At 44.4% G+C, this 44,590-nt stretch carries 34 protein-coding genes, 1 other RNA gene and 1 pseudogene; 31 read left to right on the forward strand and 5 right to left on the reverse strand.

Going from position 1 to position 44,590, the window contains the following annotated elements:
• Nucleotides 1-47: 47 nt before the first annotated feature.
• The 17 genes and pseudogenes from RDQ32_RS04230 to RDQ32_RS04310 all read left to right on the forward strand — a co-directional run bounded on the left by RDQ32_RS04230 (nt 48) and on the right by RDQ32_RS04310 (nt 24,004).
• Entirely contained in the window at nt 48-293 is a 246-nt protein-coding gene (locus RDQ32_RS04230; RefSeq protein ID WP_308579226.1) for a helix-turn-helix transcriptional regulator, read from the forward strand.
• An 18-nt stretch (nt 294-311) separates the two neighbouring features.
• The gene (locus tag RDQ32_RS04235) at nt 312-914 is read left to right on the forward strand and encodes a DUF1819 family protein (protein ID WP_308579227.1); all 603 of its coding nucleotides are present in this window, start codon (nt 312-314) and stop codon (nt 912-914) included.
• A complete protein-coding gene (locus RDQ32_RS04240) occupies nt 911-1,492 on the forward strand; it encodes a DUF1788 domain-containing protein (RefSeq protein ID WP_308579228.1) in 582 nt (193 codons plus the stop codon). Before RDQ32_RS04235 ends, RDQ32_RS04240 begins: the two co-directional genes overlap by 4 nt.
• A 10-nt stretch (nt 1,493-1,502) precedes the next feature.
• Nucleotides 1,503-5,150, forward strand: coding sequence for a BREX system P-loop protein BrxC (brxC, locus tag RDQ32_RS04245; RefSeq protein WP_308579229.1), 3,648 nt, complete (start codon nt 1,503-1,505; stop codon nt 5,148-5,150).
• Nucleotides 5,150-6,181: a hypothetical protein gene (locus RDQ32_RS04250; RefSeq protein WP_308579230.1), complete on the forward strand. Its 1,032-nt coding sequence runs from the start codon at nt 5,150-5,152 to the stop codon at nt 6,179-6,181. The genes brxC and RDQ32_RS04250 overlap by 1 nt, the downstream gene beginning before the upstream one ends.
• Nucleotides 6,174-9,821: a BREX-1 system adenine-specific DNA-methyltransferase PglX gene (gene pglX / locus RDQ32_RS04255; RefSeq protein ID WP_308579231.1), complete on the forward strand. Its 3,648-nt coding sequence runs from the start codon at nt 6,174-6,176 to the stop codon at nt 9,819-9,821. The genes RDQ32_RS04250 and pglX overlap by 8 nt, the downstream gene beginning before the upstream one ends.
• Nucleotides 9,822-9,833: 12 nt before the next feature.
• Nucleotides 9,834-11,333, forward strand: a complete 1,500-nt coding sequence (locus RDQ32_RS04260) for an RNA-binding domain-containing protein (protein ID WP_308579232.1) — start codon at nt 9,834-9,836, stop codon at nt 11,331-11,333.
• 5 nt (nt 11,334-11,338) lie between these two features.
• Nucleotides 11,339-13,861 carry a BREX-1 system phosphatase PglZ type A gene (gene pglZ, locus RDQ32_RS04265; protein WP_308579233.1) on the forward strand — a complete coding sequence of 841 codons (2,523 nt, stop codon included), beginning with the start codon at nt 11,339-11,341 and terminating at the stop codon, nt 13,859-13,861.
• 25 nt (nt 13,862-13,886) lie between these two features.
• Nucleotides 13,887-15,947, forward strand: coding sequence for a protease Lon-related BREX system protein BrxL (brxL, locus tag RDQ32_RS04270; protein ID WP_308579234.1), 2,061 nt, complete (start codon nt 13,887-13,889; stop codon nt 15,945-15,947).
• A 12-nt stretch (nt 15,948-15,959) separates the two neighbouring features.
• Nucleotides 15,960-16,979: a cyclic GMP-AMP synthase DncV-like nucleotidyltransferase gene (locus tag RDQ32_RS04275; RefSeq protein ID WP_308579235.1), complete on the forward strand. Its 1,020-nt coding sequence runs from the start codon at nt 15,960-15,962 to the stop codon at nt 16,977-16,979.
• 8 nt (nt 16,980-16,987) lie between these two features.
• On the forward strand, nt 16,988-18,655 hold the full coding sequence (locus RDQ32_RS04280; protein WP_308579236.1) for a ThiF family adenylyltransferase: 1,668 nt from the start codon (nt 16,988-16,990) through the stop codon (nt 18,653-18,655).
• Nucleotides 18,636-19,166 carry a Mov34/MPN/PAD-1 family protein gene (locus RDQ32_RS04285; protein ID WP_308579237.1) on the forward strand — a complete coding sequence of 177 codons (531 nt, stop codon included), beginning with the start codon at nt 18,636-18,638 and terminating at the stop codon, nt 19,164-19,166. Before RDQ32_RS04280 ends, RDQ32_RS04285 begins: the two co-directional genes overlap by 20 nt.
• Before the next feature lies 1 nt (nt 19,167).
• The gene (locus RDQ32_RS04290) at nt 19,168-19,992 is read left to right on the forward strand and encodes a hypothetical protein (protein WP_308579238.1); all 825 of its coding nucleotides are present in this window, start codon (nt 19,168-19,170) and stop codon (nt 19,990-19,992) included.
• 56 nt (nt 19,993-20,048) lie between these two features.
• Nucleotides 20,049-20,366, forward strand: a pseudogene (locus tag RDQ32_RS04295) (type II toxin-antitoxin system RelE/ParE family toxin).
• Nucleotides 20,359-20,658, forward strand: coding sequence for a helix-turn-helix domain-containing protein (locus RDQ32_RS04300; protein WP_308579239.1), 300 nt, complete (start codon nt 20,359-20,361; stop codon nt 20,656-20,658). The pseudogene RDQ32_RS04295 and the gene RDQ32_RS04300 overlap by 8 nt, the downstream one beginning before the upstream one ends.
• A gap of 331 nt (nt 20,659-20,989) precedes the next feature.
• Nucleotides 20,990-22,951, forward strand: a complete 1,962-nt coding sequence (locus RDQ32_RS04305) for a DUF438 domain-containing protein (protein ID WP_308579240.1) — start codon at nt 20,990-20,992, stop codon at nt 22,949-22,951.
• Between the two features lie 501 nt (nt 22,952-23,452).
• Nucleotides 23,453-24,004 carry a GNAT family N-acetyltransferase gene (locus tag RDQ32_RS04310; RefSeq protein WP_308579241.1) on the forward strand — a complete coding sequence of 184 codons (552 nt, stop codon included), beginning with the start codon at nt 23,453-23,455 and terminating at the stop codon, nt 24,002-24,004.
• Between the two features lie 109 nt (nt 24,005-24,113).
• Here the strand turns inward: RDQ32_RS04310 and RDQ32_RS04315 are convergent, their stop codons facing one another.
• Complete coding sequence (locus RDQ32_RS04315; RefSeq protein WP_308579242.1) at nt 24,114-24,971, reverse strand: hypothetical protein; 858 nt, start codon at nt 24,969-24,971, stop codon at nt 24,114-24,116.
• Between the two features lie 240 nt (nt 24,972-25,211).
• Here RDQ32_RS04315 and RDQ32_RS04320 point away from each other — a divergent pair, with 240 nt between their 5' ends.
• The 7 genes from RDQ32_RS04320 (at nt 25,212) to pcp (ending at nt 31,156) form a co-directional block, all read left to right on the forward strand.
• Nucleotides 25,212-26,459, forward strand: a complete 1,248-nt coding sequence (locus RDQ32_RS04320; protein ID WP_308579243.1) for an RNA-binding domain-containing protein — start codon at nt 25,212-25,214, stop codon at nt 26,457-26,459.
• A 166-nt stretch (nt 26,460-26,625) separates the two neighbouring features.
• Nucleotides 26,626-26,850 (forward strand): DUF3791 domain-containing protein, encoded by a 225-nt coding sequence (locus tag RDQ32_RS04325; protein WP_308579244.1) that lies wholly within the window; start codon nt 26,626-26,628, stop codon nt 26,848-26,850.
• A gap of 60 nt (nt 26,851-26,910) precedes the next feature.
• Nucleotides 26,911-27,150: a hypothetical protein gene (locus tag RDQ32_RS04330; RefSeq protein ID WP_308579245.1), complete on the forward strand. Its 240-nt coding sequence runs from the start codon at nt 26,911-26,913 to the stop codon at nt 27,148-27,150.
• Between the two features lie 192 nt (nt 27,151-27,342).
• Nucleotides 27,343-28,212 carry a hypothetical protein gene (locus RDQ32_RS04335; RefSeq protein WP_308579246.1) on the forward strand — a complete coding sequence of 290 codons (870 nt, stop codon included), beginning with the start codon at nt 27,343-27,345 and terminating at the stop codon, nt 28,210-28,212.
• Between the two features lie 9 nt (nt 28,213-28,221).
• On the forward strand, nt 28,222-29,106 hold the full coding sequence (locus RDQ32_RS04340) for a hypothetical protein (RefSeq protein WP_308579247.1): 885 nt from the start codon (nt 28,222-28,224) through the stop codon (nt 29,104-29,106).
• Nucleotides 29,107-29,232: 126 nt separating this feature from the next.
• Entirely contained in the window at nt 29,233-30,459 is a 1,227-nt protein-coding gene (locus tag RDQ32_RS04345; protein ID WP_308579248.1) for an adenylosuccinate synthetase, read from the forward strand.
• Between the two features lie 94 nt (nt 30,460-30,553).
• The gene (pcp, locus tag RDQ32_RS04350; protein WP_308579249.1) at nt 30,554-31,156 is read left to right on the forward strand and encodes a pyroglutamyl-peptidase I; all 603 of its coding nucleotides are present in this window, start codon (nt 30,554-30,556) and stop codon (nt 31,154-31,156) included.
• A gap of 298 nt (nt 31,157-31,454) precedes the next feature.
• On the opposite strand, the gene RDQ32_RS04355 is transcribed toward pcp, so the two are convergent.
• Nucleotides 31,455-33,911: a Cna B-type domain-containing protein gene (locus tag RDQ32_RS04355; RefSeq protein WP_308579250.1), complete on the reverse strand. Its 2,457-nt coding sequence runs from the start codon at nt 33,909-33,911 to the stop codon at nt 31,455-31,457.
• A 311-nt stretch (nt 33,912-34,222) separates the two neighbouring features.
• On the opposite strand from RDQ32_RS04355, the gene RDQ32_RS04360 reads away from it, so the two are divergent.
• Nucleotides 34,223-35,431 (forward strand): amidohydrolase, encoded by a 1,209-nt coding sequence (locus RDQ32_RS04360; RefSeq protein WP_308579251.1) that lies wholly within the window; start codon nt 34,223-34,225, stop codon nt 35,429-35,431.
• Nucleotides 35,428-35,667: a DUF2442 domain-containing protein gene (locus RDQ32_RS04365; protein WP_308579252.1), complete on the forward strand. Its 240-nt coding sequence runs from the start codon at nt 35,428-35,430 to the stop codon at nt 35,665-35,667. Before RDQ32_RS04360 ends, RDQ32_RS04365 begins: the two co-directional genes overlap by 4 nt.
• A gap of 392 nt (nt 35,668-36,059) precedes the next feature.
• Here the strand turns inward: RDQ32_RS04365 and RDQ32_RS04370 are convergent, their stop codons facing one another.
• From RDQ32_RS04370 to RDQ32_RS04380, 3 genes are all read right to left on the reverse strand, one after another.
• A complete protein-coding gene (locus RDQ32_RS04370) occupies nt 36,060-36,488 on the reverse strand; it encodes a hypothetical protein (RefSeq protein WP_308579253.1) in 429 nt (142 codons plus the stop codon).
• A gap of 94 nt (nt 36,489-36,582) precedes the next feature.
• Nucleotides 36,583-38,628: a leucine-rich repeat domain-containing protein gene (locus RDQ32_RS04375; protein WP_308579254.1), complete on the reverse strand. Its 2,046-nt coding sequence runs from the start codon at nt 38,626-38,628 to the stop codon at nt 36,583-36,585.
• Nucleotides 38,629-38,880: 252 nt separating this feature from the next.
• Entirely contained in the window at nt 38,881-39,978 is a 1,098-nt protein-coding gene (locus tag RDQ32_RS04380) for a glycerol dehydrogenase (RefSeq protein WP_308579255.1), read from the reverse strand.
• Nucleotides 39,979-40,393: 415 nt separating this feature from the next.
• Between RDQ32_RS04380 and ssrA the strand changes: the two genes are divergently transcribed.
• The 5 genes from ssrA to RDQ32_RS04405 all read left to right on the forward strand — a co-directional run bounded on the left by ssrA (nt 40,394) and on the right by RDQ32_RS04405 (nt 44,544).
• Nucleotides 40,394-40,733: a transfer-messenger RNA gene (ssrA, locus tag RDQ32_RS04385) on the forward strand.
• Between the two features lie 137 nt (nt 40,734-40,870).
• Entirely contained in the window at nt 40,871-42,559 is a 1,689-nt protein-coding gene (gene rho, locus RDQ32_RS04390; protein WP_308579256.1) for a transcription termination factor Rho, read from the forward strand.
• Between the two features lie 79 nt (nt 42,560-42,638).
• The gene (locus RDQ32_RS04395; protein WP_304072234.1) at nt 42,639-43,004 is read left to right on the forward strand and encodes a DUF1344 domain-containing protein; all 366 of its coding nucleotides are present in this window, start codon (nt 42,639-42,641) and stop codon (nt 43,002-43,004) included.
• A 71-nt stretch (nt 43,005-43,075) separates the two neighbouring features.
• On the forward strand, nt 43,076-43,636 hold the full coding sequence (locus tag RDQ32_RS04400) for an RNA polymerase sigma factor (RefSeq protein WP_304072232.1): 561 nt from the start codon (nt 43,076-43,078) through the stop codon (nt 43,634-43,636).
• Nucleotides 43,633-44,544: an RsiV family protein gene (locus tag RDQ32_RS04405; protein ID WP_308579257.1), complete on the forward strand. Its 912-nt coding sequence runs from the start codon at nt 43,633-43,635 to the stop codon at nt 44,542-44,544. The genes RDQ32_RS04400 and RDQ32_RS04405 overlap by 4 nt, the downstream gene beginning before the upstream one ends.
• The last annotated feature ends 46 nt before the right edge of the window (nt 44,545-44,590 follow it).

Below are 44,590 nucleotides of genomic sequence, written 5' to 3' on the forward strand. Positions count from 1 at the left end.
TTTGGTTTTGTAGCCATTTATGGAGCTCATATTGAGAGGTAAAGGTTATGGCAGTTTCGTACAAGAAGTTATTCAAATTATTGATAGACAAAGATATGAAGAAGAAAGACTTCAAAGCACTTACCGGCATCAGCCAGGGGACTTTGAATAAACTTCAGAATGGAGGAAACGTGATGGTGGACGTGCTGGAGAAGATTTGCCTTAATATGAACTGCAGCATTGATGACATAATGGAAATTTTTCCTGATCCTGAACCGAGTCCGGAAAATGGTACAGCCAGTTCCGTACAATAGAGATGGGGTATTCTTTTGATGGATAGAAGTAAGTACAGTGCGGGCGCTGTAAAACATGGCTTCTGGTTCATGGAATTTCGCAAAGTGATCTCGCTTCGAGCGGAAGGCATGAGCTGGGAAGAAATCAAAAGCCTGAATGAAAATGAAAATATATTTGGAGCACCTACGTCCCTCCGGGCAACACAGATCTTCAATACAGTTTCTGCGCGAGTGAAGAGTCTTGATGACAGTTTTTATGATGTCTTTGCGGGGTGTGATCTTGCGTCGCAAAAGCTTTTTGCTCTTGTGGCGGCGATGGCGTATGACGCATTATTCGGCGCACTTGTTTACGAGATTGTCCGGGAGAAGATGATCATTGGCAGCAATGAGCTTTCCGACAGCGACCTGCGGATCTTCTTCAAAAACAAGCAGGAGCAAGATGAAAACGCTGCCAAGTGGACGGAGGCAACAATCAAAAAAATGATGGTATCGTACAAGTCTATGCTTTATGAGGCCGGTGTCATAAACAAAGCAAAGGATGTCCGGGAAATTTACAAGCCACTTCCCGATCCAGCGATGGAGAGATGGATGCAGGACAACGGCCTTACATATGAACTCAAAGCAATTACGGGGGTGAGATGATGGTAGGATTACAGGAAAGGCTAGATGAGATGGAAGATGCTATCCATAAGCCCAAATTCCGGGAGAGTTCCGGAAGAGCCAATGAGGTGAACTACTGGGTATTCGATTATGATCCGGCCAAGGAGCTTGAGGTTCGTGAGCGAATCGAATACATGAAGAAGAAAAACGCCAAGGGTACGGATGGCTTTGAACTGGTGGTTTTTGATCTCTATGACATGATCATGGATTACCTGGAGAGCAAGGACTTTGTGAATTCCTATATCCGTTATGAGGAGCGCCGCGGATTTGATTATATCGTCCGGGCAGCTTCCACTTCCATGAAGATGAACGAGGATGACAGCATCCTGATCCGGCAGCTCGTGGAGCAGACCCCAGAGAACGCTATCGTATTTTTGACCGGTGTTGGCAAATGCTATCCGCTGCTTAGGTCCCATAAAATTCTGAACAACCTGCATCAGTCGGTGCTCAAAGCTCCGGTGGTGCTGTTCTTCCCCGGAACCTACAACGAGCAGGAACTGATTCTGTTCAACGAGATCAAAGACGACAATTATTACCGGGCATTTAAGCTTGTGAAGTGAGGTAGAGACCATGAGAATTCAAGAGATGTTTAAGAAATCAATCACCCGTGATATCCAGGGTGTTGTGATCGCCGGACAGGGCGAGAAAACCAATATCGCCACCGAGCTTGAAGAGTATGTGGTCACGCCTGAGCTGCAGCGCCACTTTGCAGATTTCTTCTCTGCCTATGCCAAAGGTATCAACGGGAACACTACCAAGATGGGCGTGTGGATCTCCGGTTTCTTTGGAAGCGGTAAATCTCACTTGCTGAAAATCTTATCCTACATCCTGGACAATGAAGTCATCGGTGACAAGCACGCCATCGACTTTTTCATCGACGACAAGAAGATTTCCGATCCGATGGTTCTGGCGGATATGAAGCTGGCCGCCAATACACCCTCCGATGTGATCATCTTCAATATTGACGCCAAGAGCGAATCGGATGGAAAATCCAATAAGGATGCCATCGTGAATGTTTTCCTGAAGGTGTTTAACAACTCCCTGGGCTTTTGCGGCGCGATCCCCTATATCGCCGATCTGGAGCGGAAGCTTACCGAGGACGGAAAGTACGAGGAGTTCAAAGCATCCTACCAGAAAGTCACCGCCCATGACTGGTATGAAGAACGCCACGAATTTCTCTCCAAGCAAGATCGCGTAGTGAATGCTCTGGTTGATATGGGATATATGAGCGAGAAGGCAGCCTGGAACTGGTGTGATGCTGCGATCGGAGATTATCAGATCAGCATTGAAGACTTTGCAAAGCGCGTAAAGGCCTATATTGACAGCATGGGAAACAACCATCATGTTGTCTTCCTCGTGGATGAGATCGGCCAGTACATCGGCGACGATTCTAAGCTGATGTTGAATCTCCAGACCGTGACGGAAGAACTGGGCCGTGAGTGCATGGGCAAGGCATGGGTCATCGTGACCAGCCAGCAGGATATCGACTCCATTACAAAGGTCAAGGGCAACGACTTTTCCAAGATTCAGGGTCGCTTTGATACCCGTCTGTCCCTGTCCTCCGCCAATGTCGATACCGTCATCAAGAAGAGAATTCTGGATAAGAATGAGACCGCAGCGCAGACACTGCGCCTGCTTTACGAGCAGAAATCTACCATCATCAAGAATCTGATCGTGTTCAACGATGGCGTGGAGAAAAAATTATATGCAAACGACCGGGATTTTGCGGAGGTCTATCCCTTCATCCCCTATCAGTTCAACCTCCTTGCCAGCGTGCTGACATCCATCCGCACTCATGGTGCATCCGGAAAGCATCTATCCGAGGGCGAGCGCTCCATGCTGGCACTCTTCAAGGAATCTGCCGAGGCGATCAAAGAGAAAGAAGTCGGCGCGATCGTGCCGTTCCATCGCTTCTATGATGCGCTGGAAAACTTCCTGGATCACAGCCATAAGGGCGTGATCATGAAGGCGTATGATAACAACTATATCAACCCGGATCACAAGGAGAGCGATGTCTTCACCATCAACGTGCTAAAAGCTCTCTTCATGATCAAATACGTGTTGGAGATCGAATCCAACATCGACAACATCGTAAGCCTCATGGTCGAAAATATCGACGATGACCGTATCACCATCAAGGAGAAGGTGGAAGAATCCCTGAAGGTGCTCATGCGTCAGATGCTGGTGCAGAAAAACGGCAGCCTCTATGTTTTCCTGACTGATGAGGAGCAGGAGATTAACCGCGAGATCGACAGCCAGAACGTGGAGATGGCGGAGGTCATCAACAAGGTTTCCGAGATGATTTTCGAGGACATCTTCACCGACAAGAAATACCGCTACCCGACCTTTAACGGAAGGTATTCCTTTGGCTTTAATCAGGCAGTGGATGATCGTCCCTACAAATCCGGGCAGGGTTATGACTTCGGTCTGCGTATCCTGACACCGTGGTATGAGGGAGGAAACGATGACACGACGCTCCGCATGATGTCCGGCCAGGGACGGGAGGTGCTTGTCGTTCTCCCTAACGATGCCGCATTCCTGGATGAGATCCGGCAGTATCTGAAGATCGAAAAATTCCTGCGTCTGAATACATCTACGCAGCTTGCCAAGTACGAGACCATCAAAGAGGCAAAGCGCGTGGAGATGCGCGAACGCAATGCCAACGCGAAGCTGTATCTGACCGAGAGCCTGAAGGAAGCTACCATCTATGTGAACGGCGATACCATCCGTACCTCTGCCAAGGAAGTGACCGGCAGGATCAGCGAATCCATCGGCCGCCTGGTACAGATCGTTTACAACAAACTTTCCTATATTGACGTTGCATGCGGCGAGGCAGAGATCCGGAAAATGTTCCATTCCACTAACCAGCTGACACTGGGATTGGAAGGCACGACGGAGCCCAACACCCATGCGCTGGATGATGTGCTGGCCTTCATCGCTCAGAATACCCATATGCACATGAAGACCTCCATGAAGACGATCAAGGATCGTTTCATGAAAGCTCCCTATGGTTTTGTGGAGGACGATGTGCACTGGCTGGTGGCACGGCTCTTTAAGCGAGGAGACCTTGCCTTTACGGTGAACGGTGCCAGTGTCAACCAGAATAACAAGACTGAAGAAGAGCTGATCAGCTTTATCACAAAGAAAACGTTTGTGGAAAAGCTCCTGATGGAGGAGCGCGTCCGCGTGAATGAGAAGGACAAGAAAGCTGTCCGGGATGTGATGAAGGAAGTCTTCGGAACCTCCGGCGTAGCCGAAGACGAAGACAGCATCATGAAGAATTTCCAGCGGTATGCCCAGAACACCATCAATGAGATTCTTCGTCTGGAACCGCAATATCAGCGCTACGCCTTCCCCGGAAGGAAAGCTCTTGAAACCGGCAAGCGTATCATGCAGTCTGTGCTGCAGATCCAGTCTCCGCTGGAATTCTTCCAGTATGTATCGAAGAACCGGGAAGACTACTACGACTTCGCGGAGGATTACGAACCGGTCAAGGCTTTCTTCAATGGAGAACAGCAGCAGATCTTCAGCCGTGCGCTGGATATGCTGGCAATCTATGATGACTCCAAGACTTACATCGTAGATGAGGAGCTGGAGAAAGTCGTTCATGAAATGCGGCAGATCACCCGGCAGGAAAAACCGTATCAGAATATCCCCAAGCTTCCGGAGCTTTGCAAACGCTTTATGGAAGTGTATATGCAGATCCTCACCCGTGAGGAAAAGCCGGTCATTGATTCCATCGATCAGGCACAGACACGGGTACTGGAAGTCCTGAACACCAAGGAATATGCCGGTGAAAAACGGTCTCGGTACATTGACCTGTTCCGGGAGATCCATGATGGTGCAGAACATTGCAACAACGTCTCCACACTCCGCAGCTTTGCAGATAAGGCCGAGGCTCTGAAAATCCGCCTCCTGAATGAGATGGATACAATGGATCGCCGGATCACCGAACAGAAGGCTGAAGCAGCAAGAAAAGCTGCGGAAGAAGCTGCACGGAAGGCAAAGGAAGAGGGCAAGGCGCTTCCTGACAGAGTGGCCGAACCGGAAGTTACATACCACGTCAAGAAGACAAAGAACGTCACGATCAAGAACATGACACATGCTTCCTCATGGCGTCTGGAGAGTGCGGATGATGTTGAACAGGTGCTCTCGGCCCTGCGGAAATCACTGCTGACGGAGCTGGAGACCAACGACATAGTGAATGTGGAGTTTTAATGAGTAGAGATTATTTTAGACATACAATCAAAGCTTTAGAAGAGCTGAACAGGACAACGACTTATTCTATGCCGATACTCCCTGATGACGATGGATATTTCGATAAGGAGTGTCCAAATGAGGATTGTCTTTCGCAGTTCAAAGTCAATGCGGAGGATTGGGAGAACCTATTCTCTGATGAAGCGGTTTATTGTCCGTTTTGTGGACATACAGCGTCGGCTAATAGTTGGTGGACAACTGAGCAATTAGAGCAGGCGGAAGAACAGGCTACACAGATGATATCTGCAAAATTAGGCCAGGCTTTAAGTCGGGATGCTAAGGACTTTAACCGATCCCAGCCTCGGAAAAGCTTTGTAAGAATGTCCATGAAGTATAAAGGACCGACACACTTCGTGAATCTCCCTGCGGAAGCACTTGAGGAGATGGAACAAAAAATCCAATGTGATAACTGTGGCGCGAGATATGCGGTTGTCTGGTCGGCATTTTATTGCCCTTGCTGCGGACAGAATTCCGCAAAACTCACTTTCAACAATACCATTGATAAAGTCAGAGCAAAAATCAAAAATTTGGATTTGATTAGCCAGACAATTTCACAGTATAGCAAGGACGAAGCTGCAAGAGCATGCTCATCGCTGCTTGAAAGCTCTATTCCCGACCTGGTTGTGGCGTTCCAAAGGGTATGTGAATGCGTCTATCCTCAGTTGGAAAACGCAAAACCTTTGAAGCGGAATGTATTTCAGAGGCTTAATGATGGGTCTGTGTTGTGGAAAGAACTGGTTGGTAATGGTTATGAAGACTGGATAGATGATCATGAGATGCAGGCTTTGAAGGTACTTTTCCAGCAAAGACATTTATTTCAGCACCAAGATGGAATAGTTGATCAGGATTATATTGCAAAAAGCGGAGACACTCATTATCGTATTGGGCAACATATCATCGTTAAGCAAAGCAACGTTCTGAAATATACAGATATTGTCGAAAAAATCGGTAATCGTGTACTTGGATTTTTAGAAGGGGTGGCTCATGAATAAGACTGCCATTAAGAACTTTGCCATCTGGGCAAGGAACAAGCTGATTGCGGATATCAGCTACCGTGCCGGTCTGATGGGCATTACGACAGAGGGCATCCAGAAAGCCCTCCCGCAGTCCACCGGGACGACCGAATTTTACGACATCGGCACGGCGGAACCGTATTCCATTGATGGGGATGCGGTGAAGCAGCGCCGGTCACTGGTGGAGAAAATCCGCAGTAAGGAAAGAGAGTCCAACTACAAAACTGCCTATAAGTACGTGATCGAGGAGGTTGCCTATACCTGGTTCAACCGCCTGATTGCCGTGCGCTTTATGGAGGTCAACGATTATTTGCCATCTCACATCCGAGTGCTGTCCTCCGATTCCGGCAAGATTGAACCGGATCTGGTTACCACACCCTTTGGCGCTGGGCTTTCCTTTTCTGCGGATGAGGAGCAGGAAATCTATCGTCTGAAACAGGAAAGCAAGGTGGAGGAGGTTTTCCGCATCCTCTTTATCAAGCAGTGTAATGCGTTAAATGAGATCCTGCCTGCCCTGTTTGAGAAGACCAGTGATGACTCCGAACTGCTCTTAAATCTCTCCGTGATCGACCACGATGGCGTGGTTTGGCATCTGGTGCACGATATTCCGGAGGAAGATTTCAATATCGAACTGGGCGGTCAGGTGGAGATTATCGGCTGGCTGTATCAGTATTACAATACCGAGCTGAAGAATGAAGCTTTCGCAAAGAATGGCAAGATCACCAAGGAAGAGATCCCGGCGGTAACTCAGCTCTTTACACCAGACTGGATCGTCCGGTACATGGTGGAAAACTCTGTCGGCAGACTCTGGATCGAACACCTGCGAGCACTGGATGAGTCCAAGGACGAGGCAGAGCTGGCAGCCGGTTTTGGCTGGAAGTATTATCTTCCGGAGACAAAGCAGGAACCGGAAGTGGAAGAAAAGCTTCGCCAGCTTCGCCGGGAGCGACTAGAGCTGACCCCGGAACAGATCACCATGATCGATCCCTGTATGGGTTCTGGGCATATATTGGTCTATGGATTTTCCGTTCTGATGCAGATCTACGAGAGTGCCGGCTACGGACAGCGGGACGCTGCCAGAAGCATTCTGGAACACAATCTCTTCGGTCTGGATATTGACGACCGTGCCTCCCAGATGGCCTACTTTGCCGTCATGATGAAGGCGAGGGAATATAACCGGCGTATCTTGAACGATGAGCATACCTGCAAGGTATACTCCATCAAGGAGAGCAACGGCATCACCGATGCTGCTCTGACTGGTATGGGCGGAAACCTGCCCGAGGACGAGCGGAAGACTGCCCTGAAGGAAATCAAAGAACTGATCGCGGAGTTCAAAGATGCTAAAGAATACGGCAGCATTCTCAATATCAAGAAACGGAATTGGGATTTGCTGCGCCGTTTTGCTGTGCCCACTGTTGAGTATGGACAGCTCAGCCTGGATACGACTGGAGTGGAGAATGCTGCACAGAGGCTACAGGAAGTCATTGATGTGGCCGAGGTGATGGCAAACCAATATATGGCGACGACCACGAATCCGCCGTATATGGGGGCAGGTGGTATGGATGCAAAACTATCTGGCTTTATAAAGAAGTATTATCCAGATTCAAAGGCCGATCTGTTTGCAGTATTTATTGAAAAAGGCCTTCGATTTTTGCAGGATAATAGCTACTTAGCAATGATTACGCAGCATACATGGATGTTCATCTCAAGTTTTGAGCGTCTAAGAACTAATATTTCTAATACTGAATGTGTAAATATGGCACATTTAGGAGCTCGGGCATTCGATGAAATTGGCGGAGAAGTAGTTCAAACGACCACTTTTATCAGAAGAAATTCCAGAACGAGAGGTTACAAAGGAACATATATCGATTTAGTTGACTTATATGGAGAATCTGCCAAGCAAAAGGGCTTTCTTTCCAAAAGAAAACGGTACACAGTAACAAATGACTCGATGAAGTTAATTCCTGGTGAGCCAGTAACCTATGCTTTATCTGAGGCAACTATGCAAAGTTTTTTAAACGATACACTATCCAAGATTTCTGATTCTCGTTGTGGAATGAATACCGGGGATAATGATACTTTTGTAAGGGTATGGTTTGAAATTAACAATAATGAATTCTGGCAATCAGCGCATAGTACAGAGGCGTTTCATAATGCTGAAAAAAAGTATGCTATTTATAACAAAGGCGGTTCTTATCGGAAGTGGTATGGAAATCTCGAATATGTGATTAAATTTGACAGGAATAGCTACAATATACTGTTAAATCAAGGGAATCATCTTCCTTCTAGGGACTTTTATTTTCGTGAATGCCTAACTTGGACAGATATGTCAACTCATGGAGTTGCATTCAGATATGAGCCATTTGGCTCGGTTTTTGATGGTTGTGCTGCAACGGCATTTTCGACAACGAAAAACATTTATTACTTGTTAGGACTACTGAATTCGGTTTATGTAAGTGTACTGTCAAGAGTCCTGAATCCAACCCTTCACTTTAAATTGGGAGACTATAACAAAATCCCACTCATTCAGTCTGCTGAAAAAGAAGAGGAAATAGAGCTATTAGTTAAGGAGGATATTGAATTATCGAAATCAGACTGGGATTCCTTTGAAACATCATGGGATTTTCAACGTCATCCTATGATTCCTATCTATGCAGACGATCCTGATTACGCATATAAGGTGGAGGATTTCTACAAAATTTGGGCAAGCAGATGTGAAGCCCGCTTTGACCAGCTCAAATCCAACGAGGAAGAACTCAACCGCATCTTCATTGGCATTTACGGCTTGCACGATAAGCTGACCCCGGAAGTCGAGGACAAGGATGTGACCGTCCGCAAGGCGGATCTTCAGAGGGACATCAAGTCCTTGCTTTCCTACGCCGTGGGCTGCATGTTCGGCCGATATTCTCTGGATACGGAAGGCCTTGCTTATGCCGGCGGCACTTGGGATGCTTCCAGGTACTCCTCTTTCCTGCCGGATGCGGATAACGTGATTCCCATCACGGACGAGGAGTATCTGGAAGACGACATTGTGACCCGCCTGTGTACTTGGCTGAAAGTCGTCTATGGCGAGGCAACGCTGGAACAGAATCTGGACTTCATCGCCGATGCATTGGGAAACAAGGGCAATTCCTCTCGTGAAGTCATCCGGAATTACTTCCTGAATGATTTCTTCAAGGATCATTGCCAGACCTATTCCGTCACCGGCTCCGGCAAGCGTCCAATCTACTGGCTCTTTGACAGCGGCAAGCAGAACGGTTTCAAGGCACTGATCTATCTGCATCGCTACAATGCCGATACGATCGGAAACCTGCGCAATGATTACCTGCACAGGATGCAGCGCATCTATGAGAGCGAGATCAGCCGCATGCAAGATATGATCGACCACAGCACCAATGCCCGTGAGGTCGCCAGTGCGACGAAACGTCGTGAGAAGCTGCAGAAGCAACTGAAGGAATGCCGAGAGTATGATGAGAAGCTGGCGCATCTGGCACTTTCCCGCATCGAGCTGGATCTGGATGACGGCGTGAAGGTCAACTATCGCAAGATTCAGACTGCAAACGACGGCAAATTCTACGAAGTGTTGGCGGATTCCAAGAATATCATGACGAAGAAGTAAGGGGGTGATGGCATGGCAGTTTCCAAAGAATACTTCGGTGAAGGAAAATATGTGGAGTTCAAAGAGGAGATCCCGAAGAAGCATGAGAAGTTTCTGAAGGACATCATTGCCTTCGCCAACACCAGCGGCGGCAAAGTTGTGATAGGCATAGAGGATGAAACAGGTGAGGTGAAAGGATTAGGGGAACAGAATCCGTTCAAACTTTCTGATGCAATCTCCAATATGATCTCTGATGCCTGTACACCCCAGATCTTTACAGATATTACCGCTAAAACACTGGAGGGAAAGACGATTCTTGAAGTAGAAGTATTCCCGGGCACTAACCGGCCGTATTACCTGAAGTCTGCCGGAAAAGAAGCGTCTGCATATGTGCGGATCAATGGAACCAGCCGCCCCTGTGGTGAGTTCATTTTGAAGGAACTGGAGCTGGAAGGTGCGCGGATGTCCTATGATACCCTGTGGGAGATCGGTGATTCCTATGACGAAGAAGCGGTCGAAGCTCTGATGGAAAGCATGTATCAGACTGCGTTGTCAGAATACAGAGGTACCGATGCCCAAAATGCGGTTCATAAGCTTACGACCGAAAAACTGGAGGACTTTGGTATTCTGCTCCGAAAAGAGGGCGAACTTGTTCCTTCCAGAGCCTTTACGCTTCTGACCAAGCCGAGAGAGCGTTATGTCAAAATCCAGTGTGCCCTGTTCAAAGGAACTGAAAAAGTGGATTTTATCGACCGCAAGGAATTCCGTGGACCGGTACAGGAACAGATCGAGCAGGCACATCAGTTTGTGCTGCGTCACACAAATAAGGGTGCCATCATAGAGGGACTTTACCGGCAGGATGTCTATGAGCTTCCGGTCAGTTCTATCCGTGAGATCATCACAAATGCGGTTTTGCACCGCAGCTATGTAGATCCTGCAAATATTCAGGTTTCTATCTACGATGACAGAGTCGAGATCGATTCTCCGGGTATGCTGTGTGCTGGTTTAAGTGTGGCGGATGCGCTCTCCGGGAAATCTAAATGTCGGAATAAGGCATTGGCCGAGGCATTTCAGTATATGAATCTGATTGAAGGCTGGGGAACCGGGGTGCCCAGATTATATAAAGCTTGTGCAGAAATGGGGCTGCCGGAACCGAAATTTTCTGAGTTCGGCGATGGGATCAAGGTGACGATTTATAAGGCCATTAATGCCAATCATGAAGCCAATCCATCCAATACTGGCTTAGAAACTGACAGTAAGGCAGGCGAAAAGACTGACACTAGCAGAAAAACTGGCACAGAAACCAACACAGAAACCAACACAGAAACCAACACAGAAACCAACACAGAACAAAAGGTTATTACTCTGATTAAGCATAATCCATCGATTACGATAAAAGAGATGGCTTTGCAATGCGGAATGTCTGTCAGTGGTATCCGCTATGTGATAGATGCATTGCGTAAGCGCGGAAAGCTGAGCCGTGAAGGGGCACAAAAGCGCGGCAAATGGATCGTTGTCGATTCTGGAGATTGAATGTTATGGCTGAATTAAACCTAAAACAAATTATAGACCGGCTGAAAGCTGAGTTTACGGGCGATACCCGTAAGCTGGTCTTCTGGTATGACGATAAAGCCGAGTTTGAGGAAGATATCGCTGGTGTGGAACTGGAAAATGCGAAGGTATATATTTTGAAGCCGCATAATCAGTTCCAGACCAAGCGCTTTCTGGAGCGAGAAGATACCACCACAAATTACCTGATCTATGCGCCGTTTCCAAAGCCGGATGTGAGTGAAAACCACCTGGAGGACACTATGCTGTACTCCAAGCGGTTTTTTGCCGACCGTACCTCCCTCCTGTCCGTGGATTTGGGCATTGAAGAGAAATATAAGCCGATCATCGAGAAACACATCAAGTTCTTTGCCAATAAAGAGCGCACCCAGCGCTTCTATGATCTGGAAATTGAGAACTTTAACGAGGAGAACATCCTTGTCGGCCTTCTCAGCGCTATCTGTAAGACACGTACCTGCTCTTTTGAAGAGGTGCTGCGGGTTATGATCACGGACGGTGAGCTGGAAGATAATAAGTTCCTTGCCGAGATCGAGAAGTACGACCTGCTGGATTCCTTCTGGAAGCTTTGCGAGCAGCAGTTTGGCTATACGGATGTGAAGCCGACACTGGAAAAGCTCATGGTCACCATGTTTGTGACAGCAACCGCGCGACAGTTGGGATGTGATGTTCCACAGAGCTGGAAGAGCTTTGGTTCGTATAAGTCCGGCAACATCATCGCTTTCCTGAATAATCTGATGAACAGCGTTCTGTATGGAGACCGCTTTGATGCGCTCTCCAAGCATGTATCCGATGGCTTGAATGTGATGGCAGCCTTTTCCTCCATACAGCCGGAAGCACTTGTGGATGTGGATGCGTTTATCGCAGCTGATCAGATACTCGTAAAGTGGATTGTTGAGCGTCTTTCCGCTGAAGATACCGGTGCAAAGCTGGACAGGCTTTCTATTCCGGAAATCTGCGAGAAGCGGAGCAAGATGCATTTTGTCAAACGGACAGAAAAAACATACAGCCTGCTTCACAGTGCCTATGACCTGATTGCTGCTGCGAACTATTCCTGCCCGGATGGCTTTAAGAATATTATCAGCCAGTATCTGAAGGAAGACTATAAGATCGATCAGGAATATCGGAAATTCTATAGCAGTTTTGACGCCTTGGAGGACACCGGCGCGTTTGAAGGGCTACGTACCCTGGTGGAGAACATCTACACCAACGAGTTCCTGGCGACCATTATGCCCAAATGGAATGAGGGCATTCAGGAAGAACAGGCTTTGCAGGAGATCCCCCTTCAGCGGAATTTCTATAGCGGAAATCTTCGTAATACCAAAGAACGTACGGTGGTTATTATCTCCGATGCCATGCGTTATGAGGTGGGGCAGGAATTGTACCGCCGTATGAGCGATGACCCGAAATGCACGGCGAAGCTGGAAGCGCAGCTCTCCGTGCTGCCGTCCTATACAAGGTTGGGGATGGCGGCGCTTCTGCCGCACCGAACTCTCACTATGGAGGACGATTTCCGTGTGCTGGCAGATGGTGTGCTCTGCAATGACCTGGCCGGTCGCCAGACGGTTCTGCAAGCACATCAGAAGGACAGCTGCTGCGTGCAGTTTGATGATATCAAAGGTCTGAAGAAAAACGATCTGCGGGACATCTTCACCGGGAAGCAGGTCGTGTATGTGTATCATAATCAGATCGATGCCCGTGGAGACAAGGCCAATACCGAGGATGAGGTGTTTGTCGCCTGTGAAGAGGCAATCACGGAGATCATGGATCTGATTCGAAAGCTCACTGGAAACGCCAATACCACGCACTTTATCGTCACTTCTGACCATGGCTTTATATACAAGCGCGACAAGCTTTCCGAAAGCGACAAGATCGGCGGGATCAATGACAAGAAGGCGTTCGTCAACCGCCGGTTCATCGTGGCACAGGAGCCTGTGGTCGATGAAGGTGTTCATAACATGTCCATGGGGCGGATCCTCGGAAACGATGATCAGAAGATGGTCTCCTTCCCCGTTAACAGCAATGTATTCAAGGTGGCCGGGGGCGGACAGAACTTTGTCCATGGTGGTTCCTCCCCGCAGGAAATGCTGGTTCCCGTTCTGACCATCCGGATGGAAAAGGGACATATGGAGACCCGTCCCGCGCAGATCGCATTGGTGAGTATCGTGCAGAAAATCACGAACCTGATTACCACCATGGATTTCATCCAGTCGGATGCGGTCAGCGATACGGTCAAGAAGACAACCTATAAGATGTACTTTATCTCGGAGGATAATGAGAAAATTTCCAATGAGAACACCTACATCGCAGACAGCCGTGATGCCGATCCGCAGAAACGAATCTTCCGGATGCGGTTCACATTCAAGAATAAGAAATACGACAAGAACAAGCAGTATCACCTTGTCGTTTACGATGATGCGACAGGCATCGAGGCATTCCGTCACCCTGTGATCATGGATCTGGCGTTTGCCGATGATTTTGGCTTCAGCATCTGATAGAAGGAAAGGCCGGTAAGGGAATATGTCAGAATTTTCGATTACGGATGACAGACGAGAGGTTATCAAGAGTAAGCTACGCCAGAACTTCGATGGGAAGATCGTCCGCAAGGATTTAACAAAAAAGATCAAAGAAGGCGCGAATGTACCAGTCTATGTGCTGGAGTTCCTTCTCGGTCAGTATTGCAGTTCAGATGATCCGGAGGTGATCGAGCAGGGCGTGGATAACGTCAAGCGGATTCTGGCAGACAATTTCGTGCGTCCGGATGAAGCACAGAAAATCCTCTCCCTGCTGCGCCAGTGCGGCAGCCATACTGTGATCGACATGATCACGGTCAATCTGGATATTAAGCACGACTGCTATCTTGCTACCTTTTCAAACCTTGGATTAACGGGCATCCCCATTGATGAGGACTATCCGACCAAATACGACCGCTTGCTCTGCGGCGGAATCTGGTGCATCGTGCAGCTGGATTATGAGTTTGTCGAGGAAGAACGCAATAGGACGCCGATTCACATCCGCAAGCTGACGCCGATCCAGATGCCCCATGTGGACATCGATGAATTAAAGTCAGGGCGCAAAGCGTTTAGCAAAGATGAATGGATTGACGTGTTGCTGCGCTCCATCGGCATGGAGCCAGATGAACTGGAATACCGGGAAAAGTGGCTTCTTCTCACCCGTATGTTGCCGCTGATTGAAAACAACTTTAACTTCTGTGAACTTGGACCCCGCAGCACAGGTAAGTCTCACCTGTATAAGGAGATTTCGCCGAACAGCATATTGGTGTCTGGCGGACAGACGACCGTTGCCAATCTGTTCTACAACATGGGCAGAAAGACCGTTGGTCTGGTAGGACTTTGGGATTGCGTTGCCTTTGATGAGGTTGCCGGTATCCGCTTTAAAGATAAAGACGGCGTGCAAATCATGAAGGATTATATGGCATCCGGCTCCTTTGCCCGTGGCAAAGAGGAGAAGGCGGCATCTGCTTCTATGGTTTTTGTGGGCAATATCAACCAGAGTGTGGATGTGCTTTTGAAGACAACCAGCCTGTTTGACCCGTTTCCACCTGAAATGGGTACAGATACGGCTTTCCTTGATCGTATGCACTGCTACCTACCAGGCTGGGAGATTCCGAAATTCCGGCCGGAGCATTTCACGGACGATTATGGCTTTATTACGGATTACCTGGCTGAGTTTATCCGTGAACTGCGGAAAGAACAATACGGAGATTCGCTGGATAAGTATTTCCGTCTTGGTAAGAACCTGAACCAGCGCGACACCATTGCTGTTCGCAGGATGGTGGATGGATATCTAAAGCTGCTCTATCCGGACGGTCAGTTCGGCAAAGAAGAAGTGGAAGAAGTCCTGACGCTTGCGCTGGAGATGCGCCGCCGCGTCAAGGAGCAGCTGAAAAAGCTGGGTGGTATGGAATTCTATGATGTGAATTTCTCCTACATCGACAATGAAAGCTTTGAAGAGCATTATGTCAGTGTTCCGGAGCAAGGTGGCGGCAAACTGATCCCGGAAGGCATGTGCAATCCCGGTCAGGTGTATACGGTTTCTCGCGGCAAGTCTGGCATGATTGGTGTATTCCGCCTGGAGAGCCAGATGCTCCCCGGTAACGGAAAGTTTGACAGAACTGGTCTCGGCTCCGACAGAGAATGCAGGGAAGCTTCCAATACTGCCTTCAGCTATCTGAAAGCGAATGGAAACAGGATCAGCGGAGCCATCAGCACGACCACGAAAGACTACATCGTAAATTATCAGGATCTGCAGGGCATCGGTATGACTGGAAAGCTGGCACTGCCTACTCTTATCGTCCTGAGTTCCATCGCCCTTGGAAAGCCGACTGTAAGCAGTCTGGCGGTATTAGGTGAGATCAGCATCAGCGGCACGATAATTAAGGTAGATGAGCTTGCAAATGCACTGCAGGTTTGCCTAGATTCCGGCGCGAAGAAGGTATTGCTACCGATAACGTCTGCAGGTGATCTTGGGACAGTGCCGGCGGAGCTGGTGGGATGCTTTAACCTGATTTTCTATAGCAACGCCGAAGATGCAGTGTATAAAGCACTGGGAGTGGAGTAAAGGAGGAACTGTATGAAGTTAAAGAAAGAGTTTTCAGACTTCTACAAAGATATCAGAATTGACAGTGAGTCACATGCATTAAAAGACAAAAGTGAAGTACTGAAGGATGACATCAAATCAAAGCTTCCGGGAATACTTGGAAATCATGGTATTAGCATCACGAAAAGTGATATTCGAATGATTGATCAGGGTAGCTATAAATACAACACAACGATTAAAGATGATGTGGTAGATCGTGACGTAGCTGTAATGATTCCGTTAAGTACTTCTGATAATTCAGATCCTCGGAAAATCAAAGGCTATTTGAGAGATTCCATTAATATTTCTTCGAGGACAGTATCAATAAAGGAACCATGCGTTAGAGCATCGTATTACGAAAACGGCGAAGAATGGCTTCATATTGATCTTCCTCTTTACGCAGAGGATGGATATTCGGTGTATCTTGCGCGAGGAAAAGAGTACGGGAACGAATACTCTTGGGAGATAGCTGATCCGGACGGTTTAAATGATTATCTATGTGGGAAAATCAATGGAAATGATCAGCTCCGCCGAATTATATGCTTTATAAAAAAATGGCGTAATGAAAAGTACTCCGGTTCAATCAGTGACCATGAAGTGCCACCGAGTATCGGTTTAACCCTGCTTGCCTGTGACAGTTTCTCTTCACAATCAACAAGTGAAGGAGACGACGACCTTCTTTCGTTGCAAAAGACTATGAAGGGAATTTTAGGCAGATTCACCTATACATATGACGCTAACGGAAACCTTGTGCGAACTATTTCAGTGGATCTTCCAGTTGCACCGTATACGGATGTTTTCAAGAAGATGAAGGACAGTAGCATTTCGCCTTTGACAACCTTTTACAATAGGTTGTCAAAGGCGGTTGATAATCTCACAAACGCTGTGAATGTTGAGTCTGCTCATGATGCCGGTGAGTATGTTCAGAAAGTTCTGGGGGATGACTTTATCGTGCCGGCGAAAGAAGCGGTTGCAGCAGCGGCACAGAACAAACGAGAACACAGTTTTGGATAGGATAGGATATGACGGTAAAAGAAATTTTAGAATCATATGAAGAGATTGCGATAGGGGAGCAAATTCTTGAAGGCGTGCTTTTCTTTACTTTGTTTGAGAAACAGTTCCTATTCTTTGCCCCCGAAGTAAATGACCCTTCCTCAAGGGCTACTGTATATTTATACAATGATAATCTCCTGGATTTTCCTCATATCATGCTTCGGGAAAACACTATTACTGATGGAAAAGGCCTTCCAAATGGGACATACAGGTGGGTATGTCTTTTTGAACAAAACAGTATAGTGAATTCGATCGTCTCGTATGAGGACAAAATATTTGATTGTATTGATAGATTGATTGAGTTGCTTTCTATGTCTTCAGCGGACAAGGAGAGAGAATTTCAGAAGGAATTTATGTACTACTGGAATAGCGAGACTACCGGAGATCAGAAGTTCTCCGTGTATTTAGATCAATCTGCGCATTTTGCGGAAATGGATGCGTTCTATGGCGCAAAAAAAGTCCGTCTTATACAACGAGGGTTAGCTCTTACTGATATAGATGACAGAGATAAGTCTGGGAGGAAATGGATTCACCACGTCGAAAATGATGTGTTTTATATCCCAATAGTAGATTGCCGTAGTATTCTTCCCCCTCACAGGGGGTATCAATGGACAGCCTCTGAAGTACAAAATATCGTTTATGGAAAACAAATCGAACATATCAGTGACGACACTTTTCAGGCGATAAAAAGAATAATTCCAAAAACACAAGATTTTATTCTTGTTTTCGGAATGAAAACGGATCAATCGAATGTTTTGTTTTCTCTGAAAGTGAAGTGTAGAAATGGCAAGAGTCACACATTGCTGGAGAAACTACTCTCGGATATTGTTTCGCTTGAGCTGCTTAATACGGAGCGAAAGGATTACGCCTTTTTGTGTGAGCAGATAGGGAATGACATAGGGTTACTGAAGAAGAGAGTATTGGTTATTGGAGCCGGTTCTTTAGGGAGCTATATTTCGTTTGAGCTTGTAAAGAATGGCGCTAAAAATTTGAAGATATATGATGGCGACAAAATCGAAGAAGAAAATGTTCTACGATGGGCATATGGCGGCATTGGCAAGGGCACAAACAAAGCATCAACTGTTCAAATTTTGCTAAAGTTACTTCATCCTGAAATCACAATAGAAGCATGCGAGACTAACATAAATGTGGATTCTCTGATGGAAGAAATCAGTGATAAAGATTTGATCATATTTACTATTGGAAGTAGCGATGAGCAGTTAAAACTGAACAGGGTATTAAAAAAAGCAAACTGCCCCATACCGGCGATATTTGTTTGGCTTGAAGAGGGCGGAACTAATAGTCATATTCTGTTTGTTGATTATCGAAAACCAGGGTGTTTTGAATGCCTGTATACAGATTCTAACGGAGAATACGTCAATAATAGAGCCAGGAAAAATTCAACTTCAGCTACAGAAAACGGTATAATTCGCAACGGCTGCGGAGGTACAAGGGCTGCATATGGAACAGCCATTCTTCTTAGAACAACAGCAGCCTTGTTGGATGTAATACGAGATTATAACGGACATAAGATGATAGCGAATACTCTTATAGATATATCGGAAGAAAAAATCGCTATTTCTGACACAATATTTCCGATGGAGGAGTGCAATTGCTGTGGAGATACGGGCAAATAACAAATGTGTAAAAATTGATCTTCCTAATGGAAAGGTAGTTGACGTTCTAAGTCCTGTAATGGATGAGATACGAAAATGGATACAGGACGATGGCTATAAGCCAGAAAGTGGCGGATATATAGTAGGATACCAGCATGAACATACGGGGAATGTTTCTTTAGAAGCGGTATCACATCCCTACCTAATGGATATAAAGAATCGCGTAAGATTTGACATACGAGATCCACGCCACCAACTATTTTTGAAAAAGGCCAGACGTCATAAGAGTTATTATATGGGTGTGTGGCACACACATCCACAAAAGATTCCGGTACCTTCAAATATTGATTGGAATGATTGGGATGAAACCATGCGTTTAGACAAGACAGGATGCCAATATATCTTTTTTATCATTGCTGGCACCGATGAATGGCGGCTTTGGGTTGGGGATATTCTGACTGGAGAAATCCAGGAAGTTTATGAATGTGAGAAAGATATGGACGGAATCTATATAAAAGAGAGAATGCTATAAGATGAAAATACTGTATGAAAAGATTTCAAGTAATGAGAGACAAATACTAGAGGTAATAGCTCTGATTGTTGTGATATTTGTACCATGGGTTGTTGATTTACAGGAGATATTTAGGAAGTATCTGAATAGCCATCCCATTTCTCCTGATGACTTTTTTTGGCAAGTCGCAATTAGAACGGGCAGACCTGTCGCCTCTGTAATACTTTTTATTGCCCTTCTTTTAGCGATAAGGAAGTTTAATCAGGGATTCGTTATGAATCGTAAGCGTGTTTATCACGACCACAGCTATGCATGGTATTGGTTCTGCTCAAAAATCCTCGGCATCAAGAGTTGTGATTTAGTGCTTGTTCCAATTCCTACGCAGTTTAAGTTGGTAATAAGAGCTACTTTTCCAGAATACCCACTGGATGAAACAGAATATCCTGTTGTTGAGAATGAATCAGACAGTACAGTTTCGGTACTGAATCAGGAGGAGTCAACCAACTTAATCAATATTGTCTTGGAAGACACATATGCTATTGATGAACGGCAGATACCAAAATCAAAACAAGGATATAAGACAATCAAAATCAGCAGAAACAACGGCGCAGACAACTCTCGACACTTTAGTCAAAAGTATATCGAGGAAATCATTAAATGTGTTAGAGGGTTAAAAGGGAAAGTATTGGTAAATATATATGCCACTACTAATCCAATGAATACAAAGCATATTGCAAATAGGGTATTCGGTCTGGGGGAAAGAGGAAATGTCGAGCATTTGTATGTATTTCAGCAGAGCAAAGGCGGTCGAAGACGTTTTGAAGAAAAAGGCAGAAAGATTTTTTAAGGGAGTTGTTTGATTATGCAAGGAAGCTATAAAGTCATCACTCTCCTCTCAATGAGATTCAACTGGCGAGGGAATTTATTCTTTCACAGGAGAAAAAATTTTGCTAAAACCCTTGATATGATACAACTTTTACAAGACAACGGGTACCAATTGCGTGAACCTTATTTAAAAGCTCTAGAGAATGGTATCTTTGAATTGCGAATAAAATTGGGAAATAATATTTCAAGGATTATGTAGTTCTTTTACGTGGATCAACATATCATTCTTACAAATGGTTTCATTAAAAAGACACAAAAGACTCCTCGAAATGAAATTGAGAAAGCAAAAAATATCGGGTAGATTATACGGATAGAAAGGAATCGTACAATGAGTAGAAAGTTTGATGATTTTCTTCAGGAACAACTTCAGGATCCTGAAATTAGAAAAGAATATGAAGCTCTTCAACCTGAACATACAGTTATTCAGTCTATGATTGATGCCAGAAAGAAATCTGGCATGACGCAAAAAGAGCTTGCAGAGATAACCGGTATTGCACAAGGAGATATTAGCAAACTAGAACGTGGTAGTGCCAATCCATCCATTAGGACACTTCAGCGCTTGGCAAAAGGAATGGGAATGATTCTTAAGATTGAATTTACTCCGGAGCAGGTATCGGTAGTGAAATAGTTTTCGGATCATGTGAAAGACAGAAATTTTCTTGGAATGGATAGTTTGAATGTTGCAAAAAATTTCTGTCTTTACTTTTATTATCAATTGTTATCTATTGTTTACCAATGAGATCAGCTTCAGTTGAAGATATAAGATATTATTCTATTTGTTGCATATGCAACAAATGTATTTTATTTTATAAAGATAATTAGAATATACTAACAAGAAATATAGTATATACAGCAGACTCATATCGTAAAAATTGAACTGATTCTATCCGGCAGGTTCAAAAAGCAAACCTGCCTCATAGATTGTCAGAAGAAATAAGTGGAATTGGAAGGAGAAGAAAATGGATAAGATTTTGGATTTGGATAAAAGTGTAGCATCCCTTGTAAAGGAGTATCCGGAAGTTGCCGACATCATGGTTGAATTAGGGTTCACAGAAATAAAGAATCCTGCCATGCTGGCTTCTGTAGGTCGAATTATGAACCTGAAGAAGGGGTCTCAGATGAAGAAGATTCCTATGGAGGAGATTGTTCGTGCATTCCGGGAAAAAGGATTTGAGATTACGGATGGAGGGAAGCCATTTCCTGCTGATGCAGCTGATGTATCTCAGACAGTTCAGGCAACAGAGACAGCTCAAACAGCGAAAGCCCCGGTAGATCGTGCTGAAGCCTTGCGTTCTCTTTTGGATCGTCTGTCTGAGGGGGAGGATTTGGAATCTGTTCGTGCAGATTTTGTACGGGATTTTAAGGATGTGGATCCTGCGGAAATCATGAGGGCGGAGCAGGGTCTCATGGAGTCTGGCATGCCTCTTTCTAAAGTACAGAAGCTATGTGATGTGCATTCGGCTCTTTTCCATGGAGATAGTCGGGAAGAGAAGATTGCCAATGCGGAAAGAGCCGTACAGGCTTCTTTAAAGAATCAGGCAGGGAAAGAGGAAAAAAACTACATCAATAAAAGTGAAGAGGCGGATGCCTTGATTCAGATTCCCGGACATCCTCTTTCTACATTTACCAAGGAAAATCAGGCTCTTGGGCAGTATTTAGAAAGCACGCAGGCAAGATGGGAAAGCTTGGTAGAAAGTCTTTCCGGAAAAGCCGGCGGAAAAAATAAAGCAGAAATAGCAGAAAAATCAAAAGGAGTACAAGGCGCAGAAGGAGTAGAAGAAGCACAAGGGGCGCCGGATTGGGAATCTTTGCTGGCTGCATTTTCTGAGGAGCTTGCAAAACTCCGTTCCTTTACCGTGCACTATGCGAAGAAGGGAGACCTTCTCTATCCGCTTTTAAAGGTGAAATACGACATTTCCGGGCCTTCTCAAGTCATGTGGACAGTGGATGATGAGATTCGGGATACTCTGGGAGAACTGAAAAGAGAGCTTACTGAGAAGAGCAAGGGCGTGAGAGCGCTCAAGAACACCGGAGAGGATCTGGATGATGAGGAAGAAGAGTACATTAGAAGCAAAGCGGAGATTGCAGAAAGCATCCTAAACAGCTTTTTCTTAAAGAATTATCTTGCTGTACGGAACCGTATGGAGGAGATGATTTACAAGGAGGAAAATATTCTCTTCCCCATGTGCGCCCTGCAATTTCAAAAAGAGGAGTGGATACAGATTTACTTCGATTCCAAAGACTATGAAGCTTGTTTTTCCGTTGAAAATGAATCTTGGAAGGAAGCGGAAGAAAACGGCAATACTCCGGAAAAGTGGAGAGCGGTTGAAGGAGCAGGAGAAGCAGAAAGAGAGGAAGGTAGGAAAGAAACTTCCGAGGAGCATTCCGGAGATTTTCATAATGCTGAACTTCCTCAGGGTGCCGGAAAAATGCTAGAGGACCTGCTTCGTAGAGTAGAATCACTGGAAGGGAAATCCGGAAATAGAGAAGAGTCCCCTTCTGCAAGCGATGGAGAAATCATCATGCCCGGTGGACATTTAAAGAAAAATGATCTGATCGCCATGTTAAATACCCTTCCGGTGGAGATTACTTTCGTGGATAAGGACAATATCAATCGTTTCTTTAATGAAGGGCCAAAGGTTTTTAAACGCCCGCAAATGGCCATTGACCGGGAAGTATTTTCCTGTCATCCTCCCAAAGTGGAACCTATGGTGCGTATGATTATCGGAAACTTCCGGGAAGGAAAGGAAGATGAAGTTCCTATCTGGATGGAGAAAGGCGGCAAGCCATTCTTGGTGCGCTATATGGCTGTTCGAGACAAAGAGCAGAACTATGTGGGAACCCTGGAAGCGGTAACGGATATGACAGAGGTTAAAGAACATTTCCGTCAGTATTTTAAGAGCCATCCGGAGGAACTGTAAAAAACGCGGCTGTATAAAATCAAAATAATTTTCTAAGCAATATAGGTCTGAATTTGGGGCACGCTCTCGCTAGCTTCGCCACGTAGCGGTACTAACTTCAAGCTTCGCTTTACTTGCTTTCAGTAAGTACCGACGGGCTCAGACTACCCCTCATTAAGACCTATATTGCCGAAAATTACTCTATTATTATGATTTTACAGCCTCATTAAGAGGACAAGAATAGGTGAAATGCCTGCGCGGAAACGTGCAGGCATTTTTTCGGTTTTATCGATTTTTTTAGCTGGGACTGTTTTTTATCTCCCTGATTTGGCTGGAGCAATAGCCTTGCGTGCCACAGGATTGATTTGTATACTGTCATAAGATTAAAAAGGAAGAAGTTCCATGGGTGGATTAGAAAATGTGAAGTATGAATTACAGGTGATTAAGAAAGCATACAGGACCGGTTGGTAAAGTTGTTAAGTGCTGTAAAATGACCTTCGCCATATTTTTTGGAGGATGAAAATGGTATTTGAAGAAAAATCTATCAAAGATAAGCTTGGCAGGTCCGTTCTATTCAGAAACGCGAGACCGGAAGATGCGGAGGATCTGATCCAATATTTAAAGATAACGAGTGCCGAGACGCCTTATCTCGTCAGAGAGCCGGAAGAAATCACCATAACAAAGACAAAAGAAGAACAGTTTATTCGGGACAAGATAGATGCAGATCGGGAGCTTATGCTTATTGCGTTAATAGATGGAAAGCACATCGGGAACTGTTCTCTTATGAGTATTGCTCCGTACAAGAGATACAGCCACAGATGCGAGATTGCCATTGCCTTATACAAAGAATACTGCGGATGCGGGATTGGAAAAGCGATGCTGCAGATTGTTCTTGATCTTGCAAAAAATGTCGGATACGAGCAGGCGGAGCTGGAAGTGATGGCAGAGAACAAAGATGCCATTCATTTGTATGAGAAACTGGGATTTGAGAAGTATTGTACCTTCCCGGATAACATGAAGTTTGCGGATGGGTCTTACATGGACGCATACTGGATGATGAAGAAGCTAAAATAATCTTTGTGTTCCCTTAAGCAGTCATTTTTAAGGAAAAAAATATAGCTTCCCATCCTCCATTATTTCTTCTGTAATTCATGTCCCTTTTGCTTTTAAAGCTTTTCAGTTCCTAAAAATCCGGAAATTCTACATCCTCACTTTTTACAAGTTTTGCATTTCCGTCCTTATCTTTTGCAATGTAAAAGAGCTCATAGCTTATTTTAGCATCTGTTCCCCTAGGATCCTTGGCGGCAAATATCACGTCTTCTTCGGGCTTGCCTTCCTGCGTGTGCTTCCCGATATAGGCTAGCGGAATATAGTAGGCATTTTCGTCATCCGGTACAGCTTCTTCAAAGGCATTTTGGATTGCCGGAATATTTTCCGGGAGATAGGAGCCGGTATTGTCAATGTAATCTTCTCCCTCCTCTCTGGATTCTTCTGTGGGGAAGAGGATGGCACTCCCCATTACCTCGGACTTTCCGGAAAGGTCCTGATAAATCTGTAAAAGTACGAAGGAGACATTTTCCTGATAATCCGTCCAAGTACTCTTACATAGGTAAAGGTAGTTTGTGCCGGAAACAACTTGGGTGCCCAGCAAGGCGATGGGCTCATAATGGGTATAGTTATAGCCATTTCGTAATGCCGCTTCAAAGGCACTCATGGCATCCGGGTTATCCTTCAGAGAGAAACTTACGAGATTCGTGTTATAGGCTCCTATGAGTGGGGCATCGGAATTGTTTTCAGCCTGTTCCTTTTCTTTTGTTACTCCGGATTCTGTAGGATTCGGAGCACTGCTTTCTGTATCTTCGGAATCAGCCTTACTGCTTTCTTTCTTTGTGTCACTTAGACTCGCGGAATTGCTTTCTTTTGTTGCTTCTGTGGAATTGGCTATGCTACTTTCATTTGCCTTTTTACCGGTACAGGCGGTAATGGACAGAGTGGATAATACTGCGATAAACAGTGTATGCTTTAAAAGATTCTTTTTCATTTTTTTCCCCTTTTATATTTCTAGCTTTTGTCTCCCTCTTGTACTTCTAGCTTTTTCCTTTGTATTATAAATCGAAAAGTGGAAACTGCTTCTTACAAAACAGAGTCAATCTTGTATTCGATGCAATTGAAAAGCAATTTTGTCGATTTTTTTCAATCGTAAATTCAACCGTAAAATTTTGCGATTGAATTTACGGCTGTTTTCAATTACTATTGTCCTAACAACAAGGAGGTAAAGGGGATGAAAGAGACTAGACAGCTAGAATTTAAATCAGATATTTCCAATACATTTTTAAAAACGGTGAGTGCATTTGCCAACTATGATGGTGGACAGATTATATTTGGTGTAGGAGATACAGGTGAAAAAATCGGGCTAAAGGATCCGGCAGAGACCTGCCTTCTAATAGAGAATAAAATTAATGATGCCATTCGCCCCCAGCCTCAGTATGAACTATCGGTGAATGAGAAAGATAAAACCGTAACCCTTACAGTGGAGGCGGGACCGGCTAAGCCTTATACCTATAAATCCAAAGCTTATCGAAGAAATGATACCTCGACTATTGAAGTGGATGAACTGGAACTAAGCAGATTGATACTGCAGGGAAGAAATATTCACTATGAAGAGCTCCCTGCGGATACACAAGAGCTTTCCTTTTCGGAGTTGGAGCGGAGAGCTAAACAGGAGATAGGAATAAAATCTTTAAATAAAGACATTTTGAAGACCTTGAATTTATATCAAGATGGAGAAGGCTATAACCATGCGGCAGAGCTCCTTGCGGATCAGAATCATTTTCCCGGAATTGATGTGGCCAGATTCGGGGAAGATTTAAGCATTATTTTGAAGCGTGCAGTGTTGGAAAAGGAGTCTATCCTTTCTGAACTGGAGAAAGCAGTTGAGATCTATCGTGATTATTATCAGTATGAAGAAATCCGGGGAATGGATAGGGTAAAAGTAGAGAAGATTCCTGAGGAAGCATTCAGAGAAACCATTGCCAATGCCTTGATTCACAGAACCTGGGATGTCAACGCGCAGATTCGTGTGCTGATGTTTGAAGATAGAATTGAAGTCAGCTCCCCGGGAGGATTACCGGCAGGACTTTCAGAGGAAGAGTACTTAAAGGGAAATATCTCTATGCTCAGAAATCCTATTTTGGGTAATGTATTTTATCGTTTGCATATTGTGGAAATTCTTGGTACCGGAATTATTAGAATTAAAGAAGCTTATAAAGAAAGCCAAAAGAAGCCGGTTTTTGAAGTCTTTGAGAACTCCATTAAAGTCACCTTGCCAGCCATCAGCAATATAAATCTTAATGCAGATGAGGCTGTTGTATATGCTGTATTAAGGAAAAACTATCCGAAATCCATTAGTGAAATTATGGAAGAAGTCCCATTTGGGAAATCAAAGATAGCGGCACTGTTAAAGAGAATGGCGGAGAATCATTACGTTACGATTGTAGGTAGTGGAAGAGGAACGAAGTATAAGATTTAGAAAAAAGGTTATAGAAGGTCTATTCATTGCAGAATTGATTTCATTATAGATACCATTTGAATTTAGATTCGATAAGGTTTTTATATTGCGACAATAGTGCATAGGCAGTAATATATTTGTACACATACATTGTAATTTATTATGTTAGCGAAGGAGGTATTCTGCTATGAGTATAAGAGAAAAAGAAGTATTTCATATGCAATTAGTCTTAATACCGATTTTGGCGAAGGCATGGAAGAAAACCTATTCCGAACTATCAGATTTGTTAAAGAAATATGAAGTATTAAGCTACATTGATGTTTGCTATGAAGCTTATAATTCTACCGGGAATCAAGGGATTATCGATGATTTGCAAGACTATATTGAGATGCAGGGAGGCTTGCTTTTTTAGAACGCAGGAAGCTGTAAATACACTAAGCTTTGATAAAGTGAAAAGGCAGGTGATTGAATAATGATTACAAGTGCAGATCAGAAAAAAGCTATGCTAAATATAGCCGTATTTCTTGTGGAATATATTATGAAAGATAAGGGGTATTCAAGGGATGAGGCAGTTGAATTTTTGATGAAAACCACTGTTTATGCAGCCTTGATGGATGAAGAAACAGACCTTTATCTGGAATCAAGAGAATCCGTCCTGGATATCTTAAAAGAGGAATTGGCCGGAAATCCGTATAGATTGCTGGTGGTATAATAATTTTCTTTCATGCGTGCTTTTTATCTTGGACAACATAGCTTCTAGGCAAGAGTTTAAATGCACTCTGCTAAGAGGCTATTTTTATTTCTTCAAATAGACCTCCCCCTCCATCTATGCTATACTTTCTCTGTAATTAAACTTTGCTGTTTTTTGAAAGTTCTTAACGAATTTTCTCATCAAAGGAGGTCTATGATTACCTATCGTTGTAAGCAATGTGGCGCCCAGTTGGAGCTTGGCAGTGCCGGCGGGTTTCAGTGCCCCTATTGCGGGGCGAGAGCCTTTATGTCCGATGCGGAATTCAAAGGGAATCATGAGTTTCGGAAGAAGCTTTTGGCCTATTACAAGGCGAAAGCAAGCGAGAAGGAAAATGACTATAGCGGCGATGCCCTGTGGGAAGAGCTGGGAACTGCCACCTATCCTATGGCAAATGGCAAGAATTTAACCCTCTCCTATATGGATCGTTATTCTTATCCGGAGATGCTTTGTTACTTGTGCCGGGAGTCGGTGGTCTATGTCTTTGACCGTGAGGATGGGGCAAATGCTTTTATGCTTGGCTTAAGTCGTCTTAGCTTTCCGGAGGCGGATGTAAAGTTATCAAGGTGCTTTCCTATGCTAAAGTCTAAGATTGCTTTAGATGCCGGAAAGGTCTGTCTGATATTCACCAGAAAGCCCTACTTTTATCCTGCGGAGGTCTTTGCCCCATTTGCTTCCGAGCATTTAGCCTGGGTAATTTCACGGATGGAAAATATCTGTTGCGCCTTGGAATATTCGGAGCTTCAGCACGGGGATATCACCGCGTCCAGTCTTTTCGTGAATTCGCTTACCCATGAGGGGATGCTCTTTGGGGATTGGAGAAATGTGGAAAGGAAGCGTAGCAATCAGGATTTACTGGATTTGCGAAAGACCGCAAAATCCGTGGCGGAAAATATCCATAGTCCGGCTCTTTTGGAGGAATTTATATTGGCAGAGCCGGAAGGGGATGCCTTTCAGGACTTCGGCGCATGGGATAAGGTGATTGAAGAGGGCTTTGGCGGTCATCGTTTTGTTAAGATGAAATAGGAGGAAAATATGGGTTACGGCAGTTATTCAGCATCAGATTGGCAGAAATTGAAAAGTAGTAGAAAGCTCTCCAATGGGCAGAGGGTTGAGGAAGTATTTACAAGAAGAGAATGTAATCCCAAGATGAATCCGAAATTCATCGGCACCAGAGAGTGTTTTGACTCGGAGGAGCATCCCAATACAACCCCTATAGTTGTGGGCTTGGATGTGACCGGCTCCATGGGCTATCTTGCGGTAGAGCTGGCAACGGGAGCCTTAAATGAGCTGATTACCAAGCTTTATTCCACCGGCGCCGTGGCAGATCCTGCCCTGATGTGTGCGGCTTACGGGGATTTTCAGGATGCATCCCCCTTGCAGGTCACCCAGTTTGAGTCGGATATTCGTATTGCCGAGCAGCTATTAGATATTTACTTTGAAAATCATGGAAATGGTCAGGTGGTACCCACCTGCCTTTGGGAATTCTTATCCCGCCATACCAATATTGATGCGGTGAAGAAAAGACAGCAAAAGGGCTTCCTTTTCACCATCGGAGATATGGCAGAGATTCGTAGTGATTCGGTGGGGGCAACGATTGCCCGGGTTATAGGAGATGAAATCGAAAGGACTGTCACAAAAGAGGATTTATTGAATGAAGTAAAGCAATCCTTCCATGTTTTCCATATCATGATTGGTGGACACAGCCAGGAAAATGAGAAGCTGCTTCCGGGGCATTGTATCGTACTGGAAAGACAGGATATTTCCTGCCTTCCGGAAATCATTATCAGTGCCATTCAGCTGCAAAAGGGAGCTGCTTTAGGGGAAGTTCTTGGTCGTTGGGATGAAATCAATCGTCCTCTGATTAGCGCGGCATTAGCACAGCTATCCTTGCAAAGGGATGAAGATATTTTCCTATAAGCATAATCACTGTCATAGGCACAGCGCTGAATATTTAGCTATGAGAAAATAGCAGTTAATGGCAGGGAATGAACTCATACTTGTAAGAAATAGAAGTCATTAGCAAAAGGATAACAATATTAATTTATGAGAACAATTGCGGTTATCGGCAAGAATTTTGGGGATGAAGGAAAGGGCTCTACTTGCGGCTGTCTTGCTTCATCCCTTAAGAATGCGTTGATTATTAAACATAATGGCGGCGGACAGGCAGGGCACACGGTAGAAGATCCGGAAGGAAAATGGCGTTTTATCCATCATCAGATTGGCGCCGGAGCGGAGTACCATGTGCCTACTTTATTTGCCGACAGCTTTATGCCGGACTTGTTTCAGCTGGGGAAGGAAGTTAAAGAATTTACGGAGCTCTTCGGCTTTCAGCCCATCCTTTATTCTGAAAAAAATGCTAGGATAACAGCCATAGATGACGTACTTTTAAATATGGGTGCAGAACTTGCCAGAGGCAAGAATCGCCACGGCTCCTGCGGTATGGGCATAGAGGAATGTGTGCAGCGAAATGCCGCCGGATACGGAATTACCGTGGAAGAGCTTGCTACATGGAGTAATCAGGAATTATTAGACCGTTTAAAGCATATTCGAAAAGAGTATACGGAAAGAAGAGCGGAAATCGTGGGAATTCAAGCACCAGCTTCCTCGAAAGCCATGAGGCAATCGAATCTTATGAATCCCTACTATGAGATGCTAAACAATGAGAGGGTTCTGGAAAACTTTGTAGAGGAAGTGAAGGAGAATGTGAAGCTCCTGACCTTAGTGGATGCGGATAGAAAATGGCTGGAGAAGTTTCAGCATTTGATTTTTGAGACAGGACAGGGCTTGCTTTTGGATCAGGACTATGAAGCTTACGCTCCCCATTTGACTTCTTCAAAAACCGGCATCCATAATCCGGCTATCTTTTTAGAAAAACGAGGTTTATCCCTAGAGGAAGCCATCTATGTAACTCGACCTTATGTCACCCGCCATGGAAATGGGCCTTTACCCTGTGAGGTGAATCGTTCTGAACTTCCCGGCGTGGGAGAGGACCTGACCAATCAGCCTAATGAATGGCAGGGGACTTTACGCTATGCAAAGCATGAGAGCCTGGAAGCCTTTTTTGCACCGGTACTAAGAGATAGGGATTCTGTAAATTGCTTAGAGCATACGGGCGAAACAAAACGTCCCTACCTTCCCAAACTCGCCATCCTTGTTACCCAACTATCGGAAACAGGACATCAACTATACTTTGATGAGGGGAACATTCCCTTTGAAACAATTCAAAAAGAGGGAGAGGAGCTGGGGATTTCTTGCTTGAAAGATATTTGATAGAGAGCTCTTAAACTTCCCTCGAAAATCTCGTAAACAACGCATTTCATGCTTATGTAACGCTCTTAAAAGAAATAGAATCGGAGGCTAATCCATGAAAATTTTACTGACAGCCTTTACTCCCTTTGACGGGGAGTGCATTAACCCGGCGCTGGAGGCGATGAAGCTTTTGCCGGACAAAATAGGAAATCTTGAAGTTCTAAAGTTAGAAGTACCAACAGTTTTTGGAAAGTCTGCTCTACTTGTGCTAGAGACCATAGAAAAAGAAAAGCCGGATTTTGTCCTTTCCATAGGACAAGCAGGAGGAAGGGCGGAGATTACTCCGGAAAGAATTGCCATTAACATAGATGACGCCAGAATTCCGGACAACGAAGGCAATCAGCCGGTGGACAGGCCCATTTATCTCGATGGGGAAAATGCCTATTTTTCAACTCTGCCGGTAAAAGCCATGGTGGAAGCCATCAAAAAAGAAGGGATTCCCGCGGCATTATCCAACTCGGCAGGAACCTATGTCTGTAACCATTTGATGTATTCGGTACTGTATTATATTCAGATAAATGCCTTACCCATTAAGGCAGGATTTATCCATGTTCCCTATATCCCCGAACAGACAGAGGAGAAAAAAGATAAACCCTCCTTGTCCCTTCAGGATATCGTCAAGGGACTAAAAGCCTCCATAGAGGCAATTTCAAAATAAGATATTGTAGAATTTTCAAATCAATTATTAGAATAAAAAGAGCTGTATAAATTAAATTATTTAGTTAAAAGCGATTGATGTAGTATAGGCTGTAAGAGGGGCAATCTGAGCCCGCCGGTACTTGCTGAAAGCGAGCAAAGTGATGCTTGAAGCTTAGTACCCGATGCGTTGGCGAGGTTAGCAGGAGCGTGCCCCGATTACAGCCTATACTACATCAGAGCGTATCTATATAAAGCTTGCAGCTCTTTTTATATAAAAAAGATGCCGTAGAAAATCTACGACATCTTTTTTTGAAATCTTATCTCTTCACTGTTCTTTTCAATCCATAGTAAGCAAGTCCTAAAACGGAAAGTCCGAAGAAGCCTGCCCAGAGGAGAAGCTGAGAGCTGTCTCCGGTTGGGGTATCACGCTTATTGTCTGCTACCGGTCTGGATTCTCCCAGAACCTGAGGAACAAGCTCAGGGTTTACTTCATTTTCCGTTACTTCACTGGAGTCCGGAGTAGGTGTAGGTCTGGACTCACCGGCTACCGTCGGGGTAGGAGGTGTGGATGGTGTGGGATTAGAAGGTGTAGGAGTGGATGGTGTAGGGGTAGAAGGTCTGTTCGGTCTTGGTGACGGTGTTGGCGGTGTTTCAGGAGTGGGGCTTGGAGGAGTAATGGTCTTTGTATTGGTAACAATATATCCGTTAGCCGCATCTCCGCTGATTGCAGAGGTATATCCGCTTAATGCCACCTCTTCTACGGTGTAAACAATCTCGTGTCCGTCATTGGCATCAAACTTGGGAAGATTCTCAAAGCTGTGCTTCCACTGATCGGTTTCGGTAAGAGTTACCTTCTCCTTGGTAGCGCCATCTGCCAAAAGCTTAATCTCTACCTGATTTGCACTTTCGCCGTTCCACTTCTTTTCTACGGTAAGAATGATTCCGGGAACGTTTACAAGCTTAAATCCGCTGGTTTGATTTCCGCTCATTTTCACAGAATATCCCTCAGCGCCTTTTTCCTTGATGGTGTACTGGTAAAGCTCGTCATTTTCATCAATCTTTGGAAGGTTCTTAAAGCTAATGCTCCAATCATCGGCTTCGGTCATGGTCTCTTGGCCGATGTAAATGGGATTTGCCGGGTCTTCTTTATTTACGCGATAAAGTTCTACGATAATGCTGGTAGGACGGGTTTCCGGATTGTCATATTTCCAGGTCTTATTGACCTTGATGGAAATGACCTTCTTTTCTCCGGTGTTTACGGTTCCGTTGGAGCCGATTCCGCCGCCACGGGTAGCAGAGGTATTTCCGGAAATGATGACCTTGGCCAAGCCTTCCGCCTCAGCGTCCTCAGTAACATCAGTGTGTAATCCTAAGATTTCGCCTGTAGCGGAGCTTAATTCACCCTCTAACTTGTTGATGGGAAGCTCTTCATTTTCATCATTTTTCCAGTTATAGGGAGTTCCACCCAGCATAAAGGAGGAGATAGCATACTTGGGAGAACCGCTACTTACATAACCGTAACGGTAACCCGCCTCGATATAAATATCCTGTGCCTTTTCAGAATGGTTTCCGAAGATAGCAACACCGTTCTTTACATTGATTCCTGTATTGGAAGTGGGGCAGGAAGCATATCCGCCACCTTCAGTCTCTGCAGTATTATCGGTAATCAAAGCATTGGTCAGGTTTAAAACACCCTGCTTACCGCGAAGGATTTCCGCCTTACCGTTTACGTAGATACCGCCGCCGCCAAAGTGCTTGTTTCCATAGCCTTCACCGGTCATGGCATTGTTAATAATCTTTCCTTCGGAAATGTTGGCAACGGAATTTCCGGTAGACAGTCCGCACTGGATAAAGATACCGCCACCGCTTGCTCCTGCTTTGTTTCCGCTGATGGTTCCGCCGGTCATGTTTAAGGTATTCCCTTCGGTAACGTCAATGATAGAGCCCAGTGCAATACCGCCTCCATACTCATGACAGTAGTTATCAGCAATCAAAGCATCGCCGCTTAGGTTAATGGTAGAACTGCGGTATGCGCAGATTCCGCCTCCACTTACAAAGGGATTGCCGTTAAAAGTATTTGGGGAAATGGCCTTGTTTTCTCTGATTTCTCCCCCGGACATATTGAAAGTAGTATTATCTAATAAAAATACTCCGCCGCCAAAGAAAGCGCTGTTGTTCCGAATAATTCCGCCGGTCATATTAATGACAACCTTTTGGGTATCGGAGATCGCGTAGATGGCACCTCCGTTAGCGTCGATTCCTTTGGTAACGGTTACAAAATTGTTTTCTAAGATGGCATCCTCTTCAATATTTAGATTGCCGGAGACTTTAATGAGAGATTCTCTGGTTTTTCCGTCATTTTCTCCGCCACCGTCAATGGTGATATTTCGAAGAGTAGCTTCTTTTCCGGTTGGAATGCTTAATAGATATCCTGAAAATCCCGGATTTCTCATAAGAATGGCATTGGTATTGTCCAGACTTACTTCTCCGATAACAGGCACAGTGTCTACAACGTAAATGACCTCGATATAAGGATTTTCCGTTGCCATTTGCTTTGCTTTTTCGAAGGATTTTACGGCAGTTTCCTGTGTAGTTCCATCGTTCTCGTCGTTACCGTTTTGACCATCCAGATAGATATTCTCTTCCTGGGCATATACCCTCTGCAGGTTGGATGGCATAAATCCAAGAGACAGGGTAAGTGCAAGTAAAAATGTCACAACAGCTAAAACCCGTCCCTGGACCCACTTCATAATGAATTGGGGAATTGTCCTCATTTGTAAATACCTCCTAAAATAAGCAAAATTTATTATTTAAATAAATTAATGATATCATAATATTGTTATTTTACAATGCTATTTTATGGAGAAATGAGACTAAAGGACAGAAAATCGTAGAGAGAAAAGCTCTTAAAATTTGTATATTATTGCTAAAAAATAAATAATTATATTGAAGGATATGAGTTTTGTATAGATTCATGGAAAAAATCGTATTGTCATGGCTTTTCAAAGCGAATAGAATGGGGAAATGTCAAGAAAGAATAGTAGGAAAATATAGCCAATCTAAGGGTAAGGACGGAGGCGAAACAATGGATAATCATAAGAAAGTAAAAAATAGAGAGGACATTCAAGCGTATATACCGGAGGATTTTCAAGAAGAGCTGGTGAAGCTTCGCCGGTATTTTCACGAACATCCGGAGCTTTCCTGGCAGGAATATCATACTCAGGAAAAAATCATGGAATATCTGAATAAGCTGGAAATCCCTTATAAAAAATCCTGTAAAACCGGTGTCATTGCCACCATTCAGGGAAAGAAGTCTACAGGAAAGGTCATCGGAATCCGGGCGGATATTGATGCCCTTCCGGTTACGGAGCTTTCGAACTGCCCTTGTAAATCCAAGACGGAGGGCTTGATGCATGCCTGCGGTCATGACACTCACATTACCATCCTGCTGGGAACGGCGAAGCTTTTAAAGCAAATGGAAGAGGAGCTCACGGTCACCGTAAAGCTTTTGTTCCAGCCGGCGGAGGAGTGCATTGAGGATAGCGGAGCCGGTTATATGAAGGAGGATCCGGAAGCATTATCCTGCGATCGGATGATTGCTTTGCATATTTGGAGTAAGCTGCCTGCAGGGACGGCCTCTCTTCGTTACGGTGCGGTGATGACGGCTACGGATACCTTTGACATTTTCGTAAAGGGAAAGGGAGGACATGGCGCTCTGCCTCATCAGACTGTAGATCCCATTGTTGCCGGTTCTGAACTGGTAATGTCTTTGCAACGCATCGTGTCCAGAGAAATCAGTCCCCTGGAGCCGGCAGTACTCAGCGTCACATCCTTCAGCTCCGGTAACGCCTATAACGTTATTCCCGGAGAGGCTCATTTAAAGGGAACGGCCAGAACCTTTAACCCGGAGATTCGTAAGCAGTATCCGGAGATTCTAAATCGTGTGTCAAAGGGTGTGGCAGAGGCTACAAGAACGGAAATAACCGTTAACTACCACCTTGGGCCGCCTCCCATGATTAACGATACAGCCTGTGTGGATACGGGAAGAAGAGCGGCGACGAAGGTCTTTGGGGAAGAAAATGTGCTGGATTGGGAGCCCCAGATGGGAGGAGAGGACTTTGCCAAGTTTAAGGCACCGAAATGCCTTCTTTTCCTTGGCGCCGGCTTCCCTGAGGAAGAACTTCGTTATCCCCAGCACAGCCCCTATTTTGCAATAGATGAAAACGTCTTAAAGCTTGGAGTGGAGTATTTTGTAGAGTATGTGCGGGAGTATCAGAAGGAGCTGCTTAAATGATGCATAAAGTTAAAGCAGTAAGTGCACTTCCAAATTTTTGCCTAAGTGTTCAATTTGTAGAAGGGATTACGAAAAAATATGATGTAAAACCCTTATTTTCAAAATGGGCTGCTTTTAAGGCGCTACAAGAAAACCCTAAGTTATTCTCTGATGTGGAAGTTGACGTGGGAGGGTATGGAATCATTTGGAATGATGAATTAGACTTATCTTGTGAGGAACTGTTTAAGAATAGTTAATCCGTACAAATCCATTTGAGGACATTAAGAAATATAGACAAAGATTAAGGAATAAAATGTACTTACAAAAGTACAACTAAGAAAAAGGTTGTGAGATCTGACAAGATAAGCGAATGATGCAGTAGGAGGCTACAATGGGGGCAACCAGAAGAGACCGCCGTTTCTTCGGAAAAGCACGTCGAAGAGAAGGACTGTAAGAACTGATACGATGAAGCGAGTGATGCAGTATGGGGCTGTAATGGGGACAATCTGAGCCCGCCGGTACTTACTGAAAGCGAGCAAAGCGAAGCTTGAGGTTAGTACCGCTGCGAAGGCGAGGTTAGCGGGAGCGTGTCTCCATTACAGCCCCATACTGCATCAGAGCGAATTTTTCGATTCTTACAGTCCTTCCTTCAATACTCTTTGGAAAGATATTTCACCCCCACGCCATGCTTTCGTAAAGCCTCCTTTAATTCTTCCAGATACATCTTGCCCTTTTCGTTATTTGTAATGGTGAAAAACTTATGCAGTCCGGACTTTCTCAGAATTTGAATAGCATAATATCTTCCTCCATGAGGGCTATGGATAGGATCCACATGGACGGCACGCATCTCGGAAAAGGGAATGGCACGTTTTCCGATACAGCTTAAGCCCGCATGAATATAAAGGGTATCTCCCACGATATGGTAGGGGGCAGAAAAACTGCCCCCTGTTCGTAGAATTGTTAGACGACGAACAAGCCATATAATCGCACTAGATAGTAAAAATACTTGAAAATAAAACAAGATAGAATCCTGCATTATGTATTCCATGCCTTCCAAAAAATATTGCAAAAAGTTCATATTTCTCCTTTTTTATATTGACTTATTCATATCCAGATGTCTTTAAAATCCAAATGCCTTCATAGTCCAAATGTATCAGTTTAGAAGCATTATCTCATTCCAAGTTATCCACCACCTCTACCGTATCCGGTAGGATCTCCATATTGGCAATGGAATTTCCGGACAGCTTTACCTTCTTTAAGTTAGGGAGATTTCTTAGCATACTGATATCGGAAATGTAATTGTCGGAGATATCCAGCTCTTCGATAGTATTTAGTCCTTCCAGACAATCCAGACTTTGCAGTTTGTTTCCGGGAATCATCAGTTTTTTTACTGCCTTAAAATGAGACAGATAAGCTTTGGCATTTTGATCAAAGTTCCTGCTGTCATCATCTACATTGTGAATCTCCGCCTTTTCCAGGGCTAGAATTTCCGTACTGTTGTCGTCTTCCATTCGACTTAAGGAAAGACTGAGAACCGGACCATCCGCTACATTACTGTCATCCTCAGGATAAAAGTACATTTCTCTTACCCCGATATTGGAAAGGGCTTTCGTGTAATCCTTATAGCGATCCATAGGGGTTCCCAGCATGGTAAGACGTTCCAAAGCGGGAAGCTCCCGCAATGCATTTCCCAAGTCCGTATCTACCAGCCCGGTGATTCCGCGTCCTACAAAGCTTAAGTCGGTCAGGGAATTCATTCCTCGTAAAATGTCGGCACTGTAATCGGACATATAGTTTCGAATCGTCAGCTTCTTTAAAGAGGGCATGTGGGCGATTTTATCCAAGTCCCAAACCAAGAGATTCGCTTCTTCCAATGCTGTTAAGCCGTGTAAATCCGGAATATCATAGTTATGATAGTCAATGTATAGTTTTTGTAAAGAACTTAATGTAGACAAAGCATTTACATTTTCCACATCATGGCAATCCAGATATAAGCTGTTTAAGGAAAGATGATTGGCCAGACCATCTAAGGAAAGGATAGGTAAAGTATCTAAACTCAAGCTCTTTAGCTTGGGCATGTTTTTTACAAAATTTAAATCCTTTAAGCTTGTTATGTTTTTCAGCTTGAGATTTTCAAGCTGAGGCATACCGGATAAAACGCTGACATTGTCCAAAGGCTCTTGATAAGGTCCGGTAATGGAAAGATCGGTACAGTTACTAAGAGAGGAAAGGGGAGAGAGATCTAAAACAACGGCATCATTTCCGATAATATCCAGGGTCAAGCGTTTTAAACCGGGAAGGTTTCTTAGGAAAAGAAGACCACCTTCATAGTCTTCATCTACACGAACGTCAAGGGATTCCAGGGAAGTGAATTCACTCATGATTTTTTCTATATTTATCTCAGAGTTCTCTTGAGAAAAATATAAACTTAAAACATTGGAAAAATTAACACCTGAAAGTCCTAAAATCTCCTCAGGATGAGGAAGAATCCTACTTAAATCACCGGCATAGATAGCATGTTCGGCATAATATTTCAAATTATTCAGATTTTTCAAATCCTGCTTATAGTTCGTATTATCATAGCTGAAGCTTATATTTTCACCTAAATTAAGGCTGACTAAGCCCGTAAAAGCCTGAAGGCTGGATTCGTCGATGGAGTCTGTAGAGGGGAGGGAAATGGTCTTTTTTTCTAAAGCATTTCCTGCTTCATCTACGCTGTCAGCATAAGAAAATACCCATTGTTCAGCGGTATTGTCACTTTTTCCCGATTTTTTTTGGATATCCAAATATTGAATGGAGGCATAGTCCTCAGGAGTCAGTTCCGAGACGGGCTTATTGAAGGCCTGTTCCACAAAGCTGATTACAGTGCTGTCCTCCGGCGTAGTGCAGTAGCTTGGACTTGCTACAATGGAGGTGGAGGAGTCGGAGCTTTTATAGAAAAGTCGACTCAGGGAAAGGAAGATAATAATACTTGGTAAAAATAGAACTGCAAGAAGAATCCCTAACAGATATTTTGGGGATTCCTTTTTTGGGGGAGCTGTATAGGGCGTATTATAGTTTACTTTGTCAATATGGATGTTTTGTGTGATATCCGGTTTGTGAGGCTCCAGGTAAATCTTGGTATTACAAAATTTACAGCTCACAAAGCCTTCCTTCATTCCTTCCGGAATATCCAATGTGCCGTTACAATTAGGGCATACGATTTTTGTAAGTTTCATAAAAGCTCCTGATTTTATTTTTTAATTTTCCCTATCAATTTACAATATTTAATATGGAGATTCAAGGGGATAGAAAAGGATTTTTCTTATCCAAATAGAGAGTTTTCTGCTTTTCCTGCTTGGATAAATTTCCTTTGTGGAGATAAAAAATAAGCACATTGATTATCCCAATGTGAGGGATAATCAATGTGCTTACGGGAACCCGATTTTTACGGGATAAAATTCAAAGAAACTAATATTGTTCTAAGGCGTTTAACAGCCACCCTTTTTCTTTTTTCCCAAGGCATCTGCCGCAATCATGGCATCATAAAGCTCTGTTTCCGTTACATCTCCTGCCAGATTATGGATGGTTTCTCCGGGAACACAGGCATTTTTGGCGATGGTGTGGAGGTCTGCATCGGAAAAATCACCCAGCTCTGCCAAGGTAATGGGAAGTCCTACGGCAACGCAGAAATCTTGAACCTCCTCAAATTCCTCCTTCTTTACACCCTCCAGACAAAGCTGTACCAGAGTACCGAAGGCTACACAATTTCCGTGGGGAGCGCTGTGACCGCCTAAAGAAGTAAGACCGTTGTAGAAGGAATGGGCAGCGGCAACATTTACATTGTCAGCTCCTACGCCGGAGAGGTAAACACAGGCTTCAATGATGTTTTCCAAGGCCTTGGTGACTACATGATTTTCACAGGCCAGAAGAGCGGCTTCTCCGTATTTCTTCAGGTTATCGTAGCAATACTTGGCAAGCACCATTCCTGCTCCGGGAATTCCTGCATTTTCCAAACTGGGAGACTCGGTACGAAGAGAAGCTCTACCTTCGAAATAGGTTCCCAGCGCATCTCCCATACCGGCAATCAAGAAGCGAACCGGTGCGTTGGCGATTACGGTGCTGTCTACCAGAACACAGTCCGGATTGGTGGGATAGAAGAGGTACTCCTTGAAGGAGCCGTCATCGTGGTAAATCACGGAAAGACCGGTACAGGGCGCATCGGTGGCTACAACGGTAGGGATAATGACGATATGCTTCTTCTCGTAAAAGGCTGTTGCCTTCGCCGTATCCACGGCGGAACCGCCACCTACACCAACTACGGTATCAATTCCCTGTTCCTCTACGATTTTCCGCATTCTGGCAATTTCCGATTCACTGGAAATGCCTCCAAAGATTTCATAATGACGAACTTTATCCGTTCCTTCGAAGCTTTTTTCTAATTTATCATGGCAGGCTTCATAGGCGCTGTGGGAGCAGACAAAGAGGTAATTCTTTCCCATATACTCTGTTTCCTTACAGAAGGAAAGCAAAGCGTCTCTACCCTGAACATATTTTAGCGGATTTCTCATTTCTCTAAGCTTTTTCATTTTGAACCTCCTTGGCATCTCCCTGCAATTTCTTTTCTAGACTCTTTGTACAACTTAGTCCATAGCCTTTTGAACTGCTTTTGGGTAAAAGTGTTCTGAAAAGGAATGGTTATTTATTTAACAATCTTATTGTAGCACGGAAGAGGAAAAACAGAAGGAGAAATTGTAGATTTGTCTAATATACAGGAGATATTGCTTTTTTCTATGAGTAAATAGAAAAATATCTGCTAAAATCTTTCTTCAAACCATTTTCTTTTCTTTCAAAATGATGGAGAATCAAGAATAGGGTAAAGATTTTGTCAGTTGATAAAGAAAGCTAAAGAAATCAATATAGAGTAAAGATTTTGTCAGTTGATAAGAAATAAAGCTTATCCTTTACAAATAGCTATTTTCCTCGTACAATAAGACTGTTTTAGGGCTTGTACCGGTTTCGACGGGGATGATGCAGCTTTAGAAGCTATCCGAAAGAAGTCGCGTTAAACTTCAAACTTAAATTTAAACGCTAACGATAGTTACGCATTAGCAGCCTAAGCGCTGCTGGCCAGCCTTTCTGCACTCACACGGGAAGATTCTGACCTCATTTTTGTGAGAAACGACTGTTGCGGTTCCTCCCGCGACCGGGCGTATTTAGAGGATACCGGTTAGGACAAGACGTGCGCATCTTATCCTAGTGGGGAATCTTGAAGCGTACTATGATAGTAGAAGGAGAGGGAATTCGTTTTCGGACATGGGTTCGACTCCCATCAGGTCCATCCTAAACACAGGGAGGAAATCTTTTCGGATTTCCGTCCCTCTTTTCTTATCAGGGCTTCCCCTGAATCAAACTTCCCGGCTAATTCATTTTAATAAAGTAATTCTATAGTATTTTTCATTTTCCATCGAAGGAGTATTTATGCCAAGAAAAAAATCCACGGAGATTCAAGAAGAACTGTTGCTGACTGCTACGGAGGAGAGCAAAGCCGGTACAAAACCGCGTAAAGCCTCAACAAAAAAGAAAGATGCATCCTCACCGGTGCTTATCGAAGGGGAAGAGCAGAGTGCTGAGAAAAAAACACGAGGCAGAAAAAAAGCTTCTGTAGAGGCTGAGTCTGCTACAGAAGAAAAGGCGACAGTGAAAGAAAAAAAGACTACAGTGAATGAAGAAAAAAATGCTACAGTGAACGAAGAAAATAATGCAGAAAAAAAAGAGAAGACTGTAGCGAAAAGAGGTAAGGCTGAAACAAAGAAAACTGTAGCAGTGAAAACGGAAGCAAGCAAAGTAAAAGAAGCTGTTTCTCATGAGTCTTATGAAGAAAGCGCCCAAAACCCTGAGGTTGGAGAAGAGTCTTTGGAAAATGCTTCTCAGGACAATGTGCCTAGAGAAGAAGTTCGTAGAGAAGGCCCCAGGGACACGGATGCCAAGGAAGCACATGGAATCCTGGAGGTTATGGCTGACGGCTACGGTTTTATTCGTTCCGAAAATTTTATGCCGGGAGAGCAGGATGTCTATGTGAATTCCCTGATGATTCGACGTTTTCATTTGAAAACCGGAGATATGATTTACGGCTATGCCAAGTCCAGGAATCCCCAGGAAAGATACAATGCCCTTCTGTATATTGAAACGGTCAACGACCTGCCGGTTTCTGCCATTTTCAGAAGACCGGATTTTGATAAGCTTACACCCATTTTCCCGGATGAAAGAATCCATATGGAAAGAGAAGGGAAGAGAGTGCCTACCTCTTTAAGAGTGCTGGATCTTTTGGCGCCTATCGGAAAAGGACAGAGAGGAATGATTGTTTCTCCTCCCAAGGCGGGAAAAACCACGCTTTTAAAGCAGATTGCCCAGTCTATTCTGAAAAATCAGCCGGATATGACCTTGATGATTCTTCTGATTGATGAGCGTCCCGAGGAAGTAACGGATATGATGGAAGAGGTTGTGGGGGATAAGGTGCAGGTGATTTATTCCACCTTTGATGAGCTGCCGGAGCACCATAAAAGAGTGGCGGAGATGACCATTGAACGGGGAAAACGACTGGTTGAGCAGGGGCAGGACGTTTGTATCCTTTTAGACAGTATTACAAGACTGGCCAGAGCCTACAACCTGATTGTGCCATCCTCCGGAAAGGTCTTGTCCGGCGGTATGGATTCCGCGGCACTCCATATGCCCAAGCGTTTCTTCGGTGCTGCCAGAAATATCCGGGAGGGAGGAAGCCTGACCATCTTGGCTACCGCCCTGGTGGATACCGGTTCCCGTATGGATGATGTTATCTATGAGGAATTTAAGGGTACCGGAAATATGGAGCTTGTCTTGAATCGTGAGCTTCAGGAAAGAAGAATTTTCCCGGCTATAGACATTTTAAAATCCGGAACCAGAAGGGATGATTTATTGCTTAGTCCTCTGGAGAAGGATGCGGCGGATCTGATTCACAGAGAGCTTGCTTCGGAAAAGAAAACGGTGGTGGAAGAGACCTTGAGTCTTTTTGATCGAACCGTAAATAATATCAGTCTTTGTGAAACCCTGGTTCGTGGAAAAACCCTGCAAAGTAGCGGCCGAATCGGCGGAGAAAAAGCTGTCATAAAAATAAATAAAAATAATTTGTAACCTTTTTAGGATTTCCTCTGTCTTTCCAAATGTCGGAAGAATTCGCTTCCGAAACATTGATAAAGATGGAGGAATTACTATGAAAAAGACCGGAATTGTTGTATTAGCTTTAATGATGAGTATTGGACTGATGGCTTGTGGAGGAAAAGAGACAAAGCAGTCTGAGGGCGCTAAGACAGAGTCTTCCGCAGCACAGGAAAGTGCAAAGGCGGGGGCAGAGGATGCCAAGGATGCCAAAGAAATCAAGGGAAGCATTTTGGAGGTAAAGGACTTTATGTTCTCCATTAAAGCCGATGACGGCAAGGAGTATGCCCTGAACTTTGATAAGGCTCCGGAAGGTCTTAGTGAGGTAAAAGCGGGTGATGAGGTTGTTGTGAAGTACACCGGAGAATTATCCGAGGTGGATTCCTTTACCGGAACCATCCTTTCTGTAAAGAAGGCCTAATAGAAAATTCACAAAGAAATCAAAATTTTGCCTTATCCTTTCTAAATCCCATAAAAAGCTAAAGGAGAACTATGGAAGAGCAAGAAATTATAGACTTATTATGGCAAAGAAAGGAAGAGGGCTTGACAGCCCTGCAGGAGAATTTTAAAGCTTATTGCGGAAAGATTGCTTCTCAGGTACTGTCCCAAAGAGAGGATGTGGAGGAGTGTCTCAATGATACCTGGCTGAAGGCCTGGCAGGCCATTCCTCCGGAACGCCCTCAATTTCTCAGAGCCTATCTGGGAAAGATTGTAAAGAATACTTCTATTAATAAATTGAAGATGTTAAAGGCTAAAAAACGTTTTTCCGAGGGCTTTACGGAAAGCGTGGAGGAGCTTGGAGAGGATCTGCATTTTTCCTCGGATAATGTGGAAGAGCATGTGAATCAACAGGCTTTGGTGGATGCCTTGAATCATTTTTTGGAAAAACAAAAGAAGGAAACGAGAGTTTTCTTTGTAAGAAGATATTTTTATCATGATGAGATACAGGAAATAGCAAAAGCCTTTCAAGTCACGGAAAGTAAGGTGAAAGTCAGCCTGCACCGTACCAGACAAGCTTTGGCAAAGTATTTAAAAGACGAGGGAATCGCATGAAAGACTGGGATTTTGTAGAAGCCTTTTCTCAAATCGATGATCGCTTTATAGAAGAAGCGGAAAATGAGAGAACAAGGAAAAAAATAAAAAAATTTCCTATTCGGTATTTTTCTTCTGCAATTGCGGCTTGCTTTTGTCTGCTTTTCTTACTGCCTAATCTATCGAAGGAAACTGCTTATGCTTTGCAAAGCATACCGGGAATCGGTTCTTATTTTCAACTGATTACCTTCCGGAAATATTCCTTCGAGGACGGAAATCATAAGGCGGAAGTGGTAGTGCCGAAGCTGGAACAGGGAAGCGAAGAAAGCGAGATTAGGAATAGCGGAGAGACGGGAAACAAGGCGAATGCTTCTCAAGGGAAGGAAGCCGGAAGTATTGCCGCCAAGGAATCGGAAAAGGCAAATTCCGCACAGGCTATCAATTTTGATATAGAGAAGAAAACCGACGAACTGATTGCCGCTTTTAAGCAGGAAATTCAAAGCAGTGAATATAAGAATCTGTCCGTTTCCTCTCAAGTGATTTTGGATTCCGATAATTATTATGTCTTGGCTCTGAGCGCTTTGCAACAGGAGGGAGACAGCTTTACCCAGAACCATTATTACACTATGGATAAGCATAGCGGAAAGCTTTTACAACTTTCCGATTTGTTTCCGGAAGGAACGGATTACCAAAAGATTTTGTCCGAGGAAGTGGTTTCCCAGATGAAGGCGCATAATCAGAAGGGAGACTATCCCTACTTTATCCAAGACGGAGAGGATGATCAGGGCTTTACTGAGGTAAAGAAGGATCAAAGCTTCTATATCAATGGGGAAGGAAAGCTGGTTTTGGTGTTCCCCCAGGGAGAGGTAGCTCCCATGGCTCAGGGAGAACAGCAATTTGTTATGCCGGACAGAATTTGGAAGGCTTAAGGGAAAATACTGTGTTTTCTTTCTATACTTTATGCTAAAATAGAGC

Source organism: uncultured Oribacterium sp. (assembly GCF_902481605.1).
Taxonomy (GTDB): domain Bacteria; phylum Bacillota; class Clostridia; order Lachnospirales; family Lachnospiraceae; genus Oribacterium; species Oribacterium sinus.

Excerpts from the sequence above, each read along its gene's own strand:
- pcp (WP_308579249.1), top strand. The coding sequence starts at position 30,554 with ATGAAAATTTTACTGACAGCCTTTACTCCCTTTGACGGGGAGTGCATT.
- RDQ32_RS04395 (WP_304072234.1), top strand. The coding sequence starts at position 42,639 with ATGAAAAAGACCGGAATTGTTGTATTAGCTTTAATGATGAGTATTGGA.
- RDQ32_RS04310 (WP_308579241.1), top strand. The coding sequence starts at position 23,453 with ATGGTATTTGAAGAAAAATCTATCAAAGATAAGCTTGGCAGGTCCGTT.
- rho (WP_308579256.1), top strand. The coding sequence starts at position 40,871 with ATGCCAAGAAAAAAATCCACGGAGATTCAAGAAGAACTGTTGCTGACT.
- RDQ32_RS04280 (WP_308579236.1), top strand. The coding sequence starts at position 16,988 with ATGACGGTAAAAGAAATTTTAGAATCATATGAAGAGATTGCGATAGGG.
- brxL (WP_308579234.1), top strand. The coding sequence starts at position 13,887 with ATGTCAGAATTTTCGATTACGGATGACAGACGAGAGGTTATCAAGAGT.
- RDQ32_RS04235 (WP_308579227.1), top strand. The coding sequence starts at position 312 with ATGGATAGAAGTAAGTACAGTGCGGGCGCTGTAAAACATGGCTTCTGG.
- RDQ32_RS04365 (WP_308579252.1), top strand. The coding sequence starts at position 35,428 with ATGATGCATAAAGTTAAAGCAGTAAGTGCACTTCCAAATTTTTGCCTA.
- RDQ32_RS04275 (WP_308579235.1), top strand. The coding sequence starts at position 15,960 with ATGAAGTTAAAGAAAGAGTTTTCAGACTTCTACAAAGATATCAGAATT.
- RDQ32_RS04250 (WP_308579230.1), top strand. The coding sequence starts at position 5,150 with ATGAGTAGAGATTATTTTAGACATACAATCAAAGCTTTAGAAGAGCTG.
- RDQ32_RS04380 (WP_308579255.1), bottom strand. The coding sequence starts at position 39,978 with ATGAAAAAGCTTAGAGAAATGAGAAATCCGCTAAAATATGTTCAGGGT.
- RDQ32_RS04320 (WP_308579243.1), top strand. The coding sequence starts at position 25,212 with ATGAAAGAGACTAGACAGCTAGAATTTAAATCAGATATTTCCAATACA.
- RDQ32_RS04260 (WP_308579232.1), top strand. The coding sequence starts at position 9,834 with ATGGCAGTTTCCAAAGAATACTTCGGTGAAGGAAAATATGTGGAGTTC.
- RDQ32_RS04300 (WP_308579239.1), top strand. The coding sequence starts at position 20,359 with ATGAGTAGAAAGTTTGATGATTTTCTTCAGGAACAACTTCAGGATCCT.
- RDQ32_RS04345 (WP_308579248.1), top strand. The coding sequence starts at position 29,233 with ATGAGAACAATTGCGGTTATCGGCAAGAATTTTGGGGATGAAGGAAAG.
- RDQ32_RS04330 (WP_308579245.1), top strand. The coding sequence starts at position 26,911 with ATGATTACAAGTGCAGATCAGAAAAAAGCTATGCTAAATATAGCCGTA.
- RDQ32_RS04290 (WP_308579238.1), top strand. The coding sequence starts at position 19,168 with ATGAAAATACTGTATGAAAAGATTTCAAGTAATGAGAGACAAATACTA.
- RDQ32_RS04335 (WP_308579246.1), top strand. The coding sequence starts at position 27,343 with ATGATTACCTATCGTTGTAAGCAATGTGGCGCCCAGTTGGAGCTTGGC.
- RDQ32_RS04240 (WP_308579228.1), top strand. The coding sequence starts at position 911 with ATGATGGTAGGATTACAGGAAAGGCTAGATGAGATGGAAGATGCTATC.
- RDQ32_RS04230 (WP_308579226.1), top strand. The coding sequence starts at position 48 with ATGGCAGTTTCGTACAAGAAGTTATTCAAATTATTGATAGACAAAGAT.
- RDQ32_RS04315 (WP_308579242.1), bottom strand. The coding sequence starts at position 24,971 with ATGAAAAAGAATCTTTTAAAGCATACACTGTTTATCGCAGTATTATCC.
- RDQ32_RS04375 (WP_308579254.1), bottom strand. The coding sequence starts at position 38,628 with ATGAAACTTACAAAAATCGTATGCCCTAATTGTAACGGCACATTGGAT.
- RDQ32_RS04405 (WP_308579257.1), top strand. The coding sequence starts at position 43,633 with ATGAAAGACTGGGATTTTGTAGAAGCCTTTTCTCAAATCGATGATCGC.
- RDQ32_RS04325 (WP_308579244.1), top strand. The coding sequence starts at position 26,626 with ATGAGTATAAGAGAAAAAGAAGTATTTCATATGCAATTAGTCTTAATA.
- RDQ32_RS04370 (WP_308579253.1), bottom strand. The coding sequence starts at position 36,488 with ATGAACTTTTTGCAATATTTTTTGGAAGGCATGGAATACATAATGCAG.
- RDQ32_RS04355 (WP_308579250.1), bottom strand. The coding sequence starts at position 33,911 with ATGAGGACAATTCCCCAATTCATTATGAAGTGGGTCCAGGGACGGGTT.
- RDQ32_RS04360 (WP_308579251.1), top strand. The coding sequence starts at position 34,223 with ATGGATAATCATAAGAAAGTAAAAAATAGAGAGGACATTCAAGCGTAT.
- pglZ (WP_308579233.1), top strand. The coding sequence starts at position 11,339 with ATGGCTGAATTAAACCTAAAACAAATTATAGACCGGCTGAAAGCTGAG.
- RDQ32_RS04305 (WP_308579240.1), top strand. The coding sequence starts at position 20,990 with ATGGATAAGATTTTGGATTTGGATAAAAGTGTAGCATCCCTTGTAAAG.
- RDQ32_RS04340 (WP_308579247.1), top strand. The coding sequence starts at position 28,222 with ATGGGTTACGGCAGTTATTCAGCATCAGATTGGCAGAAATTGAAAAGT.
- RDQ32_RS04400 (WP_304072232.1), top strand. The coding sequence starts at position 43,076 with ATGGAAGAGCAAGAAATTATAGACTTATTATGGCAAAGAAAGGAAGAG.
- pglX (WP_308579231.1), top strand. The coding sequence starts at position 6,174 with ATGAATAAGACTGCCATTAAGAACTTTGCCATCTGGGCAAGGAACAAG.
- brxC (WP_308579229.1), top strand. The coding sequence starts at position 1,503 with ATGAGAATTCAAGAGATGTTTAAGAAATCAATCACCCGTGATATCCAG.